A 57,671-nucleotide genomic window follows, 5' to 3' on the forward strand; every position below is an offset into this window, starting at 1 on the left:
CTCTAAACAAAAAATAACTTTTAAAGTCATTATTGGCTATATCACCTTAGGGGTTTTAGTAGTTATTTCAGGCTATTTATTATTATCGGAAGTAAAAACCTATTTACAAACCCAAAATGAAGATGTTTTTGATCGTACAAAAATATTAAAAACAGGAAGTTTAATAGCCGATATATACGAAAATGAAAGTTTAGCACGTGCTGCTATTCAATTAAACTCTCAAGAAAAATACGATGATTATATTTTAAAGAATGATTTATTACTACTAAAAATTGATTCTTTAAATGCTTTTGTTAGTAGTGATTATCAGAAACAAATTCTCGATAGTATTAAGCTTGTTTTTAATAATAAGCTTCAAAACATGAATGAGCTAAAAGCTATTAAACTAGAAAACTCCTCAGAAACCACCTTAAACAATGCCATTACCAAGTTAAACTCTATCGATGGTTTATTAGGGAAACTCAATATTAATGATTTTGTAGAAAACCCGAATGCCCTTAACGCGAAAACTAAAAAAAACTTAATCGAATATGTAGAATTATTAAACAAATACCGTCCGGTAGATACCTTGGTTACTAAAAATCAAAAGAAAATTGATTCTTTAGTCTCAGTTTCACGAGCTTTATTAAAAAACGTACAAACCAAAACGCTAGCCCAAAAAACATCGCTTCAAAACAAAGAACAAGAATTAGTTGAAATTGACTTAACGGCCTCCAAGCATTTAAAAAACTTATTACAAACTTTAGAGTCTGAAGTTTTAGCCTACGATTATACCATTCAAAAAAGCAGAAACGAAACACTAGATCGTAGTATTTCAATTCTAATTAGTTTGGCCATTGTAAGTTTTATTAGTGTTATTATTTTTTCGCTTTTAATTCTTAATGATTTTTGGAAGGCACAACGTTATAGGGAAGAGTTGGAAATTGCCAATGAAAAAACATCGAATTTACTAAAAAGCAGGGAGCAATTAATTTCTATGGTCAGTCATGATTTACGTTCTCCACTTGGAACGATAACCGGTTACAGCGAATTGTTACAAACCGTAAAAGAGAAAACAAAACTTAAATACTATAGTCTAAACATAAAAAACGCCGCCACTTACATGGCAAAGTTGGTCGATGATTTACTAGAATTCTCCAAGCTTGAACACGGTAATATAAGTATCGAATCGGTGGCATTTAATTTAAAAAACAGCATTCAAGAAGTCTGCTTACAGGTACAACCCCACACTACAAAAAGCCCTGTGACTTTACAAATTGATTATAATAAAAACTGCCCAGAAATCATTGTTAGCGATCCGTTTAGAATTAAACAAATCCTTTTTAACTTAGTAGAAAACGCCTATAAATTCACAGAAAACGGCACTATTACTGTTGCTGTACGACTGCACGAGCACGAGGATAAAAAACAATTACACATTACTGTTTCCGATACCGGAATTGGAATTAGCAAATCGCAACAGCACCTCATATTTAAGGAATTTACCCAAGCTACCAACAGTACAAAGAGTTTAAAAAGTGGTTTCGGACTAGGGCTAACTATTTCAAAAAAAATCGCAACTCTACTTCAAGGTGACTTAACCCTAACAAGTAAATTAAACGCAGGAAGCACATTCACACTTTCAATTCCCTATACAGCGGCTCCTGATACTGAGAAACAAAAAAGTAAACCCATTTTAAAGACTGTTGTTGTTATTGATGATGATGATACCTTAAGACAATTAATAAAGGACATCCTTGAAAGACAAAAGGTAAAGGTTTACGATTTTGAAAATGCCCAAATCGCTTTAACGGCATTACCGGATATAGCTTACGATTTGATACTTACCGATATTCAATTGCCAAAAATGAATGGGTTTCACTTTTTAGAAACTCTAAAAAACAGTGACTTTCATAAGAACAATCCCGTAATTGCGATGACTGGTCGTACGCGCCTTGAAGCAAGCCATTATACTAACAGCGGTTTTTCGGCTGTTCTCATTAAACCTTTTTCTCCAGAAACATTAAATAAAACCTTAGCTGACTATTTTTCTTTTACTAGTAATCAAGTAACCCCTAAGGTTACACCCCATCAAACAAGTGATCACTATAGCCTTAAAAATCTAATCTCTTTTTTAGGTGATGACAAGCAATCTATTGAAGAAACAATGCGGAATTTTACTAAGGATACCAAGAATAACTTAGAGGCATTGGAAGCAGCTTTTATACGCAAAGATCTTTCTAATATCAATCAGATCAGTCATAAAATGCTGAGCATGTTTAATCAATTAGAAATTGAATCTATTTTACCTTATTTACACTATTTCGAAAGTGCTAAGAGCGCCGATAATGTCGAGTTTAACTCTTTTAAAACGCATTTAAAGGTATTGATTGAGTCTTTAGAAAATGATTTTAATTAAGAATTAAACCTAGTTAATATCGTATTCCTTCATTTTATTATACAAGGTCTTCCTAGTAATATTTAATAATTTAGCCGCTTTTGTACGGTTGTAATCCACTTCGTTTAGCGCGTTAATAATCAGTTCTTTTTCGTTATCTTTTTTAGAAAAATTTTCGATTCCTGATTTTTGTTGCGCATCAGTTTTAAACTTTTCAGGTAGTGCGGTGACTTCAATATAATCTCCAGTTGTTAATAGTGTAGCGCGTTTAATAACATTCGATAACTCCCGTAAATTTCCCGGCCAGCTATAATTTTGAAATCGCTTTACAACCTCTGAAGAAAAGCCTACCACTTCTTTCTTAAGCTGAGTATTGGCTTTCGATAAAAAGAAATCGGCATACAAAATAATATCGCTTTGTCGTTCAGATAAATTGGGTACTTGAATGCTAAATTCATTTAATCGATGATAGAGATCTTCTCGGAATGTATTTGCTTCAACTGCTTTTAATAAATCCTCATTCGTTGCTGTAATTAACCTAATATCGACTTCTATTTCGGTATTACTACCAATAGGTTTCACACGGCGTTCTTGAAGTGCTCGCAATAATTGAATCTGATTTTCGTAGGATAAATTTCCTACCTCATCTAAAAAAAGCGTGCCATTATTAGCCGCTTCAAAATGACCAATTTTATCATTAAAAGCCCCTGTAAAAGATCCTTTTTTATGTCCGAAAAACTCACTGGAAGCTATTTCTTTAGGAATGGCACCACAATCAACAGCTATAAAAGGGGCCTCTCTTCGAGTGCTTTGTAAATGAATAGATTTTGCAACCACCTCTTTCCCTGTTCCACTTTCTCCGGTTATAAGCACCGACATATCTGTTGGCGCGACCAAATCGATATATTCATACAGTTTTTTAGAAGCCTTACTTATTCCTGTAATAAAAGTAGGATTAGAAGTCGCTGACTCCTTTTTAGCCTTTTGCTTTTTATTGGTGTCCGAGATTTTTGTATTTAAAGCACCTTCTTTTGAGGTCTCCGGATTTTCCTCTAAAGCATTTTTTATAATCTCTAATAATTCATCGGGATTAAAAGGCTTAGAAATATAATCGAAGGCACCATTTTTCATTGCCTTTACTGCCGTGGTTACTTCTGCATAACTCGTCATTAAGACCACCGGTGTGTGTTTCAGACTGTGTTTGACATCATCTAATAGAGAAATTCCATCTCCATCAGGAAGTCTTAAGTCGGTAAAAATCAAATCAAAATGTTCTTCTTTTATTAAAGATTTAGACTGTGCAATGGAGTGCGATAACACAATATTGAATTTATGACGTTCTAAAAAACGCTTCAGCATTTGTGAAAAAGCAATATCATCCTCAACCAATAAAATAGATTTCATTTTAACTCTTTTTGTAAAAATAATTCATATTTCATAGTGTGTGTCTAAAAAAAAGCATAAAAAAAGCGCTTTTAAAAAAGCGCTTTTCTAACGTATCAAAATTGTGATTAAAATCTCACCTTTTACTGGTTTGGTTTTAAAACTTTAAAATTATCTATTCAACCTCTTTTAACCACTCCCCAGTTTTAGAAGCATATACCGTTTGCACTGCTCCTTCTACAGACAGCTCTAATTTATACTGCTCTTTTTCATTAACGTATGCTTTTGCAATCGTTGCTCCTTCAAAGTCTTTTTGTACAGCGGTTAAAACGGCTTCTGGTAATTTATCAGCTGAAATCTCAGTAAATCCTTCTGCTGTAATTTCATTCACCACGGGTTGTTGTGGTAACGTTGTCGTTGCGTAAGTTGCTGTTCCTCCTAATACTAATGCTGCTGCTAAAAATAAATTTCTCATAATACTATATGTTTTTGTTTGTTGTTAATTTGCTTATTTTTTTAAATTGATCGAACACTAATTATTCAACCTCTTTTAACCACTCCCCAGTTTTAGAAGCATACACTGTTTGCACTGCTCCTTCTACAGATAATTCTAATTTATACTGCTCTTTTTCATTAACGTATGCTTTTGCAATCGTTGCTCCTTCAAAGTCTTTTTGCACTGCGGTTAAAACGGCTTCCGGTAATTTATCAGCTGAAATCTCAGTAAATCCTTCTGCTGTGATTTCATTTACCACTGGTTGTTCAGGTAACGCTGTCGTTGCGTAAGTTGCTGTTCCTCCTAATACTAATGCTGCTGCTAAAAATAAATTTCTCATAATGCTATATGTTTTTGTTTGTTATTAATTGATTTCCCTTTAGCTATTGAAACAAATGTGCCAAGTCTCTTTAAAAACTAAAAACAACACCTAACAACCTCATAATCAACTGGATAAAATATTCTCACTAAAAAATCTAGCAATATTAACTTTGGGTAAGCCAAGGGGAATTACCCAATCATTGTGTAATTTTTACCCATATTTAGTACCCAACCTATAAAATGGCAACCCCATTAAGGGAGACAAAAATGTTTAAATCAAATAATTTAGTCTCTTTTTGAACCTACTTAAATTGCATATCTTCGCGTTATAAAACAATCCACTTTGAAAGACCTTTTACTCATTACACCACCATTCACCCAATTAAATACGCCGTATCCAGGTACCGCTTATTTAAAGGGTTTTCTAAAAACCAAAGGGATTAGTACCTTTCAAATGGATTTGGGAATCGAGGTTATTTTAAAGTTGTTTACTAAGGACGTATTTTCAGAACTCTTTGATTACGCTTATGAAAATGACACGATTGTTACCGAAAACGGTCAGCGCATTTACAGTTTAAGACATGAGTACTTAAAACCTTTAGACGAGGTTATCAAGTTTCTTCAAGGTAAAAACAACACGTTTGCTCGTCAAATATGTACCTTAAATTTTCTACCTCAAGCGTCACGATTCGAGCAACTCGATGATTTAGAGTATGCTTTCGGACTTATGGGCATGCAAGATAAAGCCAAACACTTAGCAACCCTATACTTGGAGGATTTGTCCGATTTTATCATAGAGTGTATCGATTCCAATTTTGGATTTAGTCGCTATGCCGAACGCTTGGGACAAAGCGCAAATGCTTTTGAAGAATTATATAAGGAATTACATAAAGACCCCACACGCATCGATGAGATTACCTTAGAGATTTTAGAGCAACGCATTCAAGAGACACAACCCAAACTCATCGGGCTGTCTGTCCCTTTCCCAGGAAACCTTTACAGTGCATTTAGATGCGCACAATATATAAAAGCAAAGTACCCAGAAATTAAAATAACCATGGGTGGCGGATTCCCAAATACAGAATTACGCTCGTTAACAGATACCCGTGTTTTTGAGTTTTTTGACTTTATTACCCTAGATGATGGCGAACTACCTGTCGAATTGCTATATAAATACCTAAGTGATGATTCTCAAGAATTAAAACGAACTTTTCTCTTAGAAAATAATGTTGTCACCTATAAAAACAACTGTACGACGCCCGATTATAAGCAAGCTCAAGTTGGTACTCCGGACTATAGTGACTTACTATTGGACCAATATATTTCGGTCATTGAAATAGCAAATCCCATGCACAGCTTATGGAGTGACGGCCGATGGAACAAACTAACAATGGCACATGGTTGCTATTGGGGAAAGTGTACGTTTTGCGATATATCGCTTGATTATATTAAAATTTACGAGCCTGTAGCTGCCAAGCTACTCGTAGACCGTATGGAAGAACTTATAGCCCAGACTGGTGAATATGGTTTTCATTTTGTCGATGAGGCAGCCCCGCCAGCGTTAATGAAAGCTTTAGCGTTAGAGATTATTAAACGCGATCTTGTTGTTACATGGTGGACCAACATTAGGTTTGAGAAAAACTTCACTAAAGATTTGTGCTTATTACTAAAAGCCTCAGGGTGTATTGCCATTTCTGGTGGTTTAGAAGTTGCTTCCGATCGTTTACTAAAACTAATCGATAAAGGCGTTACCGTACAACAGGTTGCACAAGTTACTCGAAATCTTACCGAAGCAAATATTATGGTGCATTCCTATTTAATGTATGGCTACCCCACACAAACCGAACAGGAAACGGTAGACAGCTTAGAAATGGTACGTCAGTTATTTGAAATCGGAATTCTACAATCAGGATTTTGGCATCAGTTTGCTCTAACTACCCACAGTCCGATAGGAAAAAACCCTCAAGACTACGGCGTAACACCACATTACAACACCATAACCTTTGCCAATAACGATGTTGATTTTTCAGACAGTACCGGTATAGATCATACTAAATTTAGTTATGGTTTAAAGAAATCTTTATTCAATTTTATGCACGGTATAGGTTTTGAATTACCACTACAAGACTGGTTTGATTTTAATATTCCCAATACTACAATTCCGCCACATTTTATCGAAGATTGCCTTCAAAACGAAGGGCTGTTCAACACCAAACCGACATCAAAAATAGTATGGCTTGGTCAGAAACCTTTAATAGAAGAGCAGTCAAAGACAAAAAAAGGGCGTACTTTTCATCACTTACTAATGACGTTTCACACAAAAACAGAAGCGATTACTATAAGCCTAAATAAAGATCATGGAGATTGGCTTTTGGAGCAATTGGATGTATTAATGCCGCATAACGAAAAGCTTCCTACATTCTCTCTGTTAAAAAAGGATTTTGAAACTCATTTTGAAGATTTTGAGTTGTTTTGGTACTCGAAACCTATAGTAAAATTAAGAGCTGCAGGATTATTAGCGATTTAAGGACTAAATTAAACGCAGGTGCAATCTCAGGAGACAACACAATTACAGTGCATCGAAACCATAACCGCATCAGGTTTTTTTATTCTAATTATTTAGATATTTAATAAAATAGCTATTAAAAATAGACTTGTTTATAATTAACAATTACTATTTTGTAATGCATACCACATTACAAATGGTGTTTGACAGATTAGAAGACTTTGAAACATGTTTTGCCTAGTAAAATGCAAACGCTAGGCTTTTAATCATTTATTAACACTGCGCTATTAAACGTGCAAAATCTAAAAAGCTATCTTTGCCCGCAATGCAAAACAAGATAAAAAATAACCTTAATACCATCGAATTATTCCTAAAAGGCTCGAGCTTTTACAGAGGAATTGTACTTACTATTTCGATTATCATTCCATTGCTATTCTTTTTCGCTATCGATCGTTTTGAATTCGCACCATCCATTGTTTTAGGTGCTTTTTTAAACGCCCCTAGTGATATTCCTGGTAGTTTAAAACGAAAAATAAACGGTGTGTTAATTAGTATCCTGCTCACCACAGTAATAACCTTTATTATACTCATTTCTAAACCCGTTTTTATAATCTTACTACTGGTTATTGCCGCCTTAAGCTTTTTAATTTCGATGATTTCCGTCTATGGTTTTAGAGCATCATTAATATCTTTTTCTGGGTTATTAGCTATAGTGTTGTCCTTGGCTGTCGACAAACCTGATTTACAACAGATTCTTGTTCATATAGGCTTGTTAGTTGTAGGAGGTCTGTGGTATTTAGGCATATCACTTTTAGCGGGGTGGATTGCTCCCAAAAAAGATGATGACCAGTTATTATCTGATACCCTGCAACTCACAGGAGACTATTTAAAAATCAGAGCCAAGCTATTATCAAAACCTCATAAGCGCGAAAAATTCTCTAAAAAAGCATTAGTAATTCAAACACAAATTAGTGAAAAGCACGAAACCCTAAGAGAGCTTTTACTAGAAGGGAGAAAGCGTTCTGGACGTTCACATTCTAACGAGCGACGTCTTCTTATTTTTATCTCTTCGGTCGATATTTTTGAGCTTGCTTTAGCTAACACTTTAGATTACTCGAAAATAGATTCTCTTTTCGGTCTAAAAAAACAACATCTTAAAGCCTTTAAAAAGATGAATAAAGTAATGGGAAACCACCTTATTACTTTATCAGAACTCTTATTAAAAAAAGGACAACTCCCAGACGATACTATTTTAAATACAACCTTGGATGAAACCATACAAGCCATTCAAGACTATAAGTCCGAAGTCAAACTACCAAAAGCTCGAGAAGGAGCAATAACATTAAGAAATCTTAACGAATACCAAAAACATTTATTAGAGGAGATAAAAGCCATCCGACGTGTTTTAGGAAAAGTTAAAAACAGTTCTAAAGTCGTTTTAAGACATCAAGATTCGAAACAGTTTTTAACCTTACAAGAATATCGATTTAATATAATTGTACAGAATTTTAGTTTAAAATCACCCATGTTTAGGCATGCGTTGCGCATTTCGATAGCTATTGTATTCGGATTTGCAATTGGTAGTTTATTAGGGGTAAAAAATGCCTATTGGATTGCCCTTACGATAATTGTTATTATGCGTCCCAACTATGGTTTAACTAAAGAGCGTTCTAAAAATAGAATCATTGGGACACTTATTGGAGCTGTTATAGCTACCGCCATTGTACTAATCACGAAAAACACCATTGTATATATGGTTCTTGCCGTGGTTTCATTAACCTTTGCCTTTTCGTTAATTCAACAAAGCTATAAGGCTGGTGCTGCTTTTATAACGCTAAACATTGTTTTCGTGTATTCTCTTATGGATCCCAATGCGTTTACTGTTATTCAATACCGTGTTATAGATACCGTATTTGGAGCCGGGGTAGCCGTTTTAGCTAACTATGTTTTATTCCCTAGCTGGGAATACAGGAACTTGGATAGTGTAATTCTTGAGGCCATTCAAGCCAATACTAAGTATTTACTAGCAACAAAAAAACTATACCATAACAAAGAGGAGAATAATTTGGAATATAAAATTTGTCGAAAAGAAGCTTTTTTAGCTATGAGTAACCTCAATGCCGCCTTTCAACGTTTAACCCAAGACCCAAAGTCAAAACAAAAAGAATCAGGTTTAATTTACGATATCGTTACTCTAAACCACACCATTCTATCTGCCATAGCGTCTATAGGTAGTTACACAGTTAACAACCACACAACACGTCCTTCGGAAGAGTTCGACACCCTTATTGCTGGTATTTCAACCTGTTTAAAAAATGCTGCTTCGCTTTTAGTAAAAAGTGATACACAAATGCATTATAAACCGGAAAACATGAAGCTCGCTCAAGAAAAATTATTAAAAAGCTATGATGATTTATCTCAAGCACGCGATAAGGATATTGAAGCAGGATTTGTAGAAATAGACAGTGATTTCTTATTGCACTTGCGAGAAGCACACCTCATAACAAACCAATTAATATGGTTAAAAACGCTGAGTAACAATTTACAAAAAGCAACTTTTAAATATAAAGCTATCTTTAGTAAAAGTTAACAGTAAGGTTCGTATTTCCTTGCTTAAAATAGTCAAGAATCAGATTTAATTTAAACACTACTGACTCGGTTTTAGCGTCTTTAAAATAAGGGAATCCATTTACCACTTCTAAACTTTCCTGGGCAATAGCTCCTTGAGTCAACAATCATTTTTAATAGGTGATTGCATCACTTTTTTCGTTTATCTTTGCATCAAATATTAATTTATGTCATTTAAAGACTTACAACTTAACCGTCCCATTTTAAGAGCTGTTGCCGAAAAAGGCTACGACAACCCTACTTTGGTTCAAGAAAAAACAATTCCTTTAATACTAGAGAATAAAGATGTTATTGTCTCTGCGCAAACAGGAACAGGAAAAACTGCTGCCTTTGCACTTCCTATCCTACAACGCCTTTATGACAAGCAGGATGCTCCAAAAAAAGGAAAGAAAATTCGCGCATTAATTGTAAGTCCGACACGTGAATTAGCCATTCAAATTAATGAGAATTTCGAAGCGTATGCAACCTACACCAATCTTAAAACAACGGTGGTTTTTGGTGGTGCTTCATTAGAACCTCAAAAAGATATTCTTAAAAAGGGAGTCGATATTTTAATTGCTACTCCTGGGCGTTTGTTAGATTTACACAAACAAGATAGTATTAATTTGGATTACATAGAAACCTTGGTATTGGACGAGGCCGATTTAATGTTAGATATGGGGTTCATAGATGATGTACGTAAAATTGAACGTCTTTGTCCTAATGATAAACAAACCTTATTATTTTCTGCAACCATTCCTTTTAAGGTTCAAGACTTAGCAAAAACGATTTTAAAAGACCCTAAACGTGTTGAAGTCGCTCAAAACTCATCGACTTCAAAAAATGTTGACCAGGCACTTTATTACGTACCGAAACCTAAAAAAATCGAACTCTGTTTACATTTATTGCGAAACACAATAAAGGGTCGTATTATAATTTTCAGGCGTACAAAATACGGCGTTGATAAATTAGAAAAAACACTTTTAAAAAACGGTTATAAGGCAAATAGTATCCACGGTGATAAAAGTCAATCAGAAAGGCAAGAAGCTCTAAATAGTTTTAAAAAGAAAGAATTTAATATCCTTATCGCTACCGATGTTGCTGCGCGAGGTATTGACATCTCAAATTTAGATGCTGTTATTAACTTCGATATCCCTAACGTTCCTGAAACTTATGTTCATAGAATTGGAAGAACGGCAAGAGCAGGAAATACCGGTGGCGCCTTTTCTTTTTGTTCTGCAGATGAGAAAGACTACGTAGTAAATATTCAAAAGCTGATTCATTTACAGTTGGATGTTATCGAAGACCACCCTTATCCTTTAGATCCGAAAGCAAAACCGGTAGTCCATAAAAAACAAGGATCTAAACACAGAAAAGGACGAAAAAGTGAAGGTTCTAAAAAGAAAAAGAAACGCTGGTATTAATTTATTATGGGAAACTTGATACGAATAAAAAGTATTCACTATTTTTATCCGTATGAACACAAATTATTACTTCGTTTTAGCCCTTTGCTGTCTCCCTTTTTGGAGTTTCTCACAGAATACAACCCTAATATCTGAGAACCAAGACCCCATTTCTTATGCCTCAATTTCTTTTGGAAATGGAAACGGGATTTTTGCCGACGATAACGGTAAATTTTATTTCACGAAGAAATTATACAGTGACATCGACACCTTATATATTTCAGCTTTAGGCTACAAGGATTTTAAAATCCCAACTCAAAATTTACCAAGCACACTCGTTCTGGAGAGTGAAATTGACAAATTACAAGAGGTCATAGTAAAAAGCAAACCGACGGGTCCGTTTAAAATTAAAGAAATCGACCCTACCACACATGAAGATTATTACCAGTGTTGGTTACCCACAATCGAATCGGAAATTGCGGTATTCTTCCCTAACGAAACACAGCAAACAAAGCGTCTTACCAAACTATATCTTCCTATAAAAGTAGAAGCCAAGACCTGGCGAAAAAGAAAACGTGCTAATACTGAAAAACGCCCCTTCTCAACTCTGTTTAGAGTACAGTTCTACGAAAACAACAACGGCTTACCCGGTGACGTATTAACTTACGATAAAGTGGTTTTTATAGCAACTGAAGAACACGAAAAAATATACGAACTTGATATTAAAGCGCATGATATTTTTGTGCCAAAATCAGGGGTTTTCGTTTCCATTCAAGTATTAGGTTACACTGATGACAAGGGGAAACTACTACCGAATAAAAAATACCAAGAGGTAAAAACGAAGCGAGGTGTTGTAAAAGTATCTACCACATTTAGACCTTTATTACCGTTTACAGATGCCATTAGCACCAAGCAAACATATGTGAAACGCATATTTTTAAATGGAGGAAAATGGGTGCTTTACGACAAGGAAAATATTAAAAAATCGAACCTCCTAGCCTCAGGTTTAAACAATTATGGTATGGGACTAGAAATGGAAGTGTATTCTAAAAAATAAAGACACGCGTGTTTCTCCTAAACAACAGTACCGTTTATATACCTATTACTTTCGTGTAGTAAAAAACACCTTTTAGAGATGCGCTATTTTAAGGGTCGTAAAAAAGGTCTTAACCCTATAAATTCCTAATAATAACCGGATATTAATTTTTCGATTAAAAAGCGAAAAAGACGGTGAAAATTTAAATTTTTATACTATTTTTAAAACTATGACAGAAATAGATATCGAGAAAGAAAACGCTGCAATTGCAAGGGCGTATAAGAATTTATTGAAGGTAAGTTACACCACCCTTACGGACGACGACAAAAAACTAATTAGAAAAGCTTTTGATGTCGCTGTTGATGCGCATAAAGATCAACGTCGTAAAAGTGGAGAAGCTTATATCTTCCATCCTATTGCTGTGGCCAAAATTGTAGCCTCAGAAATCGGGTTGGATGCGACCTCTATTGCTGCTGCATTATTACATGATGTCGTAGAAGATAGCGACGATTATACTACAGAAGATATTGAGCGTCTTTTTGGAAATACAGTTGCTAGAATTGTAGATGGATTAACCAAAATTTCGTCATTAAAAACAGATACTGATGTTTCACTTCAAGCTGAAAACTTCAGGAAAATGTTACTGACTTTAAATGATGATGTCCGTGTAATAATTATCAAAATAGCCGATAGACTCCACAATATGCAAACCATGGAATCTATGCGTCCTGATAAACAGGAGAAAATAGCTAGTGAGACCCTCTATATCTATGCGCCACTAGCCCATAGAATCGGACTGTATAATATAAAAAGTGAGCTTGAAGACTTAGGCTTGAAATACACCGAACCTGAAGTCTACTACGATATATTAACAAAAATGAAAGAAAGTAAGCAGGAACAAGACGCTTACATTGAGGAGTTTAATAATATCATTAAAAACTCACTAGATAAAGAAGGTTTGTCTTATGACATTAAGGGGCGTCCGAAATCTATTTTTTCAATCAAACGAAAAATGGACAAACAAGGTGTCTCTTTTGATGAAGTGTATGATAAATTTGCAGTAAGAATAATCTATAAAGCCGACACGGCAAATAATGAAAAATTTATAGCCTGGAAAATATACTCGGTGGTTACCGATCACTTTAGACCTAACCCAACCCGTTTACGCGATTGGATATCATCGCCTAAATCTACAGGTTACGAAGCCTTACACATAACGGTAATGGGACCAAAAGGTCGCTGGGTAGAAGTTCAGATTCGAAGTCAGCGTATGAATGAGATTGCCGAAAAAGGTTATGCGGCACATTATAAATATAAAAACAATGACAAAGAAGACAGTTTAGACGTTTGGATAAATCGATTACAAGAGGCACTAGAGAATCACGAAACCAATGCTGTTGACTTTGTCGAGCAGTTTAAATTAAACTTATATTCTAAAGAGATATTTGTCTTTACACCAAAAGGTGATTTAAAATCCTTACCCAAAGGTGCTACCCCATTAGATTTTGCATTCAGCATACATACCGAAGTCGGTATGAGAACGCGAGGTGCTAAAGTGAATGGAAAGCTAGTGCCGTTAAGTCATGTACTAAAAAGCGGTGACCAGGTAGATATTTTAACTTCCGAAAGCGTAAAACCCAATCCTAACTGGTTGGATTATGCGACTACCTCTCGAGCAAGAGGGAAAATTAAGTCACTGCTTAAAGAGAAAAACAAAGAAATTGCAGAAGAAGGTAAAGAGATTCTAAGACGTAAATTAAAACAACTTAAAATCACCCTAAATGAAAACTCTGTAAATGAAATGGTTAGCCATTTTAAACTTAAAACGAGTTTAGACTTATTTTACCGCGTCGGTATTGGGACTATTAGCAACCCGATGTTAAAAGAATATGCAGCCTCTAGAAGCAATGCCTTAATGAGCTTCTTTAAAAATAAAATAAATCGAAAGCCATCGGTTAACCAAGAGGATGTTGAAAAGGATGAAATCACCGACAAGTATGACCTTCTTGTTTTTGGTAAGGAAGAAGAGAAATTAGACTACAAACTAGCAACCTGTTGTAACCCTATACCCGGAGATTCTGTATTTGGTTTTTTAACCATTAATGAAGGTATAAAAGTTCACAAAAAAAATTGCCCGAATGCCCTAAGTATGCATTCCAATTATGCCTACCGTATAATGCAAGCCAAGTGGATTGATTCGACACAACAAGCATTTGCAGCCCAAATTATTTTGTCAGGAATAGATAACTTAGGACTTGTTAATGAGATGACTAAAGTTATTTCCTCTAATATGCATGTTAATATGACGAGTTTAAGTTTTAAAACAGAAGACGGCATTTTTTCGGGAAAAATTAACGTGATTGTAAAAAACAAAACCTTGCTTAAAAAAGTGATGGATAACCTTAAAAAGGTTACCGGTATTGAGAAAGTATATCGCGCTTAAAAGACTTTGTTAATAACAATTAATTAATACTATCTTTAAACTCTAAAAATATTAGAGAACACCTAAAAAAAATATGTAAATTTGCCATGAAATTATGAGCGCAGATACAGAAAATAAAAATCAAGAGATAGTTAAAAACGTTTTTACAACTTTTTTAGAAGGCAACGGCCATCGAAAAACTCCAGAACGCTATGCTATTCTTCAAGAAATCTATAATAACAAAGAGCATTTTGATATTGAGTCCTTGTACCTCAATATGAAAAACAAAAAATATAGAGTCAGTCGTGCGACCCTTTATAATACTATAGATTTACTTTTAGAATGTGGTCTAGTTCGTAAGCATCAATTTGGCCAAAACCAAGCGCATTACGAAAAATCATACTTTGATAAACAACACGATCACGTCATTCTAACGGACACAGGAGAAGTTATTGAATTTTGTGATCCGAGAATTCAATCGATAAAACAAACGATTGAGGACGTTTTTGATATTAAAATCAACAACCATTCGCTCTATTTTTACGGAACAAAAAACACAACAACAAAATAATTATATAATGGCAGTAGACTTACTACTAGGATTGCAATGGGGAGATGAAGGCAAAGGAAAGATTGTCGACGTTCTAACCTCTAAATACAATATTATTGCCCGTTTTCAAGGGGGACCAAACGCAGGTCACACTTTAGTTTTTAACGGTAAAAAACACGTGCTTCACACTATCCCTTCTGGAATTTTCCATGAGGAAGCAACCAATTTAGTAGGTAACGGTGTTGTTATAGACCCGGTTATCTTTAAAAAAGAGCTTGATAAATTAGAAGAACAAGGTGTAGATTACAGAAAGTCACTTTTAATTTCTCGTAAAGCACACATCATTTTACCTACACACCGTTTATTGGATGCTGCTAGTGAAGCCTCAAAAGGGAAAGCTAAAATTGGCTCTACATTAAAAGGTATTGGTCCAACATACATGGACAAAACAGGTAGAAACGGATTGCGTGTTGGCGATTTAGAATTATCAAATTGGAAAGAAAAATACAGAGCTTTAGCAGATAAGCATGAAGCGATGATTGACTTTTACAATGCTGAAATACAATACGACTTAGCAGAATTAGAAACTGAGTTTTTTGAAGCTGTTACAGTATTAAAATCTTTAAAATTTATCGATTCTGAAGAATATGTATACCAAGCACAGAAATCAGGAAAAACTATACTTGCAGAAGGTGCTCAAGGGTCTTTATTAGACATTGACTTTGGAACGTACCCATTCGTAACATCTAGTAACACTACTGCTGCTGGTGCTTGCACCGGTTTAGGAATTGCTCCAAATCAAATTGGTGAAGTCTTCGGTATTTTTAAAGCCTATACAACACGCGTTGGGTCTGGCCCTTTCCCTACGGAGTTATTCGATGAAGATGGTGCTACAATGGCTAAAATCGGTCAAGAATTTGGTGCTACAACAGGTCGCGCAAGACGCTGTGGTTGGTTAGATTTAGTCGCTTTAAAGTACGCTTGTCAAGTAAACGGTGTTACCCAACTAATGATGATGAAAGCCGATGTTTTATCGGGCTTCAAAACTTTAAAAGTAGCAACAGCTTACACTTACCAAGGCGAAACTATCGAGCATTTACCTTACAATATTGAGCCAGAAAATGTAACTCCAATTTACAAAGAGTTTAAAGGTTGGAGCGAAGATTTAACGGCAATGGGAGACACATCGAATTTACCAGAAGCGCTTAATGAGTATATCGCTTTCTTAGAAAAGGAATTAGAAATCCCTATTACTATTGTATCTGTTGGACCAGACAGAAAACAAACCATTTTTAGATAATTAGATCTTAGATATAAAACTAAACCTGCTTAGACCAAGTCTTTGCAGGTTTTTTTTGTATTAAATTACTCTTAATACCTCCTCACAAAATATAATAATCGCTATTTTTGTTTAAACTTAATATTTTGAAGATTATTAAAACACACTATATATTACTTATTATTTTTTCTTTCAGCATAGGACTAGTTTATAGCCAAGAAAGAAAGAGTATAGAAATAAAAAACTCTGGCGCTTTTGGTGAAAAGGACGAAGTCAACTATCCTGGTGCTAGTATATTAACGCGAAGTGATCAAGGGCAAGTCCATGTCTACCATGACGGTATTGATATGTGGTGCGATCAAGCCGTATTTTATGGTAAAGAAAACTTTATCGAAGCTTATGGTAATGTCCTTATGAAGCAAGGCGACACCATTCAAATGGTCGCTAAATATGCAGAATATAGTGGAAAAACTAAATTAGCTTATGCTAAGGGTGACGTTGTATTAACCGAACCTAGTTCGGTATTAACTACAAATATTCTCTATTTCGATCGGGAAAAACAACAAGCCTATTACAACGAAAACGGCAAAGTGGTGCGAGACTCTTCAGGTACTATTACAAGTACTGTTGGCCGTTACTATATGAACGATAAAAAATACAGATTTTTAAATACGGTAAAGCTAGTAAATCCTGAATACGTTTTAACCACCAATCAATTAGATTTCTATTCTGAAACGGGTCACGCTTATATGTATGGTCCATCAACTATTGTTGGTGAAACAAGTACAATATATTGCGAACGCGGTTTTTACAATACGAATAACGATACAGGGTATTTTATAAAAAACTCTAAAATAGATTATGATCACCGCGAAGTTAAAGGCGATAGTATGTATTTTGATAGAAATCGAGACTTTGCATCGGCTTCTAATAACATAAAAATTACAGATACCATAAACAACAGTATCATTAAAGGCCATTATGCTGAAGTTTACAAATCTAAAGATTCAACATTTATCACCAAACGCGCTTTAGCCATTTCGGTACAAGAAAAAGACTCTATCTATATTCACGCCGACACCTTGATGATAACCGGTAAAGAGGATAATAGAATTACACGTGCTTTTAAAAATGCTAAAATTTACAAATCAGATCTTAGTGCTAAATCAGATTCGATACATGTTAATCACCAATCTGGATTGACCCAATTAATCAACCTTTCAAAATTGGCCAACAAAGACCTATTTGCGGTAAAGCGCAGACCTATTTTATGGAATATTGGCAATCAATTAACCGGGGATACAATTCATTTAAAGTCTGATGTAGACACCGAAAAATTAGATTCATTAATTGTTTTTGAAAATGCCTTTATTATTAGTAAAGATACCTTAAGCGAAAACGGTTACAGCCAGATAGCAGGTAAACGATTAATAGGAACGTTTAGTGATCAAAATCAATTAGAGAAAGTCCATATTTACAAGAATGCGGAATCTATTTTCTACATAAGAAATGAGGATAATGAACTCGTAGGTATCGATGTTGGTCGTTCGGCGAATATAGAAATGACTTTTGATGCTGGAGACATCGTGGAGTACAGACGCTTAATACAACCTGAAGCAAAAACCTATCCTGAAGACGAGTTACCAGAAACATCAAGACGATTAAAGGGGTTTGATTGGCGCGAAGAAGAGCGTCCGTTAAGTGTTGAAGATTTATTTCGTGATGATCCGCCATTAAACTTACCAATTATTAAAGGGTTGGATCCTTTTGTTCCCGAGGAAGAATTTTTTGACGAAGACTTATTAAACCGCGCTCAAGAGGCCGATGAAGAAAGCCGACCGAAATCGCGATATATTGATAAGAAAAAAGAGGTACAACCAGGAAAAGCATCGCGCCATATTCCGAAACCTATTTTAAAGGATACGTTTATAAAAGCGGCCCCTGTAAAAAGTTTAAACAGCACAAAGAAGCCGAGTACCAATAAAAAATTAAATCCGACAGTAAAGAAACCTGTTACTCCTAAATAAATGAAGTCCGATTTTTTTAAATACCAGGCACAAACATCGCCACACCCTTTAGCTGTTGAAATTTCTCATGCTGAAGGGTCATATATTTACGATACAAACAATAAAGCCTATTTAGATTTTGTTGCAGGCGTATCTGCTTGCAGTTTAGGGCACAGACATCCTCGGGTAGTTAACGCTATAAAAAAACAGCTTGACAGCTATTTACATGTTATGGTTTATGGAGAATACATCCAAGAGACTGCTGTAGAGCTCAGTAAGTTGCTAGCAAAACATTTACCCGCTTCTTTGGAAAAAACCTATTTGGTAAACTCAGGAACCGAAGCCATAGAAGGCGCCATTAAATTAGCACGACGATCAACACAGCGTCAAGAAATTATTTCTGCCCATAATGCATACCACGGTAACACGTTAGGGTCTTTAAGCTTAATGGATTTTGAAGAGCGCAAAGCCCCCTTTAAACCACTATTACCAGGAGTTAGTCATATTCGTTTTAATAACGAAGATGATTTAGAACTCATTACAGAAAAAACTGCTGGTGTTATTTTAGAAACGATTCAGGGTGGCGCAGGTTTTATAGAACCCCAAAACGATTATTTAGCTAATGTAAAAAAACGCTGTGAAGCCGTTGGAGCCTTGCTTATATTAGACGAAATACAACCAGGAGTTGGACGTACTGGAAAACTATTTGGCTTTGAAAACTACAATTGTATTCCCGATGTGTTAGTAACAGGAAAAGGATTGGGAGGCGGAATGCCTATTGGTGCTTTTACGGCATCGGCGAAACTAATGGACACCTTATCCGACAATCCGAAAATGGGACATATAACCACTTTTGGTGGGCATCCCGTTATTGCGGCCGCTGCCCTAGCAACCTTACAAGAAATTACCGAAAGTGACTTAATGGCAGAAGCCTTAGTTAAAGAGCAACTATTCAGAAAACATTTAAAACACCCACTAATTACAGAAATAAGAGGAAAAGGATTAATGTTAGCCGCGTTAACACCATCAGCAGACATCACGAACGAACTCGTTTTAGAGGCGCAAAATGAAGGTCTTATTCTCTTTTGGTTACTTTTTGAAACCCGGGCAATTAGGATAACACCACCTTTAACCATTTCCAACGAAGAGATTATTAAGGGCTGTGGCATTGTTATTGCTATTCTTAATAAAATACAAAAGCGGATACAATAATATAACCCTTTTATAATCAGAGTAAAACACCCAAAGCATAACACATACCTCAAGGATGTTCATTACTTTGTTAAAAACATTTGAGTAATAAGGCGCTTAAAACTACAATAGAGCGTTACATTTAGTACTGAAATGGTAAACTATGACCTATGGAATTTAGCCAAGAAGATAATAATAAAGTGCCGTTAACGAAATTCGAATCCATGTTAAAAACAAACAATGTGTTGTTTTTTGATTCCAATGAGTTCGAAAATATAATTCACCATTATCTTAACCAAGGAAAAGTTGCTTTAGCAAAAAAAGCAATTAAACTCGGTTTGGAGCAGCACCCTACTTCTATTAATTTAAAATTATTTAGAATTGAGGTGTTTATATTTGAAAACGAACTAGATAAAGCAAATCGCTTATTAGATGAACTCTACGTTTTAGAGCCTTCTAATGAAGAGATTTACATACAGAAAGCCAATGTTTTATCGAAAGAAAACAAGCATAAAAAGGCTATTGATGTCTTAAAAAAGGCCTTAACTTTAACTGATGACGCGGCCGACTTATACTCTTTAATTGGTATGGAATACCTGTTTTTAGATCAGTTCGAAAATGCTCGAGATCATTTTATAAAATGTATAGAAGTTGACCCTGAGGATTATTCTGCGCTTTATAATATTATTTATTGCTTTGATTTCTTAGAGCAAAGTGACGAAGCGATTGACTATTTAAATGGTTATTTAGACAAGAACCCGTATTGCGAAGTGGCTTGGCACCAATTAGGGAAACAATATGCGTCTTTAAAAGAGTATGAAAAAGCGTTGAATGCGTATGATTTTGCAATCATATCAGACGACCGATTTGTAGGGGCGTACATAGAGAAAGGTCGCATTTTAGAACGTTTAAAACGCTATAACGAGGCCATAGAAAACTACACCATAACCTTAAGTTTGGAAGACCCGACCTCTTTTGCTTTACTGCGAATTGGGAATTGTTATGAAAAACTGGGCTTAAAGGATTTGGCTATTCAGTATTACTTTAAAACTGTGCATGAGGATCCTTTATTGGATAAAGGATGGATTGCAATTACCAAATTATACTGCAAATTAAAAAACTATCAAAAGGCTTTATACTACATTAATAAGGCCATTAATATTGATACGGAAAACGTAAATTACTGGAAACTTTACGCTAAAATTAACCATCGCTTAAATTATTTAGAAGAAGCAGAACGCGGTCATAAACGCGCTTTAGAATTGGGTAATTATGAGCTAGAAACCTGGTTACAGCGTTCGGACTTACTTTTACAGTTAGGCGAGCCTGAAGCAGCTACTTTTAGCTTAATTCAAGCGGCAGAATTTTTTCCTGAAAATGCAGAAATAGAATTTCGATTAGCAGGCTTATATTACGCCCTTGTAGAGTCTGACAAGACAACCTATCACCTAAATAATGCCATGCGATTTGACGCCGACCAAGTTATTATTTTAGAGGAACTATTCCCTGAATTTTACGCGTCTATTGAGGTTAAAAACTTACTAAAAAAGCAGCAATAACATAATCGAATAATTTAATTTGCATACCTTTGGTTGAGTTAAAACTAAAACATGCAAAGACGATTATCCGATTATCTAATTATAGCACTTAAAGGCGTTGCTATGGGTGCTGCAGATGCTGTACCAGGAGTTTCAGGAGGCACCATAGCTTTTATTTCTGGTATCTACGAAGAACTAATTACTACCATTAGTACTATTAATATATCCCTTTTTAAAACACTAAAAAATCAGGGGTTAAAAGCATTTTGGAAACAAGCTAATGGCAGTTTTGTTTTGGCATTGCTAACAGGAATTATTATTAGTTTTATTTCCTTTATGCGATTGGCTAAATACCTCATTGAATACCACCCCGTACTTATTTGGTCTTTCTTTTTTGGCTTAATTGTAGTGAGTATTTATTTCGTAGGAAAGCAAATCACGAAATGGAATATTTCTACCTATATTGCTTTAATTATTGGCGCTGGCTTGGCCTATTACATTACAAGCCTACCTGCGCTAGCAGCTAACTCCAACCCATTCTACTTATTATTTGCAGGTGCTATTGCGATTTGTGCTATGATTTTACCTGGTATTTCTGGCTCGTTTATTTTGGTCATTCTTGGAGCATATAAAACTTTAAGTGATGCATTCCACGATTTCGATTTAAAAAGAATTGGCTTATTTGCTTTAGGAGCAGTAATAGGATTATTAAGTTTTAGCCGCGTATTAAAATGGCTATTTGAAAACTACAAAAACACTACGCTTGCCGTATTAACTGGGTTTATTTTCGGATCATTAAATAAAGTATGGCCTTGGAAAAAAACCGTTAGTGTAATGGCCGATGCAACGGGAGAGGTATTAAATTTTAGTGCAGTATCAGAAGTGGGAACACTTTCTGTTTTACAAAAAAGCACAAGCGATTTTGAGTCGTATAAAACCGTTATTGAAAATAGTGTTTTGCCTACTCAATATTCAGAAATCAATAATCATATCGATCCACAAACTTTACCTGCCATCGGATTAATGGTTGCTGGTTTTTTAACTATCTTCATCCTTGAAAAAATAGGTACACGGGAATAAATGGAGAAGACAAGAACGTTTTCAGATAAAGTCTTTCTAGTCTTAAAAGGATTAGTTATGGGAGCTGCAAATAAAGTTCCCGGTGTATCTGGTGGTGTTGTTGCTTTTGTGGCTGGTTTTTATGAGGAGTTTATTTACTCGCTTCAAAAAATAAATGGCAAAGCGTTTAAGTTGTTAATCTCCGGACGATTCAAATCCTTTTACTCCTACACCAATGGCCGCTTTTTAAGTCTGCTGTTTCTAGGAATGGTAATCAGTTATTTCAGTATTTCAAAACTGTTAGATTATTTTATTAAACATTACGAGCTCTACGTTTGGAGTGTTTTCTTTGGTATGATAATCGCTTCCATATACTCCATTAGTAAAGAGTTTAAAAACTGGAATGCCAAAATGTATTTAGCCTTGTGCTTAGGTACAATCTTAGGCGTTAGTATAAGTTTTCTTGATCCAGCGACCGAAAATGACAATCTTGTCTTTGTTTTCTTTTGTGGTATTATCAGCGTTTCAGGAATGACACTTCCAGGATTTTCGGGCTCGTTTATTCTTATTCTTCTAGGTAATTATGTGTTGCTGTTAGTGGACTCAGTAAATGCCTTATTCGATACATTTTACGAAATTTTTAGCGGGGACTTTAGCTTTACTAGCAACTTAGAACGGATTAGATTACTCAAAGTATTGGCGGTATTTACGATAGGCTCGGTGGTTGGATTGGTAACATTTTCTCATATTCTTAATTATATTTTAAGACACTATAAAAGTATTACATTAGCTTCTATATTAGGGTTTATTGTCGGCTCATTAGGTGTCGTTTGGCCTTGGAAAACAACCCTTTTTAAAACCGATATTAACGGGACTCTGTTACAGGATTCCAATGGCAAACACATTATAGAAAACTACCAGCGCTATTTACCGGAATTCACCATTGAGACCGCAATTGCTATAGCGTATATTCTATTTGGAATTTCTATTGTATTGGCATTGGAGTATTACGGTCATAAAACAAAACAATCACATGCGTAAATTTGGTTTAGTTGGTAAAAACATTGATTACTCGTTTTCTAGAACGTATTTCAAGAAAAAATTTGAAGCTGAAGCCATAAGCGATGCTTCATACGTAAACTTCGATCTTGAAAACATTACAGATTTTAAGACTCTAAAATGCCATCCTGATCTCAAAGGATTAAACGTTACTATTCCGTATAAGGAAACCATTATTCCTTTCTTAGACTCACTACACGCCGACGCCAAACACATTGGTGCTGTAAACACCATTAAAATTACCAAAAACGGTGAATACGTTGGCTATAATACCGACTATTACGGTTTTAAACAGGCCTTAACCCCTTTTTTAAAACCACAACACACAAAGGCTTTAATTCTAGGAACAGGGGGCGCAAGTAAGGCTGTGGCCTATGCTTTAGAGCAATTGCGTATTAGCTATCGATTTGTATCGCGCTCAGCTTCTACAACGGGTACCATAACCTATGAGTCACTATCTGTCGAGGATCTAAGAAATCATTTACTAATTATCAATTGCACGCCCTTAGGAACACACCCGAATACAGAAGAATGCCCAAATATTCCCTATCATGGTATTACCGATGAACATATTCTATTCGACTTAATTTATAATCCTGAGAAAACTAAATTCTTAAGTTTAGGAGAAAAACATAAAGCGACGTTTATAAACGGTTTAAAAATGTTAGAATACCAAGCTGAAAAAGCTTGGGAGATTTGGAATACATAAACCGTAGTTAAAAAGTCTTTAATATTAATTACTTAGCCCTTTGTAAATACTCAACTTTTAGTATCTTTAAAGTCTAAATTATTAAGTGATAACCCTTAACATTTTTAAAATGTCAGAGCAAGATAACCTGCACAATGCAGATGGAAAAGAAGAAATTACCGACCAATTAGAGTCTGGTACTACCGTTGAATCTCAACAAGAAAACACCAACCAACCCCCTACAAATGAAACAGATGTAGATGCGGTTTTAAATGAAATCGATGCTTCAAACGCAGAAGATGCAGAAGATGAAGACAATAGTGAAAGACACTCTATAGCGCTTAAAGATTATCAAGAACTATCGTTGGATGAGTTGGTTATCGAACTAGAGAACTTACTTAAAAACCACAAGGTTCAAGCCATAAAAACACATGTTGAAGGTATTAAAAACGAATTTAATGACCAATTCAACACCTTATTAGAAGAAAAGAAAGAAGAATTCATAAGCCAAGGTGGTAATGAAATAGATTTCAAATATTCTACACCCATAAAAAGAGCGTTTAATGACGCTTATAAAGAGTATCGCTCTCGTATAAGTGCCTATTATAACGGACTAGAAAAAAACTTAAAGAGTAATCTAGGGACTCGCTTAGAGATTATTGAGGAGATAAAGGCCTTAACTGACGACCCAGAGACTTCAATGAACTCTAAGTACAAGGCTTTTAAAGACCTTCAAGACCGCTGGAAAAATGCAGGTCCTATTCCGCGCGATAAATACAACAACGCTTGGAATAGTTACCATTTTAATGTCGAGCGTTTTTATGAGTTATTACACTTAGACCGTGACTTACGCGATAAAGATTATGAACACAATCTTATCCAGAAAATAAAAATTATTGATCGTGCTGAAGAATTAGCAAAAGACGACAATACCAACCGTTCGTTTAGAGAGTTACAAGTATTGCATAAACTTTGGAAAGAGGATTTAGGTCCTGTAGCCAAGGAACATCGCGATTTAATTTGGGACCGTTTTAAACAAGCAACAAAAGTTATAAACGACAAGCGTCAAGCCTTCTATGATAAACAAGACGAGATTTATGAAAAAAACCTCGTTGTTAAGCAAGAGATTATCTCTAAAATAGAGGCACTTGCTACTCAAGAAGTAAAATCACACAGTGAGTGGCAAAATAAAATTAAAGACGTCGAGTCATTAAGAAACGACTTTTTTAAGGCCGGAAAAGTACCGATTAAAGTAAATGAAGCAACGTGGACTAAATTCAAGGAAGCTGTTCGTGCTTTTAACAGACAGAAAAATGCCTTTTACAAAAACTTAAAGAAAGATCAATTTGATAATTTGAGTAAAAAGCAGGCTTTAATTGAAATCGCAGAGGAGCATAAAGACAGTGAGGATTTTGATACGGTAACCCCGTTAATGAAAAAAATTCAGGGTGACTGGAAGCGTATTGGTCATGTACCTAGAAAGGACAGCGACAAGATATGGAAGCAGTTTAAAGCTGCTTGTAACCACTATTTTGACCGAGTTCATCAGCTTAGAAATGCCGCTAGCGCAGAAGAAGAACAAGCCCTTTTAGAAAAACAAGCGCTTTTAAATGAGGTAAAAGCTGTTGAATTGATAGGAGAACAAAAGGAAGATTTAGCAACTATTACAGGTTATATTTCTAAATGGAAGACCATTGGTCGCGTTCCTGGAAAAAAGCGTAAAATAGAAAATGAGTTCAATGCCGTATTAGATGGATTATTCAATCATTTAGATATGAATAAAAAAGACGTTGAAATGATTAAATTTGAAAACAAACTTCAAGATTTATCATCGGCAGAAGACTCTAGAGTTTTAGATAATGAGCGTACGTTTATTAGAAAAAAGGTTGATGAAATAAAAGCTGAAATTATTCAGTTAGAAAACAACCTACAGTTTTTTAATAATCCTGATAAATCAAACCCTTTAGTAAAATCGGTTTACGATAATATTAAAAAACAAAAAGATGCTTTAGAGATTTGGAAATCGAAGCTTAGAAAAATTAAAGATTTATACTAGATACGCTATTTAGATATATAAAAAAGACTCACACTGTGGGTCTTTTTTTTTGCTCTAGTATCATTTAGATTGTGAATCATTACCTATATAAAATGCACTTTACCCCCTGTGATTGTATTAGGAAAATAAGACAATTAATAAAAAATCAAATCCTGCTTATCTATAACGACAAGCAGGATTTTGACTCCTAACTAAACTAACCTATTATTTCTTATATAAAGTGTATACAGAAATAATCTATTTATAAAATGACATCTTAAAAGTTTATGCTATTAATCAATTATATACCTATGAAGGATGATGTCATTTGTTTTATATACGGATAAAATCCAGATTTGGATTTTTCAGAACTAAAAAAAATCAAACTTTTTTAGCTTCCTCCCAAAATACATCCATTTCGGCTAAGGTCATATCCTTTAAATCCTTGTTTAAGGCTTTCGCTTTTTCTTCTAAATATTCGAATCGTAGTTTAAATTTCTTATTGGTACGTTCGAGGGCATTCTCTGGGTTTATTTTTAAAAAACGAGCATAGTTTACCAACGAAAAAAGCACATCACCAAACTCACTCTCCATAGCGTCTGCATCGTTTTTACGCACTTCCACTTTAAATTCTTCCAGCTCCTCCTCTACCTTTTCCCAAACCTGTTCGGGTTGTTCCCAATCGAAGCCTACACCTGCCACTTTATCTTGAATTCGTGTTGCTTTCACTAGGGCTGGTAAGCTTTTCGGAACACCTTCTAGCACACTCTTTTTACCCTCTTTTAATTTTAAATTCTCCCAATTACGTTTTACTTCCTCTTCATCTTTAACCGTAACATCTCCATAAATATGAGGGTGACGATGGATTAATTTATCGCAGATACTATTACAGACATCAGCGATATCAAAACTATTTTTTTCACTTCCTATTTTAGAGTAGAAAACCAAATGCAATAAGACATCTCCTATTTCCTTTTTAACCTCATCTAGATCATTATCTAAAATGGCATCTCCTAGTTCGTAGGTTTCCTCTATGGTTAAGGGTCTTAAACTTTCCATAGTTTGTTTTTTATCCCATGGACACTGCGCTCTTAACTCATCCATAATAGTTAGTAAACGGTCGAAGGCTTGTAGTTGATTGGCTCTAGAATTCATAAATATAATTTTTGTAAAAGTACAACTTATAGTAAAAGTGAAACAAAAAAATCCAGCAAGATGCTGGATTTTTAGACTATTTTAAAACGTTTAAGATTACTCTTCTTCGTCTGCCGTTACGGTTTCTTCTTCAAAATTCAATAAATCATTTTTTTGAAGCATATTATACCATTGTAATACTTTTTTAATATCACTAGCATAGACACGATCTTCATCGTAATCTGGTAAAACTTCGAAGAAATACTCTTCTAATTTATCTTTACTTTCTTTATGACTTACACTGGTTTGCGAGCCATTTTCTTTGTCTTTAATTTTATTAAACACCTCTTTTAAAGGTACTTCTGCTGCTAAGGTATAGATAGCGATTTCACTTAAAACACTAACGTTTTGTTGTATCCCTACCGTGATACGGCGGTTATCCATTAATGATTCTGCTACAAAACCACCTCTAGTTTGAGCAACTAACTTATATAATCCTGGTTTACCAGAAATTGCTAATATTTTATCTAATCCCATAATAATCTATTATTGTTAAAGATTGCAAATATGAAGTGTTCACTTCTTATTTACAAATTTTTATCGTTTCTTTTTCATATTAGGAAAACGCATGCGGTAATCGACATTTATTTTTCCTTTAGAAATATTAAGTAGTTTACTTTTAATTAAGCGTTTTTTTAATGACGACAACTTATCGGTAAATAAAACACCTTCGATATGGTCGTATTCGTGTTGAAACACACGCGCTGCTAATCCGGATAGCTCTATAGTATGTTTTTTAAAATCCGTATCTAAATATTCAACTTTAATATTTGGCTTTCTAAACACATCTTCTCTAACATCAGGTATACTTAAACAGCCCTCATTAAACGCCCATTCATCTCCAGACTCTTCTAGAATAATAGGATTGATAAATGTGTGTTTAAAATCGGCTAAAAATTCGCGTTGATCTTCTTCTAAACCTTCATCTTCTGCAAATGGAGAAGTATCAACCATAAACATGCGTATTGGTAAACCTACTTGTGGAGCAGCTAAACCAACTCCATAGGCATTATGCATTGTTTCTTCCATATTCGCTATCAACTCCTTTAAGTTCGGGTAGTCTTCTGCGATATCTTTTGCTTTTTGTTTTAATACAGGATCGCCATAAGCGACTATTGGTAATACCATTACTTATAAATTTTAATATCTTTTTCTACTTTTTTCTCTCGCCTATTAATGACTTTAAACACGACTAGGTATTGTATAAATAACTTTGTAATATAATCGTAGCGCTAATTTCGTCTAATAAGGCTTTATTCTGTCGCTTTTTTTTCTTCATTCCGCTATCAACCAGGGTTTGTGCTGCCATTTTTGAAGTAAAACGCTCATCGACACGTTTTATTGGGATTTCAGGAAAAAAAGTACGGAGCTGACTTACAAATGGTGCGATTAAAGCTTCACTTTCGCTCACTTCATTGTTCATTTGTTTGGGCTCCCCCACTAAAAATAATTCTACACTGTTCTTTTTAGTATAGTCTTTTAAAAAATCAAGTAGCTCCTTAGTCGGTACGGTGGTTAACCCCGAAGCGATTATTTGCATATCGTCGGTAACTGCTAAACCCGTTCGTACTTTACCATAATCTATTGCTAGAATCTGAGCCATTTTATTTTTTTTATGCAAATTTAAGGTTTATATCCTTATTAGATTAATTATTGTGCCAAATTTAAATGTAGTGGTTATATTTGCGTGAAGGATTGTAGTGGCATCCTTTTAAATTTTAGCAAAAAATTAAAAAGATATAACGTAAAGCCTGACCTTTAGGTCACGCCCAAAGTAAAAAAATCAACTTACAAACCTTAATTTTAAAGATTTACAAAATTATTTTTAATGAAAGATTTACAACAAATTATAGAAAACGCTTGGGATGACCGTGCACTATTAAACGACAAAAAAACTATTGACTCCATAAGAAAAGTGGTTCAGTTATTGGACGATGGAACCTTACGTGTCGCTGAACCAACAGCCTCTGGATGGCAAGTTAACGAGTGGGTAAAAAAAGCGGTAGTGTTGTATTTCCCGATACAAAAAATGGAGACTTTAGAAGCTGGAATTTTTGAATATCATGACAAAATCCCTTTAAAAAGAGGGTATGAAGCCAAGGGTATTCGCGTGGTACCAAATGCCGTGGCAAGACACGGTGCGTATATCTCATCTGGAACCATTTTAATGCCGAGTTACGTAAATATTGGGGCCTATGTAGATGAAGGTACCATGGTAGACACCTGGGCAACAGTAGGGAGTTGTGCGCAAATTGGTAAAAATGTGCATCTGTCTGGCGGTGTTGGTATTGGTGGGGTTTTAGAGCCTTTACAAGCCGCTCCTGTAATTATTGAAGATGGTGCTTTTATTGGATCGCGCTGTATTGTCGTAGAAGGTGTTCGTGTAGAAACAGAAGCTGTTTTAGGCGCTAATGTTGTTTTAACGATGAGTACAAAAATTATTGATGTAACGGGAGACGAACCGGTGGAGACCAAAGGTGTTGTTCCTGCGCGTTCTGTGGTAATTCCTGGAAGTTACACTAAAAAATTTCCTGCTGGAGACTATCAAGTGCCTTGTGCCTTAATTATAGGAAAACGCAAAGAAAGCACAAATAAAAAGACCTCTTTAAACGATGCTCTACGCGAGTATAATGTTGCGGTATAAATAGTACTAAGTCTCAGAAAATCTGGCTTTAAGACTAATATTAGGAGTTTAAACTTAAATGAATGAAAGTTTTAGTTATACAACAAAAAATGATTGGGGATGTACTTACCACAAGTCTATTATTTGAGGCTTTACATGAAAGATACCCTGAGGCTGAATTACATTACCTTGTTAATTCGCATACTTTACCGGTTGTGCATAACAATCCTTTTATTTCAAAATTTATTCTTTTCACTCCAGAAATAGAAGAATCTAAACTAGCTTTATATAATCTTTTAAGAGAAATTAAAGCTGAGAAATATGATATTACAATTGATGTTTATGGAAAATTAAGTAGCACACTCATTTCCTATTTTTCTAAAGCCAAAACTCGAATTGCTTATTATAAAAAATACACTGCGTGTCTATTTACTCATCCCATAAAAAGAATAGAGTCAGCTCAACATAACAAAAGTTTAGCCATAGAAAATCGTTTTAAACTTTTAGAACCTTTAGGCATTACATTTAAAGACATCTCACCAAAAATATACTTAACAACTGAAGAGATTCGTGCTGCTAAATCATTATTAACGGCCTCTAAAATTGATTTAAACAATCCTATCTTTATGATAAGCGTTTTAGGGAGTAGCACGGTAAAGACGTATCCATTTGAATACATGGCCGATCTTTTAAATAGTATTGTAAGTACAGAAAAAAATGCACAACTACTATTTAATTACATACCCAATCAAAAGTCACAAGCTCAAGCTATTTATGATTTTTGCTTACCAGAGACCAAAGAACATATACTTTTAGACGTTTACGGTAAAAGTTTGAGAGAATTTTTAGCGATTACAAGTCAGTGTACGGCGTTAATTGGAAACGAAGGTGGAGCTATTAATATGGCTAAAGCATTAAATATACCTACATTTACCATATTTTCACCCTATTTAAATAAACAAAATTGGTTTGGCGGAGATGAAACAAATCATGTAGCTGTTCATCTTTCAGATTATTTAGCGTACGACAATAGCGATGCAAAAAAGCACCCTAAAGAATACTATTTAAAATTTAAACCAAATTTCATATCTGAACAACTTATTACCTTTTTAAAGACAAAAACTAATGCAGTATAAATTTTTAATATATATATCTTATAGTTATGCTTTACCAATTGGTATACCTTTAGAACAAGAGATAAACAAAAGAGGATATACTATTCAATGGTTTAGTGATCTTGAAGAAGGTAGAAGGGTATTACAAGGAAAAAAAAATGTTTTAGACAGCATTCAAGATGTTATTGATTACAAACCGCACGTTGTATTAACGGCAACAGATGACGTACCAGATTTTATTAGCGGTATTAAAACTCAAATATTTCATGGCTTTCTTACTTTTAAAAGACCTGAAAAAAAAAGAGGGGAAGCTCACTTTAGAATTAGAGGCTTTTTCGATTTGTATTGCACCCAAGGCCCCACAACTACAAAGGGCTTTAATGCTCAAGCTAAAAAACACCCTCATTTTGAAGTTATAGAAACAGGTTGGTCTAAGGTAGATCCCTTATTCCCTATGCTAGAGTCAAACTTAGACCAATCTGAAACACCTACCGTTTTAATCGCTTCAACGTTTACTAAACGACTAAGTTTAGCCTACAATGACTCTGTTTTTAATCACATTAAAAAATTATCTTGTAGTGGTAACTATAACTTTATTATGGTATTACATCCTAAGCTCCCTAGCGAGGTTAAACAACGATGGCAAGAACTTAATAACGAATATTTTCAATATTATGATACAACCGATTTAGTTCCCTTATTTAAAAAAGCAAATCTAATGTTTGCTGACACAACTTCTGCAATCCAAGAGTTCTTACTGCAAAAAAAACCAGTGGTTACTTTTAACCACACGTTTAACCATAATTATTTAATAAATATAACTAAAGCCTTTGAAATTAAAGACAGTTTTGATTTAGCGCTCTCCAGGCCTCCTGAACTAATTAAAAACATCACTGCCTTTGTTGAAGAACTTCATCCTTATTATGATGGTAAATCGTCTAAAAGAATTATAGATGCAACCATAGACTTCTTACATAAAGATAAAAGTCATTTAGATAGAAAACCTTTAAATTTAATTAGAAAATATAAAATCAGAAAACGTCTTAATTATTTTACTTTTAAGACCTTTTCTAGAGCTTACACCATAAAAGCATAATCTGTGATTAAGTTAACTGCAATAATTCCGACTAAAAATGAGATCCACAATATTGAAGCAGTCATAGCTACGCTTAATTTTGTCGATGAAATTTTGGTTATTGACAGTTACAGCACAGACGGTACTTTCGAAAAAGCACAAACTATGGCTACTGTAGTTATACAACGTAAGTTCACATCCTATAGTGATCAAAAAAATTATGCCATTTCACAAGCTAAACACGAATGGATTCTTTTGGTTGATGCAGACGAACGAGTAACCCCAGAGTTAAAAACTGAAATTAAATCGATTTTAAATTTAGAAAAAATACCTCATACGGCATACCGAATAAAACGCCAAAATCACTTTATGGGACAACGTGTAAACTATAGTGGTTGGCGTAACGATAGTGTCATTCGATTTTTTAAAAGAGATTATTGTAAATACAACAATAAGCACGTCCATGAATCACTAATAGTAAATGGTTCGGTAGGATCTATGAAAGGAAAATTTCTTCATTATACATATCGCAGTTTCAATCTATATATGGAAAAAATGAATCGATATGCCAACTTACAAGCTATAGATTACAATGATCATACAGGTACTTTAACTCCTTATCATTTTGTAATTAAACCATTCTGGGGCTTTTTTAAACATTATATTATTCAAAGTGGATTTCGAGATGGCTTGGTAGGTTTTACTATTGGCTATGTCCAAGCTTATGTAGTATTTATGCGATATGTCAAGCTTTGGTTATTAAGAAAAGGGAGGAAATAAAATCTTTAATTCTTCCAAAATTTTATTTTTTTCTTTATCCGTCTTCTTCGATGAAAATTACTCTGAAAATCTTGTGTTTCTTTCCACATGAGGTTAAACACCTTATCGTAATCTTCATTGATCAAATTTGAATATTCATCACTCATAATTTCAACCATACTTCTATGCGTTGTAAGTTTTGCGAAATTTCTCATTCGTTTTTGAAACGTCATGGTTTCAAACTTCATACGGTTTAAATCTACTAAGTAGAACTTATATTCACCATTATTAAACTTTATTAATGTATTTCCGGGAGAATGATCTAGAAAATTAACTCCCTTCTCATGAAGCATAAAAGTGAACGCTGTAAATGCTCGAAGGATGCCTTCATAATTGTCAATATCAAAGTTTGTAGTTAGTTCTCGATAAGTAATATCACAATTTAAATGTTCACTTATATAAAAGCTCTTTCCAAAAATGATCTTAGTAGTAAGTTCATAATATGCCACTGGTATTGGAGTCCCAATTCCCATATCCTTTAACTTATTAGCATACAAATAAGACCGCTCTGCTTTGCTTTTTCGAAAATACTTATAAACCACCTTATTTATAGCATTTGGCTTTTTAAACGATTTGATATTAAGAGTTATATTATTCAATTTAAATAAGCGTAAACTATTTCGTTGCTGATTCCCAAAAGCTTCTCCTTCCGTTTCGAAATTACTTATAAAAGAATCGAGAGTTTGCGTATAATTTTGGAATTTTGGGTGTATTACTCTGTGCATAATATTAATTGTAATTAACAGCTTGCAAAACTAAATATTGCTTAGTGTTATATATGTTTAATTGTAAACTTAGTGTTTAATTAGCCATTACACGTTTGGAACTAATTTTCGGCTTTTAAATATTTATCGATTCCATTTTTAGTCCAAATTAATTTTTCTGCAATGGTTTGACGCTCTAACTTATCATTTATCTCAAATCTACTTTTTGATTTTTCATTGTGGTAAATATGAAACACTATACCGCGATAACGCAATCGCCTGGCTTGAATACCTAAATTATGAAAACGAAGTGCTAACTCTGAATCCTCCCTGCCCCAACCTGTAAAGTCCTCGTTATACCCATTTACAGAAATAAAATCTGATTTATAATACGAGGTATTACACCCTCTAAACTTATTTGAAAATTCCGAACTTTTCCTATAGAACGTACTTATAAATGGTATGTGAAGAGCCCTAGTACGTTTTTTTATACCAGGAGAAAACACATTGAAATTTATTTTACTTTTTTCAAAAAGTGTGGGTAAATATTCTTTTTGTATGTTCACTCGAGAGCCGAATAAATAGGTGTTAGGATTAACAAACGCTAAGTGATCTTTAATAAAGTGTTCATGTAAAATACAATCACCATCTACTTGAATTATATATTTTCCATTAGCTTTAGCGATTGCCTTATTTAAAATTTGTGCTTTTCTAAATCCTTCATCCTTCTGCCATTCATGATGTATCGGGATAGATAATAGGTTTTTATACCGCTCAATCACCTCCTTCGTTTCAGACGTCGAGCCATCATCAGCAATAACAATTTCATCAGGTAATACCGATTGTTTTGTAATACTTAGTAAAACTAACTCTAATGCTCGGTGCCAATTATAAGTGGCTATGATTAAGGTGTTGGATATATAGCTCATTCTTTAAAATAGGATTCGAAAGTTGTATTACTCTTTTTAAAAGGCCCTAAGAACTTGAACCATTGGCCAAAGTTTTTTCTTAACAAAAACCATTTTGAAGGATGCAATTTTGAATTATTTTGGACTAAGGACTTAATTTCAATTAAATTGGTAGTTGGAAAATAATCTAAACTTTTCCATACACTAGCATCCAAATAAAAAACATTGTTAATACTTTTAAAGTTAGTCTTATCTGCCATTTTCCATTTGGAAAAAAACGATTTATTAATTTGATGACTGTGCCCCCAATTTTCAAGTTTAAACTTCAGTTCCTCTTCTGATCGTGATAGACACTCATGGAGTAGTACATTATTGGTATAAATAATACGCTCTTTAGTATTTCGAGCACGTTTATAATTGGGGTAATTTGTAGCTAACATAACTTTAGTCGGTTCATCTACATATAATAATCCATCCTCTAAATATTTATAAATATTAATTAAGAAACCAGCGATTTGAACTGGATTGGCTTCAGGCTTTTCAAGAAAATGATTATGTGATTTTAAGGTGTCTACAAATTGTTTAAAATCAATAAAAATTTCATCTGCATCGACTTGAATAAACCAATTACCTTCCCCCATCTTCAACGATAACATATAACGTTCACGCGTATCATTCTCAATAGTACTTAACTCCGGTTTGTAAAAATCATCACGATAGATTTCAATTTTACCATCCACATCAATATCTTTCAACCATTGGAAAAAGTTTTGAGATACAGTAAACGTATTCCCTTTCCAAGTTCGATATTCATAATCTAATGCTAAATAAATCTTATCCGATTCGCCATATACAGCTGGTATAGATTGTTTTAACTTTTCATAATCATAAGACATTAAAAACCCAACTATAATTTTTTTCATATTTTTACAACTTACCGATTCAAAAATAACAAATAATGAAAACTTAATTCAATCATTCTATTCGTTTTTAATATTTTTACAAAAAACAAATCAATGGATGTTTCTATTATCATAGTAAACTTTAACTCTTCTAAGTATACAATTAATTGTATTAAATCAATATATAAATTTACAACAGACATTGATTTTGAAATAATTATTGTTGATAATGATTCGGATGAAAAGGATGTTTTAAGTTTAACTAACTATTTACATAATAAAAATATAGTTTTTATAAAGAGCAAAAATAATTTAGGTTTTGGTGGCGGAAACCATTTAGGGTACCAATTTGCAAAGGGAGATTATTTAGCCTTTGTAAATAATGATGCAGAACTTATAGAGAACTCCTTACTAAAACTTAAAAATTATATTGAAACTGATTTGAGTATTGGCGTTTTAGGTTTACATCAAATTAATAAAGATGGTGAGAAATTTAAATATAGTTACCGCCAATTTATAGGTTTAAAATATCATTTACTAGGACAAAGTAAGCCAGAAAACTATTACAAACAACAAAACCAGGAATTAAACATACCCTTTACTGTGGATTTAGTCTCTGGCGCATTTATGTTTTTCCAAACTGAAGCTTACGAAATATCGGGCGGATTTGACCCTAATATATTCTTATTTTATGAAGAAATGGATATCTGTTTACGTTTAAAAAAACATGGTTTTAAAACTCAGTTCTATCCTAATTCTACATTTATACATTATCTAGGTAAAAGTTCTGCTAATGTAGCACTAAAAAGGGAATTTACAATTTCCTATTTATATGTGATACAAAAAAACTACCACTACTTATACTTCATTGTTTTAAGATTGGTTTTAGTATTTAAATATTTCTTTAAATCCATTATTAAACCTAAAAAATATCTTGTGTCTTTATTTATTGCCTTAAAAGGTGGCAACTCTGTAGTATACTCTATGAAAATTAAACATTAGATAAAACTTCTAATATTTGTTTTTCGGTTTTATTATAAGAAAACGGCTCCAAGATCGACTCGCAAGTATCGCTAGTAAACTCCCATAATTTTTTATCGGTGTATAAATTAATAATTTTATCTGCTATTTCCTCTGCAGTATTCGCGATCATCACTTCTTCTTTATCCATAAAATCAAAGCCTTCAGCCCCAATACTTGTTGTAACCAATGGCAGGCTATACTCTAAACTCTGACCAATTTTCCCTTTTATCCCAGCACCATAACGAAGAGGAGCAATAAATAAACGTGAATTATTAAAATACTCTTTTACGTCGTCTACAAAACCAATAATATTAAATGTTTCGGTATTCAAGGCTTTCACAAAGTCGGTTGCATAACTTCCAATTATATTAACCTTTAAACCTGGAATCTCTTTCCATACTATTGGCATAATCTCATCATGTAAAAACCGAATAGCATCTTGATTTGGTTTATGTCTAAAACTACCTATAAACAATAAATCACTTCTATTTTCAAAAGACTTGAAATCTAAGGGTTTAGTTAGATGTTGATGAATATTACTAATCACCTTTATTTGTTCGGGCTTATTGTAATGTTCTAAAAGAAACAACTTATCGGTCTCTGAAATAGCAATTGTAACATCAGCTAATTTACTATTATTAACTTCTAGCTCTAAATATTTCTCCGATTCAACTCTATGTAATTCATTTTTACTTAACTCATATTCTCGTTGTAACCGAACTGAATGAAAATCGACCATGTCGTAAATTAATTTCACCTTCGGATTTGCATTGACAACTATACTGTGATATTTATGAAATATATGAGGTCTATGCAACCAAGCAAAATCTAATTGTGATGCAATTTTTTTTATAAAGTCTTTAATTGTAAATAACTCACCTTTATGAATAGCTGGGTAATAAACAGTAACACCCATTTTTTTATAACTTTCAATATATTCACTATTGTATCGGTGATGCTTGTAGTCCGCCAATAGGAAAACTCCTATATTATTTTGTAATAAAATTGAAATAATTTCCTTTAACCTTCTTGAGCCAGAATCTTTATTAAATTCAGGAATAATCTCATCTACTATCAAGACATTTCTATCCAAAAAAACTAATGACTCAACGTTAAAAAAAACCTGTTCTTTCTGCAACTTTCTTTTTAATCTCTTTAGTCTAATTTGCTTTTTTATAGATTTATACATTGAAATAGTAAGTAAATTATTATAATAGTACCGACAAAAATAAGACGATTATTTGTTATATGTTTTTAAATAAATAAAAACTTATAAGTAATAGTTTTATTTCACACTGTATTAACACTAAAATCATGAGTATCTCCTGGAATAAAAAATAACACTATACGTAGTTAAACCACCTGCTTTTTAGAGGTTTCATATGAACTCGTTCTAACTTAATTTACTTTTCAAATCTCTTATTTCATCGACATAAAAGTCAAAATTCAATTAAATAAATTATTTTAGCTTTTTATAAATATTTATATGACTCAAGCTTTAATTTCTATAATCGTTCCGTGTTATAATGTAGAAAAATTCATATCTAATACTTTAGAAAGTGTTTATTTACAAACATATGAGCATTGGGAGTGCATTTTGATTGACGATGGTAGTAAAGATAATACAGCCGCAACTTGTTTAAATTGGTGTAAAAAAGATTCTCGTTTCAAATACTTTCACCAAGAAAACAAGGGTTTATCGAGCGCACGAAATGCTGGATTAAAACAAGCAAATGGCGCATTTATATATTTTTTTGACTCAGACGATTTAATTGCGAGCTTTACCTTAGAAAACCTTATCACTCTAATTAATGAAGATATCGATATTGTTTTTGGAAAATGCGCAGTTACCGAGGGTCAAAACTCAAACATAAAAGATTTCTTACAACACAGTCCAAAATCTTTAAAAATATACACTAACAACTCAAAATCTCTATTATCTCTTGCTATCGAAGAGCCTTTTATTTGCGTCGCTTGGAATAGACTTTATAGGAAATCCTTTTTAATTGATTACAGATTAGAATTTAAAAAAGGCTTACTACACGAAGATGAACTTTGGTTTTTTGAAACACTATTTTATGCGAAAGGCATTACTTTTAATGACAAACCTACATACTTTTATAATGTGTCTAACGCTGATTCTATTACAAATAATTTCAGCCTAAAAAATTTAGAAGCTTATCTCTATATTATTGAATACATTTATTCTAGTTATTACTGTAACACTGAACTTGAAAATCACAAGGAAATCATTTCGGCATATTTAATACACTTAAAAACAGTCGCATTAAACCATTGTTTCAATAAACTAAATCCGGAAGAAAAAAGAAAAGCTACTATTTTAATTCAAGACAGTTTTTATAAAACACTCTCTAAAAGAACAACTAAAATTCTGTGTGATGAACAAGAAAAACTACAGTACAATTTCAAATTAGTTGAGTTCTTAGAAGCCAAAGACATAGTAGCATACCTCCGCTACTATAACTCTTCAACGATTTTTAGAAAACTCAAATCAATTATTATACGTAAAAAAGCAAATGCCATTAATAAATCAAAAAATAGAAGAATTAAAAAGGTGTTTTAAGATTTAGAAAAGAAATTCTTAAAGCTAAAACCGGGCTTTTCACCTAGTTTCTTTAGTGTACCTAGCTTTTCTTTATATTTTTTACTTAAAGCAGCCTTGGCAGCTTTAGGTAAGGCAACATTATCCAAGATCGGTTTTATGGTGTTTACATCCATTTCTAGTCGCTGCTTCTCACTTGCCGAAGACCAAACGCCTTTATCGTGTATTCTGTAAACGCACATATAATCGTTAAGTTTCATTATTTTTTTATCTTGAACTTGAATGAAAAACAACGGCCAATCACCAACTGGCATCAAATCAAACCAAGGTTCCAATTTAAAATTATTACGCATTACGACCGTTGGAGTGGCTATAAAATTATAGTCCGCCAAATCCGCGGAAGTTGTTACATTGGCAACGTCTGATGACGCTAAATTAATTTCGAAAGTACCGGTCTCTTGAAAGTACTTTTTACTATTATGAAAACATAACGCAAAATCATTATTTGCTTCAAGAAAATCGACTTGCTTTTGTAGTTTTAGCGGATCGGTCCAATAATCATCTCCTTCACATAAAGCAATATACTTTCCTTTCGCTTTGGGAAACACATGATTACGCCAAGGTTTAATTTTCTGGGAGAATTGATTTTCATCTTGTAAAATGATTACAATTCTATGGTCTTTATCAGCATATTCTTTTATAATAGCTGCTGTTCCATCTGTAGAAGCATCATCATGAATAATAATCTCGATAGGGAAACTCGTTTGCTGTATTAAAAAGCCTTCAATAGTTTCTCTAACATATTTTTCGTGATTAAAGGTGGTACAACAAATACTCAATAAAGGTTCCATATTACTTTTTTATTAGTGGCTTAGCAGGATTACCTATAAGCACAGTGTTTTCCGGGAATGATTTTGTAACGTTTGCTTTAGCGCCTACAACACAATCATCTCCTAATATTAATTTTAAAGGAATAATTAAGGCATTCATCCCCAAAAGCACCCGCTTGCCTAATTTACAATAAGAGCCTACCATAGATAATGATGATAAATAACACCCATTATCTAAGCGCGCATGATGTGCAACTAAACTATTAAAATCAATAACACAATCATCACCTAAAGTACAATGCGTACTAATCTTAGCATTTAAATGAATAAAACAACCAGAACCTAGTGTTGCCGACGGACTAATAAAGGCTTTAGGATGCACTAAATTTGGTGTGACAGCTCCCAACTCTCGTAATTTCTCTGCAACCTGACATCGCACAGTGTTATCACCCATAGTTACAGCAAAATTTAGCTGACTAATATTCTTTTTAAACACGTCTTCTGTACACCCCAAAATAGGGATACCCATTACTATTTCGCCTGTTCTGTCGTTATTATAATGATAAAGTCCTTTTACATCATAACCGCAATCTTGAGCAAGTTCGATAATAACTTCTGTATAATTCCCGACGCCTATTAAGTAGATAATTGGTTTCAAAACTTATTGAATGGTTTTAATAATTATAGATAGTATTAAATTTACCTCTTCTTCTTTAAGCTCAAAGTATAATGGCAAACAAAGGATCCGTTTTGAAATGGATTCTGACACTGGCATAGCCTTTTTAGCGTGCACATAATCGAGAGTGTTTAAAGAAGGGTAAAAATAGCGCCTTGGTACAATAGCATTCTTTTCTAAAGCGGTCTTAACCCTTAAAAGCGTATCTTCATCTTTAAAAACAACTGGCATATACGAATAATTCCGTGTTGCTCCTTCTCGTGTTTTTACTAACTGTATGTCATCTATTTTTTTTAGGGCCGCCTCGTACACATTAACTAATTGTTTTCTCTTTTCTATTATAGTATCCATATATGGTAAAACAGCTAAACCCATAGCTGCTTGAAGCTCCGAAGCCTTAGCATTAATTCCTAGGCCATGAAAATGCTCACGACCATGGTGCCCAAAATTATGATGATAATAGACCTTATCAAATAAAGATTTATCGCTCATAAACATCGCACCACCCTCACCGGTATGAAACAATTTTGTAGAGTGAAAACTAACTGTGCTTACGTCCCCATAATTAAAAACAGACTGCCCTTTATACTGTACATTAAAACAATGAGCGGCATCATAAATGACTTTAAGATTGTGTTTTTTTGCCAATTTTGTAATAGCCTCAATATCACATGGGTTCCCAAAGACATGAGTCACCAAAATAGCTTCGGTATTACTAGTAATGGCGGCTTCCATTTTACTGCAATCGATAGTGAGGGTATCCTCTTCTATATCGACAAAAACAGGAGTGCAATTTTCCCAAACAATACTTGAGGTCGTTGCCACATAGCTAAAAGGTGTCGTAATTATTTCTTTCGTTATTCCTAAGGCCTTTATTGCAATTTGCAATGGCAAGGTCCCGTTTGTAGTTACAAAAAAATGCTCCACCTCCAAATAAGCAGCTAATTTAGCCTCTAATTCTACAAGAAGTTCTCCTCTATTAGTAATCCATTTATTCTGCCACGCTCGGTTTAAAATGAGCGTATATTCATCTAAAGGAGGTAAAAAAGTTTGGGTAACATTAATCATAAATACAATTTAGCAACTATTTTTGCTATTATAAACGACAAATTTAAAGCTTTAATATGAATTACAAGGACTTTTATTTAGTAATGCATTAGCCGTTTTAACAGAAAATTCAAGACCTTTGCAACGATGAAAGAAGAAATATACAAAGTTTACGAGATTTTAAAAAAGGGTGGTATCATATTATACCCTACAGATACGGTTTGGGGTATTGGTTGTGATGCGACTAATGCTGAAGCTGTAGATAAGATTTATAAGCTAAAACAGCGCGCAGAGAAAAAAGCAATGATCTGCTTGGTTCACAACTACGGCCTGTTAGAAAAACACGTCGATAAGGTGCCTAATGTCGCTTACGACATTTTAGATTTATCGGTTACACCGACCACAATTATTTACGATAACCCTGCTGGAGTTGCCGAGAATTTAATTGCCGAAGACAACTCGTTAGCCATTCGTGTTGTAAAGCACGAGTTTTGTGAAAAGCTAATTCGGAGATTAGGAAAACCATTAGTGTCAACTTCTGCAAATATTTCGGGAGAACCCACGCCAAAATCGTTTAAAGAAATAAGCGAGGTCATTTTAAAAGGTGTGGATTATGTTGTAAATTTGCCAAGCGAAACTAAAAACACAAAACCGTCTAGTATTTTTAAACTCAGTTCTAGCGGATCTATAAAAATTATTCGCGAGTAAGTTGGCAAGAAAGCGATGAATTACAAAGAAGCATTACAGCATACCATATTTAAAACCATATCTAAATCTGCAGCCGAATTAAACCTTGACAGCTATGTTATAGGGGGATTTGTTCGCGATTTTTTATTACAACGCGGCGACGCTAAAGACATCGATATTGTGGCCATTGGTAGCGGTATTGCTTTAGCAAAACAAGTTGCAAAAAACCTGCCTAATAAACCAAAAGTACAGGTTTTTAAAACCTATGGTACAGCCATGTTGCGCTATCAAGATATAGAAGTAGAGTTTGTTGGTGCCCGTAAAGAATCGTATACCCAAGACAGTAGAAATCCTGTAGTTGAAAACGGCTCGCTTCAAGACGACCAAAACCGTCGTGATTTCACTATTAATGCTTTAGCTCTCAACCTATCAGAAACACATTTCGGAGCTCTTTTAGATCCTTTTAATGGCGTTCAAGACCTCGAAAATAAAGTTATAAAAACCCCTTTAAATCCTGACATTACGTATAGCGATGACCCGTTAAGAATGCTCCGCGCTATTCGTTTTGCCACACAACTAGATTTTGAGATTGAAAAGGAGTCCCTTTTAGCAATTACTAGAAATAGTAAGCGTATAAAAATTATCACCAACGAACGTATCGTTGTAGAGATCAACAAAATTTTAGAAAGCAAAGTACCTTCTAAAGGGTTTTTACTTTTAGAAAAAACGGGGCTTTTAAAATATATCCTTCCGGAATTAACGGCTTTAAAAGGCATTGACGAGGTGGAAGGCCAAACCCACAAAGATAACTTTTACCATACGCTAGAGGTGGTAGACAATATTGCAAAACATACCGATGACGTTTGGTTACGATGGGCCGCTTTATTACATGACATAGGAAAAGCACCGACAAAACGTTTTCATAAAAAAACAGGCTGGACTTTTCATGCCCACGAATTTGAGGGGTCAAAAATGGTTTATCATTTATTTAAGCGTTTAAAAATGCCTTTAAATGAAAAAATGAAGTTTGTTCAAAAACTTGTTTTTATGAGTTCACGCCCTATTGTTCTTGCCCAAGATACGGTAACAGACTCTGCTGTTCGCCGATTAATTTTTGATGCTGGAGAATATGTGGATGATTTAATGACCTTATGTGAGGCGGATATCACAACAAAAAATCCGAAGAAATTTAATAAGTACCACAACAATTTTAAAATTGTTAGACAAAAAATAATCGAAGTCGAAGCACGCGACCAAGTTCGTAATTTCCAGCCACCAGTTACCGGTGAAGAAATTATGCAAGCCTTCAATTTAAAACCTTCTCGCGAGATCGGACTTATTAAAGAAGCGATTAAAGAAGCCATTTTAGAGGGAGATATTCCTAATGATCACGAGGCCGCATTTAATTTAATGCTTAAAGAAGGAGAGAAATTAGGTTTAAAACACGTTTAAAATGCATAAAAAATTTAGAACATTAGTAAAAACAGCTTTAGTTTTAGTTTACGTTGTTATTATCGCTGGTGCTGTTGTACGTATGACAGGTTCTGGAATGGGCTGTCCTGATTGGCCAAAATGTTTTGGTTACTACATACCTCCTACCGAAGCTTCTGAATTAGAATTTAAACCTCATTTCGAATATAAAAAAGGAATCGTAATAATAAAAGACGAAGCGCTTCTAGTTGCGAAAAGCAATTTTAATTCAGGGGACACTTTAAACCTAGAGCATTGGGAACCCTATACCAAACACGACTATGCTACTTATAACCCTGTCCACACGTGGGTAGAATATATAAATCGTTTGTCGGGAGCTTTATCCGGTATTCCGATATTAATTTTTACCGTCATGTCGTTTTGGTTTTGGAGAAAAAACATATGGATACCACTACTCTCGGTATTAATTTTGTTTAGCATGGGCTTCCAAGCATGGCTAGGAAAAACGGTTGTAGATTCTAACTTATCCCCTTATAAAATAACCATTCATATGGTTATGGCACTGGTAATTGTAGCCTTTATTTTATACTTGATTTATATAACTAAAACCGAAAGAAAGCCCTTTAAGTACAATGCCTTTTTTTATAAGTTATTGATTTTTTCTTCAGTACTTACTTTAATTCAAATTGTATTGGGTACTCAAGTAAGACAATTTATAGACGAACAAATAAAAGCATTGGGTTATGGCACGAACGCCCTGTGGCTGAACGATGCACCAATCAGCTTTTATATCCACCGTTCATTTTCAATTTTAGTCCTTGCGGTAAACGTTCTTTTACTATATATCAATAAAAAACACCATCTAAAACACGATAAACTTAATTGGGTTATTTTGTTATTAATACTGGAAACGATTACTGGTATTTTAATGGCTAACTTCGATTTTCCTTTTGGAACACAATCGCTTCATATTGTATTAGCAAGTATTCTATTTGGTTTTCAGTTTTACTTGATATTAGAAGGTTCAAAACCTAAAAATAAAATTCAAAGTTTGTAACTTTGCAGCTTAATAAAAGATTATGATTTATAGATTTAGAGTCATCTTAGATAACGATACTAAAGACGATATTTTTCGCGATTTAGAAATAAGAGAAACCGATACTTTAGAAGATTTACACAATACAATCAATCAAGCATTTGGTTTTGATGGCACAGAAATGGCGTCATTTTACTTAAGTGATGATGAGTGGAATCAAGGCGAAGAGATTTCTCTTTTTGATTTGAGTGATGACGAGAGTAGCGTGAGGCTAATGAATGAGACTAGCCTTTCTGATACCGTTCATGAAGCGCAAACAAAACTGATATATGTTTACGATTTTTTAAGTATGTGGACCTTTTTCGTGGAACTTGCTGAAATTGCAGAAGAAACTGAAGGTGTTGATTATCCAAATTTGATGTTTGTAAAAGGTCAAGTACCTGATGAAGCACCAGACAAAATTTTTGAAGCAGAAAACTTAGATGGCGATGATGATTATGATGAATACGATGATGATTTTGATATTAATGATTACGACAACTTAAATTTCGACGAAAACTGGAACTAAAGTACTAGTATCCAAGATAACGACAATATTGAAAGCTAAAACGAATAAGTTACCCCTTATTTGTTTTAGCTTTTTTTATATAAAAATAGTGAGTAATAAAACTATAGAATGAGTACTTTGTAAAAATTATACTAGCGTTTACTGGAAATAAATGTAACAAAAAGACGCTTGGACCGTCTTACTTTTAACTCACCAAAAACAAATTTATCTTGAGAACCATACTAACCATTACTAATTTAACTAAAAAATACGGCCTACTAACTGCAGTTAATAACTTATCGTTTACCATTAAAAAAGGAAATGTCTATGGCATTTTAGGTCCTAACGGAAGTGGGAAATCAACCACTTTAGGTATTGCACTAAATGTAGTCAATAAAACCAGTGGTGATTTTGAATGGTTTGACGGTACTGTTTCCACTCACGAGGCACTTAAAAAGGTAGGCGCCATAATAGAGCGTCCGAATTTTTACCCCTATATGACAGCGTACAAAAACCTGGAATTAGTGTGTAAGATAAAAGGTATTGACACCTCTAAGATTAACGAGAAATTAGAACTGGTAGATCTTATAGATAGAAAAGATAGTAAATTTAAAACGTTTTCTTTGGGAATGAAACAACGCTTAGCAATCGCTTCAGCCTTATTAAACGACCCTGAAATTCTAATCTTAGACGAGCCAACAAACGGTTTAGACCCTCAAGGTATACATAAAATTCGTGCTTTAATACAACAAATTGCAAGTACAGGTACCACTATCCTATTAGCGTCTCATTTATTAGATGAAGTCGAAAAAGTATGCACTCATGTCGTGGTATTAAGAAAAGGAAAAAAACTATATTCTGGTCGCGTCGATGAAATGATATCTAGTCACGGTTTTTTCGAACTGAAATGTGAGGACAACATCTCTCTTATTTCGTTTTTAGAATCACATCCTTCCATTGAAAAAACAATAAGAAAAGACGATTTGATAACCGCTTTTTTAAACACGCCCTTATCTGCATCAGAATTTAACAAGCAACTGTTTAATGCCGGCATCCCTCTCTCGCATTTGGTTCTAAGAAAAGAAAGTTTGGAAGAACAATTTTTAAAGCTTACAGACAACACGTCATCTTAAACAAAAACACTCTGAATACACTTCAGTAAAACTCATACTTATGTTACGATTATTAAATATAGAATTTATAAAACTTTGGAATAATAGAGCGAGTAAGATTCTTATCCTCGCCTATTTTATATTGTTATCTTGTATTGCTCTTATCGCTGCGATCAAATTTGATTTTGGCTTTTTCAAGTTTCACTTAGCGGAACAAGGCATTTTTAACTTCCCTTATATATGGCATTTTAATACTTATGTAGCAGCAGCTCTGAAGTTCTTTTTAGCTATAGTCATTGTAAGTATGATGGCTAATGAATACAGTAATAAAACCATCAAACAGAACTTAATAGACGGTTTAAGCAAAAAAGAATTTATACTCTCTAAATTTCTAACAGTTGCTGTTTTCGCTCTAGTTTCCACTATTTTTGTATTTATAATCTCTCTGACTTTAGGCTATATTTTTTCGAGCTTTACCGAAACTAGTATCGTATTTTCTGATCTAGAATATATAGTTGCTTTTTTTATCAAATTACTTGGTTTCTTTTCGTTTTGTTTATTCCTAGGGATTTTAATAAAACGCTCGGCTTTTGCCTTGGGATTTTTATTTGTTTGGTATATGGCCGAAGGCTTTGCTAGAATTGTTTTAAACCTATGGGATAAAACGTCAGAATATGCAGATGCTATTACACAATTCTTTCCACTCCAATCGATGTCAAATTTAATTAAGCAGCCTTTCTCTCGTTTAGGTGCTGTTAAAGAAATGGCTAATCAAGTAGGCGAACAATTTAATTTTGACTACACCGTACATTGGTACAATATTATTATAGTGCTATTTTGGACTAGTCTTTTTGTTATATTTTCTTATAAACTGCTACAAAAAAGAGACTTGTAAACGCCTAAACACCTCCTTTATTACGACTGTAATTTAATAGTAAATCTGTATTTTATTCTCTTATAATATGATATATTTGATAGCTATTACTATCTTTAGAACATGAAAAAAAATCTCTTACTGTTATTTTTATTATGCTTTGTATTTTCCTATGGACAAAACGAAGCCTCTAATTGGTACTTCGGTAATAATGCGGGTATAAATTTTGATATAAATACAGGAAACACAACAGCTCTAACCGACGGACAACTATCTACTGTAGAAGGGTGTACAACAATCTCTGACAGCAATGGTAGTTTAATTTTATATACTGATGGCACCACTGTATATAATAATGCACATAATGTAATTGCAAATGGAACGGGGCTTTTAGGTGATGCTTCAAGTTCCCAATCTGCGATAATTGTACCTAAACCCAATGATCCTGATATATATTATATTTTTACAGTTGGCTCAAATCAAAATAATACGGGCCTAAATTATTCAGTTGTAGACATGAACGCCGCAAGTGGTAATGAAGCCGTAATAACTAAAAACATAAATTTATTACCTGCATGTTCAGAGAAAATCTCAGCAGTATTAAAAGATTGTACTACCGGCAATATTTGGGTTATTGCCTTCTCCAATGCCAACGGATCAAGCACAGTAAATATGAACACTTTTCACGCTTATGAAGTTTCTAATTCAGGTGTAAACACTAATGCAGTAACGTCAAACGTTAACGTTAGTATTAATGATACACGAGGTAATTTAAAATTTTCTCCAGATGGAAATCGTTTAGCATGCGCTAATGCACAAGACGGTTTATTTATTGCCGATTTTAATAAACAAACTGGAACAGTTACTAATCGTCAAAATCTTCATATAAATACTCAGAATAGTAATAAACCTTATGGTGTTGAATTTTCACCAAATAGTGAATTACTTTATGTAACGTCATCTAATGACTTTTTCCAAACGCAGTCCGAAAACGAAAATCCTAACAATCACATATCTTCACTCATTCAATACAATTTATCCGACAACAATATTTCAGGTAGTCAAATAGTTATTGATAACCGTACATTATATCGCGGTGGATTACAATTAGGTCCTGACGGGAAAATTTACAGGGCTTTAAGTTCTACTTACGATTCAGGACTGCCTTTTTTGGGTGTTATTAACTCACCTAATACCATAGGAACAGGAAGTAATTATATTCATAACGCTGTAAGTCTGAATGGAAGAGATTCACGTCAAGGATTACCACCCTTTATCACCTCTTTCTTTAGTCAAAAAATCGATATTATTCAAGACAATATAAACACAACGTCTTTACCATTATGTGAAGGGGAAAGCTACACGTTAACTGCAGAAAATATTACAGGAGCAACCTACAATTGGACTCAAGACGGTACCCCAATTACTCCTACCGATTCTAATGTTCCTTATGAATTGGAGGTTTCCGAAAATGGAACCTATGAGGTTATTATAAACTTAAACAGCGGGAACTGTAATACCTTGGAAGGAATAGCTATTGTTTCTTATTACACTATTCCAATTGCCAATCAACCTAACACAGTTTATTTTTGTGATATTGATAATGACAATTCAGAAATGATAAATTTAAATTCAATCAATTCCGAAGTCCTTCTAAATCAAAACCCTTCAACCTTTACTATTAAATATTTTAATACCCAAAATGATGCTGACACTAATGAGAATGAATTACCAAATAACTACACCTTACAATCGGGAACAGTAGATCTTGTCATAAGGATAGAAAACTCAGGAAATTCGAATTGTTACGACACGACATCGGTTACAATTTCATTATCAGCTATGCCTTCACTACCTGAATTGGAGGATTTTAATAGTTGTGATTTAGATGCGAACCCAACCGATGGATTTTTCGAGACAAACTTAACTAGTTTTAATACAGCTATTTTAAATAATCAAAATACATTTGGTTTTGAAGTATCTTACCATAATTCATTGAGTGATGCTGAAAATAATTTAAATCCACTACCAGATAATTACACTAATCAAACCGCATTCGTAGAACCTATTTACATTCGTATTGAAAATCCAAATAATACACTATGTTATGTCACTGGTACTTTCAATTTGAATATAAACCCTGTTCCTGATGCTGTACCTTCCAACCTTTATCAATGTGATGAAGATGGGATTAACGATGGATTTACAACATTTAATTTAACAGAAGCCAATGCCGCTTTACTAAATAATCAAACAGAAAACATTAGTGTTTCCTTCTATTTAACTAGTGCTGACGCTCAAAACAATTTAAACCCTATTAATGCACTAGCTTATAATAACATTACGAATCCGCAAGAACTTTATGTAAAAGCAACACATACCGAAACAGGTTGTGAAAACTTTACTACACTAACTATTGAAGTCAGCACAACACAGATCAATAATTATATCGCAGATCCTGTATGCGACACTATAGGATCGGAAGATGGCATACACACCTTTGACTTAAGTACTTTTACAAGTGATATTTTAAACGGTTTACCTCAAAATTTAACGATTAATTATTACGAAAATTATGATGACGCCTTGTTAGAAAACAACCCTATTATTGAAGCGGGTTCTACTAATTTTAGTTATACAAACACTGCCCCCTACTCACAAACTATTTATGTACGTGTAGAAAATGACAATGCGTGTTACGGAATTAGTGACGTATTATTAACGATTAACCCGCTACCAGAATTAAGTAATGACGCCTCGCTTTTTTATTGCCTAAACGACTTTCCTGAAACCATAACTTTAAATGGCGGAGTTATCAATGCAAACCCTCACCATTTTTTATACGATTGGTCTACAGGTGAAACGACACAAAATATTGAAATCAACACGACAGGAACTTATACAGTTACTGTCACTAACCCGAATACAAACTGCTCTAAAACACGAACCATTATTGTAGAACCATCTAACATAGCAACGATTAACGCTATTGATATTACCGATGGGTTTATTCGTGATAATACTATTACCATTTTAACTTCTGGGGAGGGCGACTACCATTATGCACTAGTCAACGAAGATGGCGAGTCGACACCTTTTCAAGAGAGTAACACCTTTACACACATTCCACCAGGTATCTATTCGGTGTTAGTAAAAGATTTAAAAAATAACTGTGGTATCGTAAATCAAACTATTTCGGTAGTTGGGTTCCCTTTATATTTTACTCCTAATGGAGACGGTATAAATGACACGTGGCAGGTGTATGGCGTGAATTCAAAATTTCAATCCGCCTCAGATATTAAAATCTTTGACCGATACGGAAAACACATTACAACGATTAATACTTCGAGTAGAGGTTGGGATGGCACATATAATGGCAACCCTTTACCAACAAGTGATTACTGGTTTTATGTTACGCTAGAAGATGGGCGTATCTATAAAAGCCATTTCACCTTAAAAAGATAAAATGAAACAGAACCTTTTTCTATACTTAATTTTAACTACCTTTTGCTTTTACTCCTTTCAATTAGATGCTCAAAATGAGAGTGCAAATTGGTTTTTTGGTCAGGGTGCAGGATTAAACTTCAATAACGGCTTCCCTATTCCTACTTTAGATGGAGAACTGAATACCGCTGAAGGATGTGCTAGCATATCTACCAAATTAGGTGCCTTGTTATTTTATACAGATGGTATTACCGTTTGGAATAAAAATCATCAGATCATGGTCAACGGAACTGGATTAACGGGAAACGGATCTAGCACACAGTCGGCGATTATAATTCCTAAACCTAACAGTGATACAATCTATTATATTTTTACTGTAGACGCTCGCGGAGGATCAAATGGATTAAGATACTCGGAAGTTGACATGTTATTAGACAACGGTTTAGGCGCGATTACGGGCACAAAAAACATCATGTTATTAAGTACTTCAACAGAAAAAATAACAGCTGTAGAAAGCGCCGATGGCGAAAGTGTATGGGTTATTGGTCACGAATGGGAAAGTAACAGGTTTATGTCTTACTTAGTAGATTTAAATGGTGTAAATACTATACCCGTAATTAGCTCTGTAGGGTCTTTTCATCAAGGTGACTTAAACAACACTATAGGCTACCTAAAAGCTTCACCAAACAAAGAAAAAATTGCTTGCGTAAAATCTTATACGAATAACGAAGTACAAATTTTCGATTTTAATCCGGCTACAGGGATGTTAACTAATCCAGTAACCATTAATAATTTTACTTCGGAAAACTTAGGACCTTATGGTTGCGAATTTTCACCCGATAGTAGAATTCTATACATTACGGAAATCTTAAGGGACGGATCAGATTTTTCTAAAATCCATCAATACGATCTGACTGCAGGTAATGCTTCGCAAATAATGAATTCAGACACTATAATTATAGAAGAAGATGGACTTTTAGGGGCCCTGCAACAAGCAATAGATGGAAAAATTTATGTCGCTAAATCGAATTCAACAACTCTAGGGGTTATAAACTCACCAAATCTACTAGGACTAGGCTGTAATTACGTTTCTGGCAGCCTTAATTTAGGGGCTAATAAACTGTCTACATTAGGACTGCCACCATTTATACAATCGTATTTTTATGCTACTAATATATTTAACAATACTTGTTTTGGGGACACCACGGAATTTAGTATCGATACAGCTTCTACTATTACAAGTATTCAATGGGATTTTGGAGATCCTGCCTCTGGAGCAAACAATACGTCTAACCTTATGAGCCCTACACATGTATTTACAGCTCCTGGAGACTATAGCATTACAATCACATTCGAAGTGGAAGGTGAAACACAAATTTTATATCGTCTATTAACCATAGCTGATGAACCACCTGTTTTAGATTTAGACCCGCTTTCTGTCTGTGACGTTCAGGATTCGACGCCAATTAACGTTAACCTAAATAGTATCATCCCGATTGACATTCAAAGTACCTCTGATTTTAATTTTAGCTTTTTTACTTCAGAAAATGACGCGATTTCCAATACAAACCCAATATTAACCCCTTTACAATATACAATTACCACTAACGATACGATTTTTGTAAGATTAAATAACGCAAATGGTAATGGTTGTTATAGTATAAGCCAATTTGAAATTATACTTTTAAATAGTCCAGATATAGATGATTATGAAGCTGTTTTCTTTTGCGATAATGGCAATAGCACAGTTACAATTGACGTAGGTAATTTACCTTTACCGGAAAGTCATTATTCTTTTGAATGGTCCGAGGACAGTCAAACAAGTTCACATATTACTGTCAGTGGTGCCGGCACTTATACCGTTAGCATTACAGAAAACACTTCAATCACCCCTGAAAACCCAGATGGTTGTTCGGCAATACGTACTGTTGAGGTTAACTCGTCTAGCATAGCAACAATTGAGGCTATTGAAACTTCAGCGACAAATGCATTTATTACTGTTTCCGGTTTAGGAGATTATGAATTTGCATTAGATGATACCAATGGAATTTATCAAAACTCAAACCACTTTTCAAATATAAGCCCAGGTATTCACACGGTGTATGTACGTGATAAAAACCATTGCGGTATATCTGAAATGTCTTTTTCCATCTTAGATTTTCCGCATTATTTTACGCCTAACGGAGATGGAGTTAATGACTTTTGGCAAGTTTACGGTGTTTCAGCAACAGTTGAGCCTAATACAACGATTCATATTTTTGATCGTTTTGGGAAATTTATTACCGAAATCAAACCTGAAAGTCGTGGTTGGGATGGTACTCTAAATGGCAAACCGCTACCAACAAATGATTATTGGTTTTTTGTTACGCTAGAGGATGGTCGCGTTTTTAAAAGTCATTTCACTTTAAAACGCTAAGAATACAGAAAAATAAATTGTATTTTTAGGAAAGATTTTTTCTGAAATGCTAAGAACGGTTTATTTAATCTTAATTCTATTAGGTGTTAACACAGTATTGTATAGTCAAGAAATCTCACTATTCGAACAGTTTAACGGCCGCTATGATTATACCGCTATTGGAAACACTTTAAACCCTGCCGAAAATAACCTGGATCACAGTTTTTGCGAGCCTTTAGCATCTTCCCAAGCCGATTTAAACCTAGATACAAACTGCACCATAATTGCCGCTTATTTATATTGGGCAGGTTCTGGAAGCGGTGATTTGGAAGTGAATTTTAATGACACCCCTATTGTTGCAGATTACACCTATACGACTAACTATTCAGACGCTACTTATGGCACACTAACGTATTTTGCTTGTATGGCTAATGTTACCGACCTAATTCTTAGCTCTGGGAATGGTAGCTATACGCTATCAGACTTAGATATTACAAACATCTTATTAAGTATTCCTGGCTACTGTGAAAACCGCACCAATTTTGCGGGTTGGAGTTTATATATAGTGTACGAAAACCCAGCACTACCCTTAAATCAAGTGAATCTATTTCAAGGTCTAGAAATTATAAATCGAAATGTACAAGAAAAAATAATTGTATTGGAAAACGTAAATGTATTAGACAATGACGACGCGAAAATAGGTTTCCTAGCCTGGGAGGGAGATAACGCATTAAATTACGGCGAAAGCCTTTCCATTAACGGAAATATTATTTCCAACCCCCCTTTAAATGCAGCAGATAACGCTTTTAATGGCACCAATTCCTTTACAAATTCTACGACTTTTTACAATGGAGATTTAGATGTCTATAATATAGAAAACAATATAGCCATTGGAGACACATCCGTAGATATAAAATTAACAACAGGAGGATATGATAGCAACGGTTTTTTCCAAGCAGATTTAATTTTACTGAATAACATCATTACAGTCTTAAATAGTCAACTACCCGATGCGACGATAACAATCGATGCCTATTATACGACTTGTGGAACTAGAGATTTGGAAATCGATTTCACGGTTCACAACTTGAATAGCACAGATATTTTACCCACCAATACCCCCATAGCGTTTTATGCTAATAATGCACTTATTGGTGTGACCGCAACACTCGAACCTATAGCAATAGGTGCTTCAGAGTCGAATACTGTTACCTTTCAAATTCAAAATTCTATTCCTGACAACTTTAACTTAACGGTTATCGTCGATGATAACGGTACTGGCACAGGAAGCGTGATTGAGATTATTGAAACAAATAACACTGCAATTCAAGACATTTCATTAATCCCTTTACCAGAAGTCATACCGTTGGACCCACTAACTAATTGTGATCTAACAAACAACACCGCTATTTTTGATCTTACAGAAATAGAAAGCCAAATTGATGGATCTTATAGTAATCTTTATTACTTCCTGTCTATCGCCGATTTACAAACACATTTTAACCCTATAAACCTAACCAACTACTACCAGTCGTTAACCACTCCACAGACCATTTACTTGAAAGCTGAAACATCAAGCTGCTATGCCATTTACACTTTCGAATTACTTACAGAAAATTGTCCGCCATTTATTCCTGAAGGGTTTTCGCCAAATAATGATGGTATAAACGACCATTTTAATATCACGGGACTGTATACCATCTTTGAAAAACACAAATTACTCATTTACAATCGCTGGGGAACTTTAATTTTTGAAGGTAATAACGACCTTAAATGGTACGGCATTGCAAACCGCGGAATCAACGATGGACACCGTGTTCCCACAGGAACCTACTTCTACGTCTTGCATTTAAATGATGACAAATACAAACCAATGACCGGTTGGGTGTATTTAAACTATTAAAAACTAATGTATTTCATCGAATATACTTGCGTTTAAACTATTAATCGCTAAATTTGCACCGTTAGTCGATGGTTTAATAGATTGGATTTTAGACTGATTTAACACGAAGCCTCCTTATCTATGTTAAATAAGTACATTTCATTTACGAGTATTTTTATTTGCTTTATTGCTCAAATACATGGGCAACAAATAGGAATAGACAATACCTTATCTGCACAAGCCTTAATAGAAAACAACTTAGCACAAGGATGTGTACAAATTACTAATGTCACCTCTACAATTAACGGTAGTGTTAACGGGTTTGCAAGTTTTGGATACTTCGATAAGCAAAATTCTAATTTCCCTTTCCAAAATGGAATTATGTTATCGACAGGCGATGTGAATTCTGCAGGTGGTGGTCTTAATACAAATCCATTAAATGAAGGGGACTCAACATGGCTTACAGATCCAGATTTAGAATCGGCATTAGGGATAACGAATACGTTAAATGCGACTTCTATAGAATTCGATTTTATAACGGCGTCTAACACTATTCAATTCAATTACATATTGGCATCTGAAGAATATTATGGAGACTACCCTTGTCTGTATTCTGATGGTTTTGCTTTTTTAATTAAAGAAGCTGGAACCACTGAAGCTTATCAAAATATAGCCTTAATACCTGGAACTACAACCCCAGTAAATACAAATACTATTCATGACGACATTGTAGGATTTTGCCCTGCTGAAAATGAAAACTATTTTGAAGGCTATAATATTGGAGACACTAATTTTAACGGACGAACAACCGTGATGTCGGCGACAGCCAGTATCCTACCGAATACACAATATCATATTAAACTTGTGATTGCCGATCAAAACGATAGAAATTTTGACTCGGCCGTTTTTATAGAAGCTAACAGTTTTACTGATAGTATTGATTTAGGTTCTGACTTTTCAACCTGCGATGCGTCAGCGCAATTAAATGCAGAAACCAATAATCCTCAAGCTCTATATGCCTGGTATGAAAATAACACGCTACTTCCTAGTGAAACAGCAAGTACCCTATCGGTAAATAGCTCTGGAAATTACACGGTACAAGTTACAGTTCCTTTTAGTAATTCAACATGTACTTTTGAGGATTCTATTCAGGTTACTTTAAAGACCATCCAAACTGGGCCGATTATTAGTGACTTTGAATTATGTGATGACAGTAGTAATGATGGTACAGAACTATTCGATTTAACCACTAAGGGAAGTGAAATGCTAGCCAGTTTACCGTCTTCAAATTACACCATATCTTATCACTCCACTATAGGGGATGCCGAGAGTAATAGCAACCCTTTGAGTACGGTAAGCAACACCACAAATCCTGAAACAGTATTTATAAGAGCTATAGACACTAACAGTGGTTGTGTCCATATTTCTACAGTCAACTTAATTGTTAATAGTCTTCCAGAAATTACAACCTTAGATCCGATTTCAATTTGTAGTGACGGAAATCCGAGCGTTTATTTATCCGATAATGACGCTGAGATTACCAATAACAATCCCCTGTTGAGTGTCACCTACCATTATACTCAAAATGATGCTAATACAGGATATAACGCCATTCCATCACCCTACAATCAACAATCTACGACAGAGACATATTATGTTCGCGTCGTTAATGTTAACACGGGTTGCTTTGCCACAACGACACTTCAAATAAATTTTGAAGAAGGACCAACCGTAAACAACGAGACACAACAACTAAATGCTTGCGATTTGGAAGAAGATGGCTATTCTAGTTTTGATTTAACGTCTGTAATAGACGCCATTATTACTGATAATACGAATACAACTATTACATTTCATCTTACTCCAGCAGACGCTAGCAACGGAGAAAACCCTATTGAAAACCCTAGTGACGTAACCAATACCACTCCGGATTTTCAAATAGTCTACGTCAGAATTGAAAATGACTCTAATTCCTGCTATGCTATTGTACCTATAGAATTACACACTAACATTTTAAAAACAGGAACTAATATTCAAGACTTTAGTGCTTGTGATGTCGCTCCTGATGATGGCGCTACACCTTTTGATCTTGATTATATAAGTGATGTTATAACGAACGACCTCTCTGATGTTTCTATAACCTTTTTTGAGTCTGAAAATGATTTAGAAAACAACACAAATCCTATTGATCCCTCTGTTCCTTATCTTTCGACTAACGAGCAAACCTTATATCTAATTATAGAAAATCCCACGTGCTCACACCCTACGAGCATTCAACTTTTTGTTACGCCATCGGTGAACCTATTAAATACGGAGCCCTTAACCGTATGTGATACAGACAACGATGGCTTAACTACCATTAACTTGGCGGACTTTAACTCCCTTCTATCGGAAGGCGTAACCACGCCATCGGTACGTTATTTTACTTCGGAATTAGACGCTGAGCTAAACACCAATGCCCTACCTTACTTGTATAATAACAGTCAAAACCCTACAGAGTTATATGTTCGCGTAAGCAGTACCAACTCTGGCTGCTATGATATCGCGCCCTTATCGATTACGGTTTTACCCGCTCCTGCTACCAATCCGGTAGCAGATATTATCATTTGTGATAATGATCAAGATGGTATGTCTCTTGTAAACTTAGAGGCTCTAAAACCTTCTATTTCTACAGATAATGCTATTGAAATACAATTTTATACTTCAATAAGCAACCTTAACAACAGTACTAATGAAATTATTAACACACAAAATTACCCAGCAGAAACGTCAACAGTTTATGCCAAAGTAAACTATACTACAACAGGGTGTTTTGCTGTAGTTCCTAT

Annotated in this window: 46 protein-coding genes (2 of these 46 cut by a window edge); 31 read left to right on the top strand and 15 right to left on the bottom strand. The window is 34.3% G+C overall.

Annotation, left to right across the window (positions count from 1 at the left end; translation table 11 throughout):
- Positions 1-2,398, top strand: partial view of a hybrid sensor histidine kinase/response regulator gene (locus tag BLV64_RS00535; RefSeq protein ID WP_092131079.1) — the 3' portion only. The gene continues 8 nt to the left of window position 1, outside the view; only the last 2,398 of its 2,406 coding nucleotides appear in the window; its start codon lies beyond the left edge, outside the window; it ends in the stop codon at positions 2,396-2,398.
- A gap of 9 nt (positions 2,399-2,407) precedes the next feature.
- Here BLV64_RS00535 and BLV64_RS00540 read toward each other — a convergent pair whose 3' ends face one another.
- The 3 genes from BLV64_RS00540 to BLV64_RS00550 form a co-directional block, all read right to left on the bottom strand.
- Positions 2,408-3,781 (bottom strand): sigma-54-dependent transcriptional regulator, encoded by a 1,374-nt coding sequence (locus BLV64_RS00540; protein ID WP_092131081.1) that lies wholly within the window; start codon positions 3,779-3,781, stop codon positions 2,408-2,410.
- A 154-nt stretch (positions 3,782-3,935) separates the two neighbouring features.
- Positions 3,936-4,235, bottom strand: coding sequence for a hypothetical protein (locus BLV64_RS00545; RefSeq protein WP_092131083.1), 300 nt, complete (start codon positions 4,233-4,235; stop codon positions 3,936-3,938).
- 61 nt (positions 4,236-4,296) lie between these two features.
- On the bottom strand, positions 4,297-4,596 hold the full coding sequence (locus BLV64_RS00550; protein WP_092131085.1) for a hypothetical protein: 300 nt from the start codon (positions 4,594-4,596) through the stop codon (positions 4,297-4,299).
- 324 nt (positions 4,597-4,920) lie between these two features.
- On the opposite strand from BLV64_RS00550, the gene BLV64_RS00555 reads away from it, so the two are divergent.
- Together BLV64_RS00555 and BLV64_RS00560 are read left to right on the top strand one after the other, a co-directional pair.
- The gene (locus BLV64_RS00555) at positions 4,921-7,104 is read left to right on the top strand and encodes a B12-binding domain-containing radical SAM protein (protein ID WP_092131087.1); all 2,184 of its coding nucleotides are present in this window, start codon (positions 4,921-4,923) and stop codon (positions 7,102-7,104) included.
- A 304-nt stretch (positions 7,105-7,408) separates the two neighbouring features.
- Positions 7,409-9,673 carry an FUSC family protein gene (locus BLV64_RS00560; protein ID WP_092131089.1) on the top strand — a complete coding sequence of 755 codons (2,265 nt, stop codon included), beginning with the start codon at positions 7,409-7,411 and terminating at the stop codon, positions 9,671-9,673.
- Here BLV64_RS00560 and BLV64_RS14490 read toward each other — a convergent pair.
- The gene (locus BLV64_RS14490) at positions 9,660-9,818 is read right to left on the bottom strand and encodes a hypothetical protein (RefSeq protein WP_177165277.1); all 159 of its coding nucleotides are present in this window, start codon (positions 9,816-9,818) and stop codon (positions 9,660-9,662) included. The two genes, BLV64_RS00560 and BLV64_RS14490, sit on opposite strands and share 14 nt — an antisense overlap.
- A gap of 60 nt (positions 9,819-9,878) precedes the next feature.
- Between BLV64_RS14490 and BLV64_RS00565 the strand changes: the two genes are divergently transcribed.
- The 12 genes from BLV64_RS00565 to BLV64_RS00620 all read left to right on the top strand — a co-directional run bounded on the left by BLV64_RS00565 (position 9,879) and on the right by BLV64_RS00620 (position 25,977).
- A complete protein-coding gene (locus BLV64_RS00565) occupies positions 9,879-11,114 on the top strand; it encodes a DEAD/DEAH box helicase (protein ID WP_092131091.1) in 1,236 nt (411 codons plus the stop codon).
- Positions 11,115-11,166: 52 nt separating this feature from the next.
- The gene (locus tag BLV64_RS00570; RefSeq protein WP_245705842.1) at positions 11,167-12,150 is read left to right on the top strand and encodes a hypothetical protein; all 984 of its coding nucleotides are present in this window, start codon (positions 11,167-11,169) and stop codon (positions 12,148-12,150) included.
- A 208-nt stretch (positions 12,151-12,358) separates the two neighbouring features.
- A complete protein-coding gene (locus tag BLV64_RS00575; protein WP_092131095.1) occupies positions 12,359-14,572 on the top strand; it encodes a RelA/SpoT family protein in 2,214 nt (737 codons plus the stop codon).
- Between the two features lie 94 nt (positions 14,573-14,666).
- Positions 14,667-15,122 (top strand): Fur family transcriptional regulator, encoded by a 456-nt coding sequence (locus BLV64_RS00580; protein ID WP_092131097.1) that lies wholly within the window; start codon positions 14,667-14,669, stop codon positions 15,120-15,122.
- A gap of 7 nt (positions 15,123-15,129) precedes the next feature.
- Complete coding sequence (locus tag BLV64_RS00585) at positions 15,130-16,401, top strand: adenylosuccinate synthase (protein ID WP_092131363.1); 1,272 nt, start codon at positions 15,130-15,132, stop codon at positions 16,399-16,401.
- Positions 16,402-16,526: 125 nt separating this feature from the next.
- Positions 16,527-18,407: an OstA-like protein gene (locus BLV64_RS00590; protein WP_245705843.1), complete on the top strand. Its 1,881-nt coding sequence runs from the start codon at positions 16,527-16,529 to the stop codon at positions 18,405-18,407.
- Positions 18,408-19,598 (top strand): aspartate aminotransferase family protein, encoded by a 1,191-nt coding sequence (locus BLV64_RS00595; protein WP_092131099.1) that lies wholly within the window; start codon positions 18,408-18,410, stop codon positions 19,596-19,598.
- A gap of 149 nt (positions 19,599-19,747) precedes the next feature.
- Positions 19,748-21,136, top strand: coding sequence for a tetratricopeptide repeat protein (locus tag BLV64_RS00600; RefSeq protein WP_092131101.1), 1,389 nt, complete (start codon positions 19,748-19,750; stop codon positions 21,134-21,136).
- 51 nt (positions 21,137-21,187) lie between these two features.
- A complete protein-coding gene (locus BLV64_RS00605) occupies positions 21,188-22,195 on the top strand; it encodes a DUF368 domain-containing protein (protein ID WP_092131103.1) in 1,008 nt (335 codons plus the stop codon).
- Positions 22,196-23,215 (top strand): DUF368 domain-containing protein, encoded by a 1,020-nt coding sequence (locus BLV64_RS00610; protein ID WP_092131105.1) that lies wholly within the window; start codon positions 22,196-22,198, stop codon positions 23,213-23,215.
- A complete protein-coding gene (locus BLV64_RS00615; protein WP_092131107.1) occupies positions 23,208-23,942 on the top strand; it encodes a shikimate dehydrogenase family protein in 735 nt (244 codons plus the stop codon). The genes BLV64_RS00610 and BLV64_RS00615 overlap by 8 nt, the downstream gene beginning before the upstream one ends.
- Positions 23,943-24,051: 109 nt before the next feature.
- Positions 24,052-25,977, top strand: a complete 1,926-nt coding sequence (locus tag BLV64_RS00620) for a DUF349 domain-containing protein (RefSeq protein ID WP_092131109.1) — start codon at positions 24,052-24,054, stop codon at positions 25,975-25,977.
- A gap of 360 nt (positions 25,978-26,337) precedes the next feature.
- Here BLV64_RS00620 and mazG read toward each other — a convergent pair whose 3' ends face one another.
- From mazG to ruvX, 4 genes are all read right to left on the bottom strand, one after another.
- Complete coding sequence (gene mazG / locus BLV64_RS00625; protein WP_092131111.1) at positions 26,338-27,111, bottom strand: nucleoside triphosphate pyrophosphohydrolase; 774 nt, start codon at positions 27,109-27,111, stop codon at positions 26,338-26,340.
- 96 nt (positions 27,112-27,207) lie between these two features.
- The gene (locus BLV64_RS00630) at positions 27,208-27,627 is read right to left on the bottom strand and encodes a DUF5606 family protein (protein ID WP_092131113.1); all 420 of its coding nucleotides are present in this window, start codon (positions 27,625-27,627) and stop codon (positions 27,208-27,210) included.
- A 60-nt stretch (positions 27,628-27,687) separates the two neighbouring features.
- Entirely contained in the window at positions 27,688-28,278 is a 591-nt protein-coding gene (def, locus tag BLV64_RS00635; RefSeq protein WP_092131115.1) for a peptide deformylase, read from the bottom strand.
- A 64-nt stretch (positions 28,279-28,342) separates the two neighbouring features.
- Positions 28,343-28,753 (bottom strand): Holliday junction resolvase RuvX, encoded by a 411-nt coding sequence (gene ruvX, locus BLV64_RS00640; RefSeq protein ID WP_092131117.1) that lies wholly within the window; start codon positions 28,751-28,753, stop codon positions 28,343-28,345.
- Between the two features lie 225 nt (positions 28,754-28,978).
- On the opposite strand from ruvX, the gene BLV64_RS00645 reads away from it, so the two are divergent.
- From BLV64_RS00645 to BLV64_RS00660, 4 genes are all read left to right on the top strand, one after another.
- Positions 28,979-29,794, top strand: coding sequence for a 2,3,4,5-tetrahydropyridine-2,6-dicarboxylate N-succinyltransferase (locus tag BLV64_RS00645; RefSeq protein WP_092131119.1), 816 nt, complete (start codon positions 28,979-28,981; stop codon positions 29,792-29,794).
- 62 nt (positions 29,795-29,856) lie between these two features.
- The gene (locus BLV64_RS00650) at positions 29,857-30,909 is read left to right on the top strand and encodes a glycosyltransferase family 9 protein (RefSeq protein WP_092131121.1); all 1,053 of its coding nucleotides are present in this window, start codon (positions 29,857-29,859) and stop codon (positions 30,907-30,909) included.
- The gene (locus BLV64_RS00655) at positions 30,899-31,984 is read left to right on the top strand and encodes a CDP-glycerol glycerophosphotransferase (RefSeq protein ID WP_092131123.1); all 1,086 of its coding nucleotides are present in this window, start codon (positions 30,899-30,901) and stop codon (positions 31,982-31,984) included. Before BLV64_RS00650 ends, BLV64_RS00655 begins: the two co-directional genes overlap by 11 nt.
- Before the next feature lie 3 nt (positions 31,985-31,987).
- Entirely contained in the window at positions 31,988-32,743 is a 756-nt protein-coding gene (locus BLV64_RS00660) for a glycosyltransferase family 2 protein (RefSeq protein WP_092131125.1), read from the top strand.
- Positions 32,744-32,748: 5 nt separating this feature from the next.
- Here BLV64_RS00660 and BLV64_RS00665 read toward each other — a convergent pair whose 3' ends face one another.
- The 3 genes from BLV64_RS00665 to BLV64_RS00675 form a co-directional block, all read right to left on the bottom strand.
- Positions 32,749-33,507, bottom strand: coding sequence for a lipopolysaccharide kinase InaA family protein (locus BLV64_RS00665; protein ID WP_092131127.1), 759 nt, complete (start codon positions 33,505-33,507; stop codon positions 32,749-32,751).
- 101 nt (positions 33,508-33,608) lie between these two features.
- Positions 33,609-34,415 (bottom strand): glycosyltransferase family 2 protein, encoded by an 807-nt coding sequence (locus BLV64_RS00670; RefSeq protein WP_317042093.1) that lies wholly within the window; start codon positions 34,413-34,415, stop codon positions 33,609-33,611.
- A complete protein-coding gene (locus BLV64_RS00675; RefSeq protein ID WP_092131129.1) occupies positions 34,412-35,317 on the bottom strand; it encodes a hypothetical protein in 906 nt (301 codons plus the stop codon). Before BLV64_RS00675 ends, BLV64_RS00670 begins: the two co-directional genes overlap by 4 nt.
- Before the next feature lie 93 nt (positions 35,318-35,410).
- On the opposite strand from BLV64_RS00675, the gene BLV64_RS00680 reads away from it, so the two are divergent.
- Positions 35,411-36,298: a glycosyltransferase family 2 protein gene (locus BLV64_RS00680; RefSeq protein ID WP_092131131.1), complete on the top strand. Its 888-nt coding sequence runs from the start codon at positions 35,411-35,413 to the stop codon at positions 36,296-36,298.
- On the opposite strand, the gene BLV64_RS00685 is transcribed toward BLV64_RS00680, so the two are convergent.
- Complete coding sequence (locus BLV64_RS00685) at positions 36,288-37,457, bottom strand: glycosyltransferase (protein ID WP_245705844.1); 1,170 nt, start codon at positions 37,455-37,457, stop codon at positions 36,288-36,290. The two genes, BLV64_RS00680 and BLV64_RS00685, sit on opposite strands and share 11 nt — an antisense overlap.
- Positions 37,458-37,805: 348 nt before the next feature.
- Between BLV64_RS00685 and BLV64_RS00690 the strand changes: the two genes are divergently transcribed.
- Positions 37,806-38,903, top strand: coding sequence for a glycosyltransferase family 2 protein (locus BLV64_RS00690; RefSeq protein WP_092131135.1), 1,098 nt, complete (start codon positions 37,806-37,808; stop codon positions 38,901-38,903).
- Here the strand turns inward: BLV64_RS00690 and BLV64_RS00695 are convergent.
- Genes BLV64_RS00695 through BLV64_RS00705 form a run of 3 tightly spaced genes read right to left on the bottom strand, consistent with a single transcriptional unit; the run spans position 38,900 to position 41,456 of the window.
- Positions 38,900-39,733 (bottom strand): glycosyltransferase family 2 protein, encoded by an 834-nt coding sequence (locus BLV64_RS00695; RefSeq protein WP_092131137.1) that lies wholly within the window; start codon positions 39,731-39,733, stop codon positions 38,900-38,902. The genes BLV64_RS00690 and BLV64_RS00695 overlap by 4 nt on opposite strands.
- A 1-nt stretch (position 39,734) precedes the next feature.
- Positions 39,735-40,370 (bottom strand): PglD-related sugar-binding protein, encoded by a 636-nt coding sequence (locus tag BLV64_RS00700; RefSeq protein ID WP_092131139.1) that lies wholly within the window; start codon positions 40,368-40,370, stop codon positions 39,735-39,737.
- A gap of 3 nt (positions 40,371-40,373) precedes the next feature.
- Positions 40,374-41,456 carry a DegT/DnrJ/EryC1/StrS family aminotransferase gene (locus tag BLV64_RS00705; RefSeq protein WP_092131141.1) on the bottom strand — a complete coding sequence of 361 codons (1,083 nt, stop codon included), beginning with the start codon at positions 41,454-41,456 and terminating at the stop codon, positions 40,374-40,376.
- A gap of 126 nt (positions 41,457-41,582) precedes the next feature.
- Between BLV64_RS00705 and BLV64_RS00710 the strand changes: the two genes are divergently transcribed.
- The 10 genes from BLV64_RS00710 to BLV64_RS00755 all read left to right on the top strand — a co-directional run.
- The gene (locus BLV64_RS00710) at positions 41,583-42,143 is read left to right on the top strand and encodes an L-threonylcarbamoyladenylate synthase (protein WP_092131143.1); all 561 of its coding nucleotides are present in this window, start codon (positions 41,583-41,585) and stop codon (positions 42,141-42,143) included.
- A gap of 15 nt (positions 42,144-42,158) precedes the next feature.
- Positions 42,159-43,574, top strand: coding sequence for a CCA tRNA nucleotidyltransferase (locus BLV64_RS00715; protein WP_092131145.1), 1,416 nt, complete (start codon positions 42,159-42,161; stop codon positions 43,572-43,574).
- A gap of 1 nt (position 43,575) precedes the next feature.
- Positions 43,576-44,610, top strand: coding sequence for a COX15/CtaA family protein (locus BLV64_RS00720; RefSeq protein ID WP_092131147.1), 1,035 nt, complete (start codon positions 43,576-43,578; stop codon positions 44,608-44,610).
- A 22-nt stretch (positions 44,611-44,632) separates the two neighbouring features.
- Positions 44,633-45,157 (top strand): IS1096 element passenger TnpR family protein, encoded by a 525-nt coding sequence (locus tag BLV64_RS00725; RefSeq protein ID WP_092131149.1) that lies wholly within the window; start codon positions 44,633-44,635, stop codon positions 45,155-45,157.
- 209 nt (positions 45,158-45,366) lie between these two features.
- Positions 45,367-46,269 (top strand): ABC transporter ATP-binding protein, encoded by a 903-nt coding sequence (locus tag BLV64_RS00730; RefSeq protein ID WP_092131151.1) that lies wholly within the window; start codon positions 45,367-45,369, stop codon positions 46,267-46,269.
- Between the two features lie 40 nt (positions 46,270-46,309).
- Positions 46,310-47,143, top strand: a complete 834-nt coding sequence (locus BLV64_RS00735; protein ID WP_092131153.1) for an ABC transporter permease — start codon at positions 46,310-46,312, stop codon at positions 47,141-47,143.
- 102 nt (positions 47,144-47,245) lie between these two features.
- Positions 47,246-50,587 (top strand): T9SS type B sorting domain-containing protein, encoded by a 3,342-nt coding sequence (locus BLV64_RS00740; protein WP_092131155.1) that lies wholly within the window; start codon positions 47,246-47,248, stop codon positions 50,585-50,587.
- A gap of 1 nt (position 50,588) precedes the next feature.
- On the top strand, positions 50,589-52,982 hold the full coding sequence (locus BLV64_RS00745; protein ID WP_092131157.1) for a T9SS type B sorting domain-containing protein: 2,394 nt from the start codon (positions 50,589-50,591) through the stop codon (positions 52,980-52,982).
- Positions 52,983-53,028: 46 nt separating this feature from the next.
- Positions 53,029-54,864, top strand: coding sequence for a T9SS type B sorting domain-containing protein (locus BLV64_RS00750; protein WP_092131159.1), 1,836 nt, complete (start codon positions 53,029-53,031; stop codon positions 54,862-54,864).
- A 120-nt stretch (positions 54,865-54,984) separates the two neighbouring features.
- Positions 54,985-57,671, top strand: the 5' portion of a protein-coding gene (locus BLV64_RS00755) for a T9SS type B sorting domain-containing protein (protein ID WP_092131161.1). It continues 2,125 nt past the right edge of the window; 2,687 of the gene's 4,812 nt are visible here — the first part of the coding sequence; the start codon lies at positions 54,985-54,987; the stop codon falls past the right edge of the window.

This window comes from Bizionia paragorgiae, assembly GCF_900107625.1.
Taxonomy (GTDB): domain Bacteria; phylum Bacteroidota; class Bacteroidia; order Flavobacteriales; family Flavobacteriaceae; genus Bizionia; species Bizionia paragorgiae.

Bases quoted from the DNA above. Each gene is read 5' to 3' on its own strand.
- BLV64_RS00560 (WP_092131089.1), top strand. From the start codon at position 7,409: ATGCAAAACAAGATAAAAAATAACCTTAATACCATCGAATTATTCCTA.
- BLV64_RS00690 (WP_092131135.1), top strand. From the start codon at position 37,806: ATGACTCAAGCTTTAATTTCTATAATCGTTCCGTGTTATAATGTAGAA.
- BLV64_RS00740 (WP_092131155.1), top strand. From the start codon at position 47,246: ATGAAAAAAAATCTCTTACTGTTATTTTTATTATGCTTTGTATTTTCC.
- BLV64_RS00605 (WP_092131103.1), top strand. From the start codon at position 21,188: ATGCAAAGACGATTATCCGATTATCTAATTATAGCACTTAAAGGCGTT.
- def (WP_092131115.1), bottom strand. From the start codon at position 28,278: ATGGTATTACCAATAGTCGCTTATGGCGATCCTGTATTAAAACAAAAA.
- mazG (WP_092131111.1), bottom strand. From the start codon at position 27,111: ATGAATTCTAGAGCCAATCAACTACAAGCCTTCGACCGTTTACTAACT.
- BLV64_RS00630 (WP_092131113.1), bottom strand. From the start codon at position 27,627: ATGGGATTAGATAAAATATTAGCAATTTCTGGTAAACCAGGATTATAT.
- BLV64_RS00720 (WP_092131147.1), top strand. From the start codon at position 43,576: ATGCATAAAAAATTTAGAACATTAGTAAAAACAGCTTTAGTTTTAGTT.
- BLV64_RS00615 (WP_092131107.1), top strand. From the start codon at position 23,208: ATGCGTAAATTTGGTTTAGTTGGTAAAAACATTGATTACTCGTTTTCT.
- BLV64_RS00665 (WP_092131127.1), bottom strand. From the start codon at position 33,507: ATGCACAGAGTAATACACCCAAAATTCCAAAATTATACGCAAACTCTC.
- BLV64_RS00680 (WP_092131131.1), top strand. From the start codon at position 35,411: ATGGATGTTTCTATTATCATAGTAAACTTTAACTCTTCTAAGTATACA.
- BLV64_RS00715 (WP_092131145.1), top strand. From the start codon at position 42,159: ATGAATTACAAAGAAGCATTACAGCATACCATATTTAAAACCATATCT.
- BLV64_RS00595 (WP_092131099.1), top strand. From the start codon at position 18,408: ATGAAGTCCGATTTTTTTAAATACCAGGCACAAACATCGCCACACCCT.
- BLV64_RS00745 (WP_092131157.1), top strand. From the start codon at position 50,589: ATGAAACAGAACCTTTTTCTATACTTAATTTTAACTACCTTTTGCTTT.
- BLV64_RS00735 (WP_092131153.1), top strand. From the start codon at position 46,310: ATGTTACGATTATTAAATATAGAATTTATAAAACTTTGGAATAATAGA.
- BLV64_RS00585 (WP_092131363.1), top strand. From the start codon at position 15,130: ATGGCAGTAGACTTACTACTAGGATTGCAATGGGGAGATGAAGGCAAA.
- BLV64_RS00750 (WP_092131159.1), top strand. From the start codon at position 53,029: ATGCTAAGAACGGTTTATTTAATCTTAATTCTATTAGGTGTTAACACA.
- BLV64_RS00670 (WP_317042093.1), bottom strand. From the start codon at position 34,415: ATGAGCTATATATCCAACACCTTAATCATAGCCACTTATAATTGGCAC.
- BLV64_RS00610 (WP_092131105.1), top strand. From the start codon at position 22,196: ATGGAGAAGACAAGAACGTTTTCAGATAAAGTCTTTCTAGTCTTAAAA.
- BLV64_RS00575 (WP_092131095.1), top strand. From the start codon at position 12,359: ATGACAGAAATAGATATCGAGAAAGAAAACGCTGCAATTGCAAGGGCG.
- BLV64_RS00725 (WP_092131149.1), top strand. From the start codon at position 44,633: ATGATTTATAGATTTAGAGTCATCTTAGATAACGATACTAAAGACGAT.
- BLV64_RS00565 (WP_092131091.1), top strand. From the start codon at position 9,879: ATGTCATTTAAAGACTTACAACTTAACCGTCCCATTTTAAGAGCTGTT.
- BLV64_RS00675 (WP_092131129.1), bottom strand. From the start codon at position 35,317: ATGAAAAAAATTATAGTTGGGTTTTTAATGTCTTATGATTATGAAAAG.
- BLV64_RS00695 (WP_092131137.1), bottom strand. From the start codon at position 39,733: ATGGAACCTTTATTGAGTATTTGTTGTACCACCTTTAATCACGAAAAA.
- BLV64_RS00550 (WP_092131085.1), bottom strand. From the start codon at position 4,596: ATGAGAAATTTATTTTTAGCAGCAGCATTAGTATTAGGAGGAACAGCA.
- BLV64_RS00655 (WP_092131123.1), top strand. From the start codon at position 30,899: ATGCAGTATAAATTTTTAATATATATATCTTATAGTTATGCTTTACCA.
- BLV64_RS00645 (WP_092131119.1), top strand. From the start codon at position 28,979: ATGAAAGATTTACAACAAATTATAGAAAACGCTTGGGATGACCGTGCA.
- BLV64_RS00620 (WP_092131109.1), top strand. From the start codon at position 24,052: ATGTCAGAGCAAGATAACCTGCACAATGCAGATGGAAAAGAAGAAATT.
- BLV64_RS00580 (WP_092131097.1), top strand. From the start codon at position 14,667: ATGAGCGCAGATACAGAAAATAAAAATCAAGAGATAGTTAAAAACGTT.
- ruvX (WP_092131117.1), bottom strand. From the start codon at position 28,753: ATGGCTCAGATTCTAGCAATAGATTATGGTAAAGTACGAACGGGTTTA.
- BLV64_RS00650 (WP_092131121.1), top strand. From the start codon at position 29,857: ATGAAAGTTTTAGTTATACAACAAAAAATGATTGGGGATGTACTTACC.
- BLV64_RS00600 (WP_092131101.1), top strand. From the start codon at position 19,748: ATGGAATTTAGCCAAGAAGATAATAATAAAGTGCCGTTAACGAAATTC.
- BLV64_RS00705 (WP_092131141.1), bottom strand. From the start codon at position 41,456: ATGATTAATGTTACCCAAACTTTTTTACCTCCTTTAGATGAATATACG.
- BLV64_RS00545 (WP_092131083.1), bottom strand. From the start codon at position 4,235: ATGAGAAATTTATTTTTAGCAGCAGCATTAGTATTAGGAGGAACAGCA.
- BLV64_RS00710 (WP_092131143.1), top strand. From the start codon at position 41,583: ATGAAAGAAGAAATATACAAAGTTTACGAGATTTTAAAAAAGGGTGGT.
- BLV64_RS00570 (WP_245705842.1), top strand. From the start codon at position 11,167: ATGAACACAAATTATTACTTCGTTTTAGCCCTTTGCTGTCTCCCTTTT.
- BLV64_RS00540 (WP_092131081.1), bottom strand. From the start codon at position 3,781: ATGAAATCTATTTTATTGGTTGAGGATGATATTGCTTTTTCACAAATG.